Here is a 57,671-nt window from a genome sequence, read left to right on the forward strand (position 1 = left end):
TCACGGTCAATTCATGATAATTCGTGACTAAAACACCTCCAACATTCGTGGGATTCGTGAAATTCGTGGTGAAATAAACAACACGAATCGCACGAATCACACGAATTATCCCCACCTAAATTCACGGTCAATTCATGATAATTCGTGACTAAAACACCTCCAACATTCGTGGGATTCGTGAAATTCGTGGTGAAGCAAACACAACACTCATTAGTCTTTCTGTCTCCAGATGCCCATCACCTTGTTCCTGACGACAAGCACATTGGTGGCTGACACCACTACAAGCAAAGCCATGCCTACAGCCAGCGTGCCCCACATGGAGCCTTCGTCTACCTCCGGGAACAACGTCATCAGAACATCCATATAGTAGGAACGGGCAGCCACGAGCAGGGCGAAGGCTACAGCCAGGACTACGAAGTTGAGAACTATGGTGAGCACCTGGTAGGGCATTGCCACACGCTGCGGACTGTAGCCTATGAGCAGCAGGTTTTCGAGCTTGGTGGTGTTCTTCTGCACGAGCAGATAGATGCTGAGCATGAGGATATAGATGCTCAGGGCTGAAATGACAAGTCCTACAACCACTACTATGCTGACCAGAAGCTTCAGGAAGTAGACTATCTTCTCGGCATCCATATTGTTGTCAGCCATATCGTAGCCATGACTCTCCATAAACTCCGACACCCGGGTATCGGTAGGGTTGTCCACCTCCACAATGAGGCGCGTGGCGCTGTTGTCAGTATCGTTGGAGTATTCACGGTTGCTCCACTCCATGAAAGTCTGCGGCACCAGGATGGAGTTAAGTCTTGACGAGAATCCTATCACCCTGCCCTTGAAGCGTGCGTCCTTGCCGTTGCCGTGAACGAGGAGCGTGAACTCCACCATTCCGACGAGTCCTTCGCTTATCTTGGGCAACGAATGGCTCTGGGCAAAGCCGAAGTTGTACATCGTAATGTACGAACGGGGCAATATGATAGGCACGGTAGCATCGCCCGGGGTGTACTTCCACTTGCCGAGCGGAACGTCGACAAAACGATCGGGCACGCTCTCAAGAAAAAGTTCGGAATTGAGGATGTTCACGCCCTGCACGCCCATCGATGCCTCCACCTTATAGTTGGCAGACACAAACTGCCCCACCCCACTTACAAACTTCTGCGACTTGATTTCTGAGATGTCCGAATTGCTGAACGTATTGGTGCGTCCGGTCAACGTGCTCGCCGTTCCGATGTTCTTGTTGATGATGATATAGTTGTTCTTCATGAAGCTGTCGTCTCCCGTGAACACGGGCAACACATCATTATAGAACTGGAAGCCGAACAAGATGATGAGCGCTCCAAGCATATTGGCAAGCGAAAAACCTACAAACTGCCCTATGCTGATGTGCTGTCTGAGTAATTTCCAAACAAGATTCATAGCCTATATATTTTCTCGTAATCCAAATCTATGTGTTTTCCAATACTTGTCATCACGACTCCGGCTCCCTGCTTGCGGGCTTCCTCCATGACGATCTGTCCCATCACCCGGGCGTTGTCATCGTCAAGATGGCTTATGGGTTCGTCAAGAACAATGAAGTCGTAGGGCTGCACCAGGGCACGCATCAGAGCCACACGTTGCTGCTGACCGAACGACATCTCGCCTACAAGCGACTGCTTCTTGTCGGCTATGCCGAGGCGCTCAAACCATGCGTCGATGGTCGTGCTGTCGGCAAACGACGTGAGACGGTTCTTTATCTCCACATTCTCCCACGCCGTAAGCTCGGGAAAGAGGCGCAACTCCTGAAACAGCAGACTGACGTGACGCATGCGCACCCTCACCCAGTCGGCTGTCTTATATCCTCGCACATCGTCGTCGCCAAACATGATGCTGCCGGTATAGTCGTGACGATAACCCAGCAGATAGCTGCAGAACGTGCTCTTGCCCATACCGCTTGCAGCCTCAACAAGATACAGATGTCCCTTCTCAAAAACGGCATCGCTCTTCCAGATGTCTGAGTCCATATCGGCTCTGTCCGAGAAGACATGGGGCAGTACATCCTTGAATACAATTCTTTTCATCGACTATTTATTTTTTGAACTTCATTACACAAACAACGGCTTTCACATTATTTATTATTGGCTTCAGCATGCCAGACATACTGCCTGCCGCCATGCCGTTGCCTACGAGGGCCTTTACATTCAACACCATAGCCATACGCTCGCCTTGTATCATGCGGCTTACGTCGGCTGGTATAGGATTGGCAGGCTTCAGCAGATGCTGTACCTGAGCTGGCGACACGCCCGATGTGCCATAGAACACATCGCCCTGCAATCCGAACGAGAAACCCGTATCGCCACTCCTGTATGTCCAATGCCCGTCGGAGCCCGTGATGCTGCATCCCGGCTGGCACGACTGCTTCCAGTAGTCGACATCGGCTGTCCACACGGGATTGTCCACACGGGCAAGCATCGTCATACCGGGATTGTCGGGCGACATGCCCGAGAAGGCGAACGCTATGTCGCCGTCTACGCTACGCATGATATTGTCGAAGTCGACGGCTGTATTGAGTCCCATGAGTACAGCCTGCAGGGAGCGGTCGGACTGAAGGAGGGGCAAGAAATCCTTGCCATTGACATTGGCAAAGAGTGCAAAGAGCTGGCTCTGCGACATGCAATTCTTGAAATCGCCCTTGATAGGCCGCAAGACGCTATGCGACTTATGCAGTTCACGGTCGACCGACTTCTGGAACGAGAAGTTCTCACAGTCAATACGCATTATGCCATCCTTGACATCCACTCCTGCGGCTACCGCCACCTGCGAAGCGTCGGCTCCCTTTGGGGCACCCAGCATAAACGGAGCAGCCAGCTTCTCGGGCAGGGCTTGCACCTGTGCCACAAGCGCCACACGGCTGCCGATGCTGTCAAGTCTTGAATACATGGGACGGGCCAATATGCTCGCGTCCTCGTCCTGCTTGAGCATGCGCACAAGGCTGCGCTGGGCGTCGGGCAAGGCTGCGGCACTCACAGGACCGAGCACAAGCAACGCGTTGTCGTCGAATCCTACAGCCCACGAATTGTTTATGTCGGCAAGACGGTAGTCACCCTGCCTGCGCACTTCCGACGTTGCAGCCTTCTTCATAATCTCAAGCAGCCGGTCGGAATCCTTCACCTTGGCACACATGCCCAGGTTGCCGTCTATCGTCTCAAATGCATAAATGTCACGGCTCAAATCCAGCGCCTCGGCTGCTTTGTCGCCAAAGGGCAGCAAAGAGAGCACCTTGTCCGATTGGGCTACTACCGCCCCGTCAATCCTCATTACTGCCGTGGCAGACGCGGGTATAGAACGCACATAATCGTTGTTGCGACATGAAGCCAGGCAAAGGGCACATACCATAATAAGCCACACGGCTTTCAGGTCAATAAATCTTGTTTTCATAAGTATCGTTATTATAATCTCTACGTCAGCTGTCGTCCTCTACGCCAGCTGACGTCGTTTTTACAGCTTGCGTTTTGTGAGGTTTGCCATCATAACGGCACTCAGTCCGGCAGTCTCCGTACGCAGACGGCTCTTGCCGAGGCTTATAGGCTCATAGCCATGGGTCATGGCAAGTCGCACCTCGTCTATCGAGAAGTCGCCTTCAGGACCTACAAGCATCGTCACGGGTTCATCGGGATTGAGAGTCTGAAGGGTTGCAAACAGATCCTCGCGCTCTATCTCGGCATAGCAATGGGCTATGAACTTGCGTCCATCACGTGGACGTGCCACGAAATCGGCAAACGGATCCATCTCGCCCACCATCGGCTTGTGAGCCTTATGGCTTTGCTTCATTGCCGACACGACGATGCGCTCCACACGGTCGGTACGCAACGTCTTTCGCTCGGAGAACTTGCAGTCGAGAAAGTCAAGCTCGTCAAATCCTATTTCCGTAGCCTTTTCTGCCATCCACTCTATGCGGTCCATCATCTTGGTCGGGGCTACGGCAAGCGTGATGCGTCCGTTCCACTCGCGCTCGCATGGCAGTTGCTCAAGGATGTTGTACATACAATGCTTGCCCGATGCCATACTCACCTCGGCGTCAAAGAGTCCGCCCTCGCCGTCGGCAAGTATCATACGGTCGCCACTCTGCAGACGAAGCACACGCACGGCATGCTTGGCTTCCTCCTCGGGCAATTCGCCGGCATTAGCAGCATTGGGTACATAAAAATATCTTACTTCTTTCATAGTTTCATACTTTATTTTCATAGTTTTCATAATGGCCATGCCGTCAATCTGGCACAGCAAAACCGTGCAAAGTTACTATCTTTTTCATAAATACAATAATATTGAATAAAAAACTTGTTTAAGTCAGAAAAAAAGAGTACCTTTGCAAGGTTTTTGGGCACATTTGTCCAAAACGCGCAACTTTTATAAAAGCCGTAGAAAGTTTAAGGTATACAAGATGAGACAACTTAAGATTCAAAAAAGTATTACAAACCGTTCGAGTGAAGCACTTGATAAATACCTCGTTGAGATTGGACGCGCCCCTCTTATTTCCATCGATGAGGAAATTGAACTGGCACAGAAGATCAAGAAAGGTGGTGCGGAAGGTGAGCGTGCTAAAGACAAACTTGTCACAGCCAACTTGCGATTTGTAGTATCCGTAGCAAAACAGTACCAGCATCAGGGTTTGACATTGACCGACCTCATTGACGAAGGTAATATCGGCCTCATTAAAGCTGCACAGAAGTTTGATGAGACGCGCGGATTCAAATTCATCTCGTATGCTGTATGGTGGATTCGCCAGAGCATATTGCAGGCCATCGCAGAGCAGAGCCGTATCGTACGTCTGCCACTCAATCAGGTCGGTTCGCTCAACAAGATCAATCACGAGATAAACAAGTTTGAGCAGGAGAACCAGCGTCATCCTTCGGTTTCGGAGCTTTCGGACGCTACCAAGATTGACGAGGAGAAGATTGGCCAGAGCCTCATGGCAGACGGACACCACCTCAGTATCGACGCTCCTTTCCAGGATGGCGAGGACAACTGTATGCTCGACGTAATGCCAAGTGGCGACGACAGCCGTACCGACCGCCAGGTCGACCATGAGTCAATGGCTCTTGAGCTCAATTCTGTACTCAACAAGGTGCTCAAGGACCGCGAGATTACCATCATTCGCGAGTGCTTCGGCATAGGATGCCACGAGAAGGGTCTTGAAGAGATTGGCGACCAGCTCGGTCTCACACGCGAGCGTGTACGCCAGATACGCGAGAAGAGTATTGCCAAGCTGCGCGATAGCGGCAACGCAAAGATTCTCATGAAATATTTAGGCTAAATTTTAATTGTTCAAGTAAGCGGCGGACAGTTAGCTTCCGAACTGGCTGTCACTTACGATAAAAGCACCATTGGAAAAGAAAACCATGTTTTCAATTCCGATGGTGCTTGTTTTTTTATTCCTGCATTATCACTTTCTCGAAGTCGCCTACCCCATACTTGTCGAGCAGATTCTTGTCCTCGGCAAAGGCTGTGGCAAGACATTCGCCCTTATTGTCGGCTCCCATGGCTGAGGCGTATCGTCCGAACATCTGGCTGGCTTCGCCATTCTTATGGAGCAACCATTTGGCGTAGCCACAATTGAGCAGGTCGTCAGCCACGCCCGAACCGTCAGCCACAAGGACGTCGTAAATCCGCTCCGCCTCGTCGGGCTTATGGTTCATCAGGTGTCCCCATGCTATTGCACGCTTTACGTTGCGGTCGGAGTCGTTCTCGTAATCAAGCCGATACAGGCGGTTCATTCCCTCGCTTACTTTGCCACTATCAATCAACGCCAGACTCATATATATCGTCAACCGCTTGGAAATACATCCAACGGCTTCCAATCGGTTGCAGATGGCTGTCACGTCGTCGTATCTGCGCAACATGAATGCGGCTTCTGCCAATCCCGCCATAGCCTGCTCGCGCTTCTCGTTTTTTGCAACCACGCGCGAAAACAATTCATACGACGCATCATAGCAACCCGTCTTCAAGTAGGCATTACCAAGAAGCAGGGAAATATCGGCACTTTCGGCTCCCGACCTTACGACAGCCTCGGCAAGTACCTTTACCGCCTCATACTGACGCCATCTGAAGAGCAGACGCCCTATCTCAACAGCCTCGTGCGCCATACTTTTGGCAAGCGACGCATTCGCTATAAAAAGACAGTCGGCAACTCCATCCTTTGCCGTCTTACCGAACGGGTTGCGGAAATCATTATGATTGGGAAACAACTTGAAGAAGCGATACAAGTCCTGCAGATACATTCTACGCATATAGGCAGGCGAATCTGTTTCGGCAGTCATATTCTCGGGCAAAGAAGCGTTTCCTCCCTTCAGCATCTCCTGAGCGTCGGCAGGCAGACGGTCGAATATGGAAGCTATAGCAAACACAAACGAATACTTGTCGGAATCGCAAAACGGACCACGCCCCACCATTTGCTTTATAGCCGGAGCGTTTTCGCCCTTTAAGGCATTGGTCACGTCGGGATGATCGGCATAGAAAGGCGCAAACCAGTTGCTTATCTCGCTGAAAAAGGCAAAACGCTTCATGTGCGAGAAGCCCCCAAAATATATGTCGCTACCCTTACGTTGCATCTCCATCATCTTGCTCATCTTCTCTTCTATCTCAGCCATATTGCTGTCGGCATCGTCGTTGCCTAATATTTCGTCAATCGACGAGTCTTCACAACCGTCCGACTCCATACGCCAATTCTTCAATCGGCTGTTCTTGACAAATGTCGGGATAATGTCGGTCTGTATCTCGCGGCTGTCGGCCTCGGTACGCTCACAATACAACATCTGTATCTGAACCTCCATCAGTTCACGACGCACCTGGTCAGACGAACTCAGACGATGCAAAGCCTCTCCAACGTTGGGAAACAAGCAGACTACTCCTTCGTCGGGCATTGCAAGCACAATACCCACTATGGCACGCTGGCGCAACGCCACATCATCGCTTTGCTCATATACAGCAACAAGCGTCAGCCACTTGTTCACATCAAACACTACAAGCAAAGCCATGGTCAAGGCGCTCACTATAAGCTGGGCGTCCGTATGGTCGATTACGGGCGAAAGGAGCAAGGATTTGTAGGCTTCAGCCGACTCTTCTGTCCATTGTCCCATAACAAGCAGACTATTGAACAAGCCTTCCATATAGCGTTGATGATTGGCATAAAGCTTGGCAAGAGAGGTTTCGCGCGTCTCTCCACTCTGCAACGAACACATAGCCACATCCTGCACAAACGATTCCAACTCTCCGAGTACAGCCTCCTGCCGAATACGACGGCTGGTGGCTATGTTCTGGGCTTGCACCAAAGTACGACGCTTGCGCATCACCGAAGCAAGACGCACGGTATTGTACAGTCTATAAGTACGCTTCAGCATACGGTCGTAGATACGGGCAGCCTTAGGGTCGCACATGTCGCTCAAGAAGCAGTTGGCCATAAGACCATATTCCGACTCCAGGCGTTCGAGTTCTTCCTCGCCTTCGACAATAGCCAGTTCGTCCATACGCTGGCGCAGCATACGCAAGGCGCGAGGCACATTACGCTCTGCAAGAATCGTGTCGTTGATAGTTGAAGCCATAAAAAATCATCGTTTGTCGGTAGCCACAGCGTCTATGTCCTTCAGGCGTGGCTTGTTGATATGTTCAAATCGTGTCTTGGGCAAAGCCTTCACATAACGCTCGTCAAGCTTATAATACTTGTTCAGCAATTCGTAATAATGCGGAATTCCATATTTATTCAACGAATCGCAAGCAGCATTATACGCCTTCTTGAAGAGTTCGATTTGCGCCTTGCGACGCTTGTCCTTCATGGCATCATCGCGGAAAGCCATCACGCCCAGCTTCAAACCCTTCTTCTGGCTATCGTATATTGATGCGTGACCGTTCAGACGTGCCACAGTAGCCTGAGGCTCGGCAAGCCACATCGCATCCATCTCGTTGTTGAGCAACATAGCCTGACGCACAAACACGTCATTCACCTGAATTCGGAACACCACCGACGAGGTCTTCACGCCTTCGAGTGCAGCATCGGTAAGAAAGTCGGTAGCCGAATATCTTGTCATAGCCACCATCTTATCGCCAAGCTGGTCGAGCTTCTTTATTCTCGCCTTGCGATTGGTGAACAGATACCAATTTATATTGGTTGCCGAAACATACTGCAACGGAGTTCCTTCGCGCTTCAACCGTTCGGTACGCACAAGGTCGCTTACCATTCCCTCGACGCTACGCCCGGCAATAGCCGTATCACAATCCATTTGTGCCGTAAAATAGCGCAAGCGCAAGTCGAGCCTTGCCGTGTCGTACAGCACACGTTCCTTAGCCACATATATGGGTAAACAGTCGAGCGTTGGCACGACAGCAATTTTCAAAGCAAGCGAATCTTGTCTATGCAGCCGTGCACGTTCAGCACGCGACAAGCGTTTCTGCTCATCGTAAGATTTTCCACACGATATGGCCAATGCCGCAAATATAATGCAAATAAAAAAGCTTTTCATATTCATAAAGCAAAAGTAATAATAAATTTTTGTAACGACGAAAAATATTAGTACTTTTGTAGTATTGCGACAAAAAGTCAAAAAAAACAGACATCAGCACATGGCAAAAACAAAAACAGTATATGTCTGCAGCAACTGCGGACAGGAGTCGACAAAGTGGATAGGAAAATGTCCAAGTTGCGGTCAATGGAACACTTTCAAGGAGATGCACATCGGCACGTCATCGCAAGACAACACTTCGGGCAGCCTGTTCAGCCACAGCCATTCGGCTACTGGCAAAAGCCGACCTGTAAAATTAAGCGACATTCCCTCGCACGACGACCCACGCATCGACATGCACGACAACGAGCTGAACAGAGTTCTCGGAGGCGGACTTGTTGCCGGCAGCATAGTTCTGCTTGGAGGCGAGCCTGGCATAGGCAAGAGTACGCTCACATTGCAAACCGTACTCAATATTCCCGACAAGACAATATTATATGTCAGCGGCGAGGAGAGCGCCCATCAGCTCAAGATGCGAGCCGAACGACTCTTGGCTGGCAATACGTCTGTGTCGTCCGATGCCAACAACATCAATATTCTGTGTGAGACTTCGCTACAAAGAATATTCGAGTATGCCGAAGAAATCAAGCCGCAGATTGTAGTCATCGACTCTATTCAGACAATTGCTACTGAGGACGTTGACAGCAGTCCGGGCAGCATTACTCAGGTACGCGAGTGTGCTGCGTCGCTATTGCGCTTTGCCAAGACTACGGGCACTCCTGTTGTTCTGATTGGCCATATCAATAAGGAAGGCACGCTCGCCGGACCGAAGATTCTGGAGCATATTGTCGATACGGTAATACAGTTTGAAGGCGACCAGCATTATATGTACCGCATTCTGCGCTCTATAAAGAACCGATTTGGCAGCACATCCGAACTTGGCATATACGAGATGCGACAGAGTGGATTGCGCCAGGTGAGCAATCCTTCCGAACTGCTACTATCACAAGACCATGAAGGTCTGTCGGGCGTAGCCATCAGTTCAACCATTGAGGGCGTGCGTCCTTTCCTCGTAGAGACCCAGGCTCTCGTATCGTCGGCTGCATACGGCACTCCGCAACGCTCGGCAACAGGATTTGACGCTCGCCGACTCAATATGCTTCTCGCCGTTCTTGAGAAACGTGTCGGATTCAAGCTCACCCAGAAAGACGTATTCGTAAACATAGCCGGAGGTCTGCGCGTAACCGACCTTGCTATGGACTTAAGCGTAATAGCCGCCGTATTGTCGAGCAATGTTGATACTGCTATCGAACCCGGCTGGTGTATGGCAGGCGAAGTGGGTCTAAGTGGTGAGGTTCGCCCCATCAACCGCATCGAACAACGCATTAGCGAGGCAGAAAAGCTTGGATTTACCGACATCATACTACCCAAGCACAACATTTCGGGACTCGACACAAGCAAATATCACATCAAGATACATGCAGTACGCAAGGTGGAGGAAGCCCTGCGCGAACTGTTCGGATAAACATGACATATTACAAACGATAAAATAACAATTAAAAAAATGAAAAACTCAGTAATAATAGTAAGCGGAGGTATGGACAGCATCACCCTGCTCTACGACCACAAAGACGAAATAGCACTCGGAATATCGTTCGACTACGGCAGCAATCATAATGCACGCGAAATACCTTACGCAAAGATGCATTGCGAACGACTCGGAATCAAGCACATAACTATCAACCTCGACTTTATGCACCAGTATTTCAAGTCGAGTCTGCTTGACGGAGCCGATGCCATACCCGAAGGACACTATGCCGACGACAACATGAAGTCGACTGTCGTACCCTTCCGCAATGGTATAATGCTTTCTATAGCCATAGGCATAGCCGAGAGCAATGGTCTAGACCAGGTGTTCATAGCCAATCACGGAGGCGACCATACCATCTACCCCGACTGCCGTCCGGAGTTCATCAACGCCATCGACTCTGCAGCCAATGCCGGCACATTCAATAATGTGCGCGTAGTGGCTCCTTACACCAAAATCACCAAAAGCGACATAGCCAGACGTGGCAAGGAATTGGGGTTGGACTATACCGAAACATGGAGCTGCTACAAAGGTGGCGAGAAGCATTGTGGCAAGTGCGGCACATGTGTTGAACGCAAGGAAGCCCTAAGAGATGCCGGCATAGACGACAATACCGAATACGAAGAATAAGCCACATACAAAATTGTCGCCTTTTTCTTCGCTTTATATTCAAAAATTTAGTAAATTTGCGCTCAAGTATTGCGCATTATACAAATATGAAGCAATAAGAAGGACAGATTATTTCTAACTTTTAAATAAACACATAACAGAAATGAAAATCGAAGATTTCAACTTTGCCGGTAAAAAGGCAATCGTACGCGTTGACTTCAACGTACCATTGGACGAGAACGGAAATGTAACTGACGATACCCGTATCCGCGGTGCCCTTCCTACATTGAAGAAGGTACTTGCTGACGGCGGTGCCCTCATCATGATGAGCCATATGGGCAAGCCGAAGGGCAAGGTAAACATGAAGCTCTCTTTGAGCCAGATTGTTCCTAACGTTTCTGCTGCTCTTGGTGTCGAGGTTAAGTTCGCTAAGGACTGTGGCAACGCTTCTGAGGAGGCTGCTGCCTTGAAGCCGGGTGAGGCTCTGCTTCTTGAGAACCTCCGCTTCTATCCTGAGGAGGAAGGCAAGCCTGTAGGCGTAGAGAAGGGTACTCCTGAGTTCGATGCTGCCAAGAAAGAGATGAAGGGTCGTCAGCAGGAGTTCGCTAAGAAGCTTGCTTCTTACGCTGACTGCTACGTAATGGACGCCTTCGGTACAGCTCACCGCAAGCACGCTTCTACAGCTGTTATCGACGAATACTTCGACAAGGATCACAAGATGCTCGGCTACCTCATGGAGAAAGAGGTTAATGCTGTTGACGCAGTTCTCGGCAACATCAAGCGTCCGTTCACAGCCATCATGGGTGGTTCTAAGGTATCTACAAAGATCGGTATCATCGAGAACCTCCTCACAAAGGTTGACAACCTCATCCTCTGCGGTGGTATGACTTACACATTCTCTAAGGCTCTCGGCGGACAGATTGGTATGTCTATCTGCGAGGACGACAAGCTCGACGTAGCTCTCGACGTAATCAAGAAGGCTAAGGAGAACGGCGTAAACCTCGTACTCGGTACAGACTCTATCTGTGGCGACGACTTCAAGAACGACTGCAATACACAGGTTTGCCCGTCAAACGCTATTCCTGAGGGTTGGGAAGGCATGGACGCAGGTCCTGAGACACGCAAGGCTTTTGCTGCAGCTATCAAGGGCGCTAAGACTATCCTCTGGAACGGTCCTGCTGGCGTATTCGAGTTCGACAACTTCGCCGGTGGTTCTAAGGCTATTGCCGACGCTATTGCTGAAGCAACCAAGGAGGGCGCATTCTCACTTATCGGTGGTGGCGACTCTGTAGCTTGCATCAACAAGTTCGGTTTGGCTGACCAGGTTTCTTACATCTCTACTGGTGGTGGTGCTCTGCTCGAGGCTATCGAGGGCAAGGTACTTCCGGGTGTAGCAGCTATCGAGGCTTAATATATATAAGGTGTGCCAGCGTTGGCACACCTTAATAAAAAATTAAGGGCACAGCAGGATTTTTCCTACTGTGCCCTTTTTATTTGCAGTTGATTCTTATACGATTACATACCCTGGTTGATTGTGCGCGAAAGCACATCAAGCTGCTGCTCACGTGTAAGCTTAACGAAGTTTACAGCATATCCGCTGACACGGATTGTAAGCTGCGGATACTTCTCAGGATGATCCATTGCGTCGAGCAGGAGATTGCGGTCGAACACGTTCACATTAATGTGCTGTCCACCAGTCGGAGTAAAGTATCCGTCGAGCAACGAAACGAGGTTCTGAGCGCGCATATCCTCAGTCTTGCCCAATGCCGAAGGAGCAATAGCAAATGTGTATGAGATACCGTCGCGTGAATGCTGGAACGGAAGCTTAGCTACCGAAGCCAAAGCAGCCACAGCACCCTTAACGTCACGAGCGTTCATCGGGTTGGCACCCGGAGCGAATGGTACGCCCTTCTCACGACCGTCAGGTGTAGCACCTGTGTTACGGCCATAAACAACGTTCGATGTAATGGTGAGCAAGCTCTGTGTCGGCACAGCATCACGATAAGTACGATGCTGACGCAGATACTCCATAAACTTCTCTGTCAATGAGACAGCAATATTGTCGGTCTCTTCGAAGTTGTTACCGAACGGAACATACTCGCCCTCCTCTATCTTATAGTCAACAGCCAGACCAGTCTCGTCGCGAACGATGCGGATGCGGCAGTTCTTCATAGCAGCAATTGAGTCGGCTACAATCGACAATCCGGCAATACCAGTAGCACGTGTGCGCTCTACGTCACCATCGTGCAAAGCCATCTCGAATGCCTCATAGTCATACTTGTCGTGCATGTAGTGGATAATCTTCAGCGCATTGACATAAGTCTTGGCAAGCCATCTCATCATCTGCTCAAACTTAGGCATGAACTCCTCATAAGTCAGATAGTCGCCTGTGATAGGAGCAAAGCGAGGAGCAATCTGCTCGCCCGACATCTCGTCACGTCCACCATTGATAGCATAGAGCATACACTTGGCAAGGTTGGCACGAGCGCCAAAGAACTGCATCTGCTTACCTATCTTCATAGGTGACACACAGCAAGCAATACCGTAGTCATCGCCAAGGTCGGCACGCATCAGGTCGTCGTTTTCATACTGAATGGCGCTTGTATCGATGCTCACCTTAGCACAATACTTCTTCCATGACTCAGGCAGACGCTCGCTCCAGAGTACAGTAAGGTTTGGCTCGGGCGACGGTCCCATATTATATAAGGTGTGGAGGAAACGATAGTCTGTCTTTGTCACCATCGAACGTCCGTCAATACCCATACCACCAATAGAAGCAGTAGCCCAAATCGGGTCGCCTGAGAAGAGGTCGTTGTATTCAGGAGTACGGAGGAAACGAACGATACGAAGCTTCATAATCATCTGGTCGATAAGCTCCTGTGCCTCTTCCTCTGTGATAACGCCATTCTTCAAGTCGCGCTGGATATAGATGTCGAGGAAAGCGCAAACACGTCCCAAAGACATGGCAGCACCGTCCTGGTCCTTTACAGCACCAAGATAACCGAAGTAAGTCCACTGAACAGCCTCACGTGCGTTCTGAGCCGGACGAGTCACGTCAAATCCGTAAGCAGCACACATACGCTCAAACTGCTTGAGAGCCTGGATCTGCTCCGAAACCTCCTCGCGATGACGTACTATCTCCTCGGTAAACTCCTGAATGTCGATACGCTTGAAGTAACGCTTCTTCTCCTCAATAAGATTAGCAGTACCGTAGAGAGCTATACGACGATAGTCGCCGATGATACGTCCACGACCGTAAGCGTCAGGCAGACCTGTAATGATGTGAGCATGACGTGCAGCCTTGATATCATCGTTGTATGCAGAGAATACGCCTTCGTTGTGAGTCTTGCGATATTTTGTGAAGATAGTCTTTGTAGCAGGGTCAAGATCATAGCCATACGACTTAAGAGCCTTCTCTACCATACGGATACCGCCCTTAGGGAAGATACCGCGCTTCAATGGCACATCAGTCTGCAAACCTACAACAACCTCACTCTCACGGTCGATGTAACCGGCACCGTAAGTATCAATGCTCTGCGGAAGAGTGGTCTCGGCATCATAAACGCCCTTCTCACGCTCTACCTCAAACATCTTTGACAAGACGTCCCACAGATGAGTGGTACGCTCAGTCGGACCAGCGAGGAAAGACTCGTCACCGTCATATGCCTCATAATTAGATTGAATAAAGTCACGTACATCAATTTCGCGCTTCCAATTGGAACCTTTGAAATTGTTTTGCAAATTTTGAAAAATCATAATTTGTAGTTTAAATTGTGTAATGAATAATATCCACTTGCAAAATTAAGATTTTTTCCTTATACCCACAAGAATCAAACCTAATAAGGTGACAAAATCATAATTTATTAGTACTAAATCAGAGCCATTTAGCCACAACCACAAAATTATACGCCAAATTTACCCCATTTTCAAAACTTTTTGTAACTTTGCCGTCCAATAGAATAGAAACTCCGAAATATAGAACAAATGGAATATATGTCACAAGAGTGCTACGACAAACTCGTAGCCGAACTTCGCCATATGGAACAGGTAGAACTGCCACAAGTGCGCGATGCCATAGCCGAGGCCCGCGACAAGGGCGACTTGAGCGAGAACTTCGAATATCATGCAGCCAAGCGTGAGCAAAGCCGTCTGCTGGGACGCATCAGCTACAAGCAGAAAGTACTTGAGAATGCTCGCGTCATCGACAAGACACGCCTTAATGCCGACGTAGTAGGTATATTAAGTAAGGTAAAGATAACCAACCTCAACAACAACCGCAGCATGTCGTATACCATCGTGAGCGCATCAGAGGCCAACTTGTCAGAAGGCAAGATTTCCATAAAATCACCTATCGCCCAGGCATTGCTCAACAAAAAACCTGAAGATATAGTAGAGGTACGCGTACCGGCAGGCATATTACGACTGAGAATTGACAGTATTGAGCTGTAAATACACATAAAAGATGTTAAACATTTCTCAAACCCACAGGCAATGTTTGTCATCTAACTAAAAATCAGTACCTTTGCACCCGCAATTTTGCAAATAGTAATTATATTTTAATTTTTAACAACAATGAATCGATACGAAACCGTTTTCATTTTGACTCCCGTTTTGTCTGATGAACAGATGAAGGAAGCGGTCGCAAAGTTCAAGAAGCTCCTCACCGACAACGGTGCAGAGATTGTGAACGAGGAGACCTGGGGACTCAAGAAGATGGCTTATGCTATTCAGAAGAAGTCAACAGGATTCTATTGCCTGCTCGAGTTCAAGGCTGAGCCTACAATCGTTAAAACTCTCGAAACTGGCTATCGCCGCGACGAGAAAGTTATTCGTCACATGACAGTTAAGCTCGACAAGTATGCTGCACAGTATGCTGAGAAGAGACGTAACAAATTCGCAAACAAGGAGGCTTAAATTATGACAGCAGTAGAATCAGAAATTCGCTATTTGACTCCACCTTCAGTGGACACACGCAAGAAGAAGTATTGCCGTTTCAAGAAGAGCGGTATCAAGTACATCGACTATAAGGATCCTGAGTTCCTCAAGAAGTTCTTGAACGAGCAGGGCAAGATTCTTCCCCGTCGTATCACAGGTACATCTTTGAAGTATCAGCGTCGCGTAGCACAGGCTGTTAAGCGTGCTCGCCAGATTGCTTTGCTTCCTTACGTAACCGATTTGATGAAATAATTATTAAGGAGGACAAGCAATGGAAATCATACTTAAAGAAGATATTATCGGACTGGGTTACAAGAACGACATCGTTAATGTAAAGAGTGGTTACGGTCGTAACTACCTCATCCCCCAGGGCAAGGGTGTAATCGCATCTGAATCAGCAAAGAAGGTTCTCGCCGAGAACTTGAAGCAGCAGGCTCACAAGCTCGCAGCTATCAAGGCTGAGGCTGAGAAGAAGGCTGAGCAGCTCAATGGCGTAGAGCTCGTTATCGCCGCTAAGGTAAGTGCTACAGGTGCTACTTACGGTTCAGTTAACGCTGCTATCGTTGCTGAGGAGCTGAAGAACAAGGGCATCGAGGTTGATCGCAAGATCATCACAATGCGCGACATCAAGCACGTTGGCGACTTCGAGGCTACAATCCACTTCCACAAGGAGGTTGAGGTTAAGATTCCCGTTAAGGTTGTAGCAGAGAACGCTGCTGTAGAGGCTCCCGCTGAGGAGGCTCCTAAGGCAGAGGCTGCACAGACAGAGGAGACAGCTGAGTAATATTTCACAGCAAACCCAATAATTGCATAGGAGATAAACGCTTATCATAAGTGTTTATCTCCTATTTTCGTAATATACCTTATATGCTCATGCCGAGCATACCAAAAAAGAAGGAGGAAAGCAGCAATGCTCTCCTCCTTCTTTATGTATTATTATTTCTTGATTATTTCTCGAAATAACGCTTGTACAATCCCATGAAGCCAGCGCAATGACGAGCCTCGTCCTTTGCCATCTCATGAACTGTGTCGTGTGTAGCATCCATACCAGCAGCCTTAGCATTCTTGGCAATACGGAACTTATCCTCGCATGCGCCACGCTCAGCAGCAATACGAGCCTCAAGATTGCTCTTTGTATCCTTCAATACATCGCCCAGCAGTTCAGCAAACTTGCTTGCGTGCTCAGCCTCCTCAAAAGCGTAACGCTTGAAAGCCTCAGCAATTTCTGGATAACCCTCACGGTCAGCCTGACGGCTCATAGCCAGATACATACCAACCTCACCACACTCACCATTGAAGTGAGTCTCAAGGTCCTTAATCATCTCAGCAGTTGCATCCTCCATACGTGCAGCACCGAGAGTGTGAACAGTAGCAAAAGCCGGACCGTCCATTGGGTCTTCCATTTCCTTGAACTTGCTAGCCGGAGCCTTGCAAACCGGGCACTTCTCAGGAGCCTCTGTACCTTCATGAATATAACCACATACTGTGCAAATAAATTTCTTTTTCATAATATTATTGTTTAAAAGTTTATAAATCAGTTCTCTTTCTTTTCCTTCATACATTCGCAACAAATACCCTTGTAATACAGCTGCACGTCATCAACCGAATGTATCCCCACCGTCTTGCACGACAACAATGGCGAAACCTCATCAAAGATATCGTACACCTTTCTACATTGCTTACAGTAGAAGTGAGCGTGTGCATTGACATTACCGTCATAGCACACTCTATGCTCATCTATTGTAATCATCTGAGCCGCATTATGCTCCGACAGCAGTCTGAGCGTGTTATATACTGTAGTGCGACTAAGAGTAGGCATCTTGCCACACAAGCCACGATAGACATCGTCAACCGTAGGATGAGTATAGTGCGTTAGCAAATAATGCATTATCGCTATACGCTGTACAGAGGGCTTGACGCCACACTCTGACAAACGGGCTATTGCTTCTTTTGAATTCATATTATTATTATCTTCACTTGCAAAGATACAACAATATCTTAAACAAACAAAGAAAATTTGTAATTTTTACAAGTTTTAGTTAGTTATAGACTAACATTAACCTTTATACGCACCATCTTTCGCCTCAAATATCACACTTGGCTCTATTACCTCTATCGTGTGCCATGCTCCTTTCGGTATTTGGCATCCATAAATACCCTGAGTCGGGCAGATATGAATACGTTTCTTCTCCCGATACTCTACCTTGCGTACTATGTCCTGAGCATCCATACCACGCTCTACCCCATCCGACGAAGCCTTACCATATGTCACAACCTCCTCATATATCACTTCGTCCTATTTTCCACACAAGCAGACAACAGTCTCTGTCGTGTCTTCATGACGATGGATAGGCACAACAGTTCCAGGCAACATAGCAATCAACATACGCTGACTATTATCAGCTGAAGACGTGCGCAAATCGAAACTTTGACGCAATCTTGGATTCATTGTGGCTTGCTCAAAGAACTTACCTAACAATTCTTTATTTATTTCCATCATTAGTGTCCCGTTAAAATCGGGACCAGTTAAATATTAATCAAATAACCCCAGAAAGAGGGGACAACCGAATTCTTTGACATTATTGAAATCAGACCTTTCGAAGAGATCAACGGGTGGTGTCTTATCCATAAGAGAAATGCTTAGAATCTGAAGAACCTCATAAGTTGATCGCTTAAGTTGCAAATCATGTTGCACGATAGCAACAAGGCAACAGGCTATGATTGCCGATGAGATTTGGATTCTCACAGCATTCTCTGTAGTACCCCAAAACTTCTTGATCTTGAGGTGCTGCTTTAGCCATTTGAAGAACTTATGAGAAGTATACCGTTATGAGAAGTCAATATATTTTCGAAGACATAAATCTGCTGATTTCTTGAAAAATACATTCTCAACTTGTCATAATTACTTCTCATAATATTATATTATAGGTGAAAGGCATATGCCCTAACTTAATATAATCATTATGCAAGAAGTAAATATTCAAGACCTCATCAATCGATGTGTCAAGTACTTCCAGAAAAACTGTTACACAAGGAACAGAATCTACAAGTACAAGAGTCTATGGCGTACTGGTATCATCCGTTACATGTCGGAGCTTAACATCGAGTCCTACTCTCCCGATGTCGGAGCTGATTTTATCTCCACCTGTCATTTCAATGGCACCATACGTCCTCAGGAGCGCGAGAAAATACGCAGCGTGCAAGTGTTGGACGATATGCTATTGCTCGGACGCATCCGCAAACGTTGCCTTGCTCCTGTTTATCATGTTTTGGATGGTGCTGTTGGGCAAGAGATGGAAAAACTCATCACCCATCTTGCAAATCTCCGCAGGAGTGAGACTACCATCAAGGGCTACCGACTTTATCTCAGTGAGTTTCTTACCCACCTGAATGCCTCTGGGGTTAAGTCTGTGCGTGAGATTGCAGACAAGCATATCCTTACTTTCGTATCCTCCCACCCGACCAACAAGGTAAGTGTCGTGTCTGCATTACGTGTTCTGTTTCACTTCTGGAAAGAGGGCTTGATACCGTGAAAAAATGAATACGTATGCGTTGACCGATGATAACGTTATCGTTGGCGGATGATAACGTTATCGTTGGCGGATGAATACGTTATCATTTTTAAGTAACTTGAATTTTACTTTATTTTCCATTTGCTACTGATTTTTTGTTCAGCAGCAAAGTTAATATCTACTTCTTAGTGAACAATATGGAGAAATAGACGGTTACTCCTAAAAAATCAAGACAATGAAAAGAAATCGTAATCCAACAAACAAGTCTGTAATGAAGCGTTATGCTACGCTTGATTCTTCGATCGGTTCTCGATCGGTTCTCGATTGCTTCTCGATAGCTCTTCGTTCGGTTCTCGTTCGTTCTTCGATCGATTCTCGTTCATCCTTCGTTCATCCTTCGTTCATCCTCCGTTCATCCTCCGTTCGGGCTTCGTTCGGGAATCGTTCGGGAATCGTTCGGGAATCGAAGAACAATCGAAGATGTATCGAAGGTATATCGGAGGTATATCGGAGGCAAAACGGAGGACAGACGAAGATGCATCGAATGACTAAAGGGAAACCAACAGTATGGCAACCTGTACTTTTGCTTGCTCAGGCTATGGCGAGGACGCCATAGTCTCCTATGGTTTGCGTTAGAGGCAATTTGGAATTTTGAGTTTTGAATTTTGAGTTGTTCGCTGCTTTGCATGCGATTTTGAATTATTCAATTTTGAATTTAACACTTAACATTAACCAAAGTAATTCGTGGATAATTCTTGGTAATTCGTGACTCAAGCATCTTTACTCATTGCTTACTATGTCGAGCAGTTCGCGGTCTATTTCTACTGTTGCTCCGGAGATGTATCTGATTTCGCAGCCTATGACTGCCGTCGTCCCCTGTAGTAGTGGACGTAACTTTTTGACCAGTTTTGTTGTTCTGCATCGTATGAAACACGTTCGTTTTCGATGTTGAAATCAGTATCTATTGGCGGGAAATGCCTATAGAATGAGCAAAGTTACTAATTTTTAATTAATATATAGTGTTTTATTGCAATTGATTTGCGCTTATAGGGCGAAGTTGTGCTTCGACTTGGCAAAAATCACCATTTACCAACTTTTTGTTGTAACTTTGCATTATAAGAAATTATAAGAACTATGGCAAAGATAAAAATCGAAACACAGAAGGGCGACATCGTTGTGCGCCTTTATGACGAGACTCCAAAACATCGTGACAATATGCTTAAGCTGATTGGCGAGGGCTACTATGACGGCACTTTGTTTCATCGTGTGATTAAGGACTTCATGATTCAGGGTGGCGACCCTGAATCGAAAGGTGCGCCTGCCGGCAAGCATCTCGGTGCTGGCGGTCCTGACTATACTATTGAGGCTGAAATAAAGCCAGACCTATTCCACAAGCGCGGCGCTTTGTGTGCTGCACGTCTTGGCGACGAGGTGAATCCGAACAAGGAATCGAGCGGCAGCCAGTTTTACATTGTATGGGGAGATGTTTACAAGACTGCCCAACTGAAACAGATGGAGAAGCAGATGAAGCAGAACCAGGAGATCACCACATTCAACGACCTCGTGACTTATCACAAGGACAAGATTATGGAAATGAGACGCTATCGCGACCGTGCGGGTCTGCAAGAACTGCAGGACAGTCTGCAGAAGGAGGCTAAGGAAATCTGCAAACAGCAGCCTGTAGGATTCACGGAGGAGCAGATGAATGCCTACACTACGGTAGGTGGCACTCCTTTCCTCGACAGAGAGTATACTGTGTTTGGCGAGGTGGAAAGCGGTATGGACATCGTTGAGCAAATAATAAACGTGGATACCGACCCTGCCGACCGTCCCAAAGAAGACATCGTAATAAATAAGGTTACTGTAGTAGAATAAAGCGCGATAATTGTCACGAATTATCATGAACTGACCACGAATTATGGAAAGAAGTACTTATGAAACAATTCAAGGATAATTCGTGATGATTCGTGACAAAAAAATTATTGACTACAAAACAAAGAGAAATGATTTCAAAAGACTGCATAGAATCGGCTTTTTGCTTCTTTCATCAGAAGTGGCGCGTGTATATGTACAGCAACGACATGCGGCAGAAGGACGACATAGAATACTCCATAGCTTCGTATGTGGAGTCGATGAACCGTCAGCTGTACGAAAAGATAGCAGACGGAAAGAACGACTTCCTGACCGACCATACATCTTTTGCTACAGACATGCAGGCAGCCATAAGCCGACTTGACGCAATGGCTGCCGAAGCAGAATAACCATAACGGCTAAAAACAACTTACAGCTTATGAATACCGCACATAAAGCACTCACAGTATACAAAGCCAGCGCTGGTAGTGGCAAAACATTTACACTATCAGTAGAGTACATCAAACTGCTTATCAACGACCCTACAAGTTTCAGGTCTACGCTTGCCGTGACATTCACCAACAAGGCTACGGAGGAGATGAAAACACGTATACTGAGTCAGTTGTATGGCATATGGAAACGACTGCCTGACTCGAAAAGCTATATTGAGAAGATAAAGACTGACATGGACGTCACGGAGGAGTTCATGGCTGAACGTGCGGGTATGGCCCTACACAATATAGTGAACAACTACAGCTACTTCCTTATCGAGACTATCGACTCGTTCTTTCAGAGTGTATTGCGCAACCTGGCTCGCGAACTGGACCTTACTGCCAACCTGCGCGTGGAACTGAACGACTACCAGATTGAACGTAATGCCGTTGACAATCTGATAGACAATCTTTCGGAGGACGACCAGCTCCTGGCATGGATTATGGACTATATACACGAGAATATGCAGGACGACAAGAACTGGAACGTGATAGGACAGATAAAGAAGTTCGGCGAGAACATATTCCGTGAATTCTATAAGACCAACAGCAAACTGCTTAACGAGAAATTGCTTGAGGAGGGATTCTTCAAGCAATACACTTCGAAATTGCGCAAACTGCGCAATGAGGCTGAGGCGGAGATTGTGAACGAGGCTGAACTGTTCTTCGACATTCTGAACAACAACGGCATTGACATTCAAGACCTTAGCTACGGCAAAAGCGGACCTGCAGGATATTTCGTCAAGATACAATCGGGTGTGTACGACGAGAGTCTGATAACCAGTAGGGTGAAGACTGCCATAGACAATGGCAATGGCGACGGATGGGTGAAGAAGACTGCCGATGCTGAACTGAAAGCCATTGCTTCGTCCAAGCTGGCGCCTGCCCTGATAAACGCCGAAAACACAAGAAGCCGCAACTGGCCTATATACCAATCGGCTGTGCTCACATTGCGCCACCTTAACCAGTTGCGACTGCTCAACAGCATAGAAAACAAGGTGAGAGACATGAACCAGGAAGCCAACCGGTTTCTGCTGAGCGACACACATACCCTACTCCACTCACTTATAAAAGACAGCGACTCGCCATTCATATTCGAGAAGATAGGTACACGACTCAACAACATCATGATTGACGAATTCCAGGACACGAGTACCGTACAATGGCAAAACTTCAAGGTGCTGCTTGAGGAGTGCATGAGCCACAGTAGCGAACAAGGCAATCTCATTGTGGGCGACGTGAAGCAGAGCATATACAGGTGGCGGTCGGGCGACTGGCGCATGCTTAACAATATTGAGCAGGAGTTTCACACAATGAGAAACATGCTGAACGTGAAGAGCCTTGACACCAACTACCGCTCGTCGAGACGTGTCATAAACTTCAACAACGCTTTCTTCACACAGGCTGCCGAAATAGAATACAAAGACCTTACGGCTGACTATGACAACCAGGAAGAGAAAACGGACAACGCTGCCGGACAACTGAAGAAGGCATACTCGGACGTGGAGCAGAACGTGCCGGAATTCAGAAAGCAGACGGGATATGTGAGTATTGAGATGCTGCCACAGGAGGACTATCTCGAACAGACACTACAGAAGACCGCCGATGCTGTAAAGCAACTGCTGGAAGCCGGAGCTGAGTGTTCGGACATAGCAATAATAGTACGTTCGAACGGCACCATACAGCAGCTGGCTGAATACTTTGCCGAGGTGATGCCAGAGGTGAGGATTGTGTCGGACGAGGCTTTCAGACTGGATAGTGCCGACTCGGTGAACATTATAGTCAATGCCATGCATTGCCTCACACACAACAACGACAAGATTGCAAAGACATACATAGCCAAGGCATACCAGACAAGGGTGTTGGGCAAGGACAACGAACTGGTGGACAGACTGCTGGCTACCGATGAAGGCGTGAACGAAGCTTTGCCGAAAGAGTTTGCCGACAACGCCCCCGACCTGCTGGCTATGCCTCTATACGAACTGGCTGAGAAGCTGTATGACATGTTCAGCCTGAAGAAGATAGAGGGAGAAGACGCATATATGTATGCCTTCTACGACTGCCTCACCGACTATCTGAAGAACAATACTGCCGACATAGACAAGTTTGTGGAGGAATGGGACGACAGCATCTGCTCGAAGACCATTCAGGTGAATGCCACACATGGCATCAGACTCATAACAATACACAAGAGCAAGGGTCTGGAATTTGAAAACGTGATAATACCATTCTGCGACTGGAGCATAGAGAAGACCAACACTATATGGTGCTCGCCTAAGGTGGCACCTTTCAACGAACTGCCACTCGTACCTGTTGACTTTAACGCCAAACAGATGAAGGGCACAATATTCGAGGACGACTACAACGACGAGCATCTGCAAAACTGTGTAGACAACCTCAACTTGCTGTATGTGGCTTTCACGCGAGCCTCACAAAGCCTGTATGTGATAGCACGCAGGGGCAATGCCAACCAAAGGTCGTACACCATAGAAGAAGCTATAGTGAATATGAATCTGGAAGGAGGCGAACTTGAAGGCGACCCGAGCGACAAGAAGAGCAATATAAGATATACTTACGGCATGCTGGAGACTGCCGACAAGAAGACAAAGGCACTCTCGGACAACATATTCATGCCACAGGTGAGCAACAAGAACGTGAGAATGGAGACGTACGAGAACCATACCGACTTCAGACAAAGCAACAAGAGCCGGGAGTTTGTGTGCGACGAGGACGACAGCAACAGCGAGGAGAAGCAAAGACTGGCGTATATAAAGACAGGACGAGTGTTGCACCACCTGTTTGCCACTATAAACACGGCTGACGACATAGAACCGAGTCTGCAGAAGCTGGAGATTGAGGGACTGATAGAAGACAGCAACACCACCTGCGACAGCTTGCGCAAGATGCTACACAAGCGTCTGGAGAACAAGCAGGTAGCCGACTGGTTCTCGGGACGCTGGGAACTGTTTAACGAATGTACCATTCTCGACTACGATGAAGCTACGGATACGGTAAGGGAGCACAGACCCGACCGTGTGATGAAGGATGGCGACAAGGTAGTGATAGTAGACTTCAAATTCGGTGCCTACCGTCCGGAATATACCGACCAGGTGAGACGCTACATAGCACTAACCAAGGGTATGGGATATAAGGACGTAAGAGGATATCTGTGGTTTGTATATACTAACAACATTGAAGAGGTGAAAGAATAAGCATCATGAATACGACAAGAACTTTTTTGGAATATGTGGCTGAGGACATGTTAGCGAAATGGGGTACTGACATGTCACGCATTGTGGTGGTGTTTCCTAACAAGCGTGCCGCATTGTTCATGAACGAATATATGGCACGTATGGCTGGCAAGCCTATGTGGAGTCCGGCATATACTACCATCAGCGAACTCTTCGGCAAGCACTCGGAGTATGTAGTGGGCGACTCCATAAAGCTGGTGTGCGACCTGCATAAGTCGTTTGTAAAGTGTACGGGCATTGACGAGACGCTCGACCACTTCTATGGTTGGGGACAGCTGCTGCTGACCGACTTTGACGACATAGACAAGAATATGGCTGATGCCGACAAGATATTCTGCAACCTTAAGGACATACACGAGCTTGACGACCTGTCGTATCTTACTGACGAGCAACGCGAACTGCTGAAACGATTCTTTGCCAACTTCAGTCATGACCAGGAGACTGAGCTGAAGAAACGATTTCTGAGTCTGTGGAGTCACTTCGGCGACATATATCACGACTATAACCAACGACTGAGAAACCAGGGCATAGGATATGAAGGTGCCATATACAGAGAGGTTGCCACAAGAAAAGACATAGAATTCGAGTATGACACATACATATTCGTAGGTTTCAACCTGCTTCAGAAGGTGGAGCAAGAACTGTTTGCCAATCTGAAGAAGGCTGGCAAAGCCCACTTCTACTGGGACTTCGACACCTACTATATGCCTCGCAACAATAGTGCATATACCAATGCGGCTGGCAAGTATATAGCCATGTATCTTGAGGATTTTCCCAACGAACTTGACGTCTGCTCGGCAGACATCTATCAGAATATGCGACGCCCTAAGGACGTGTCGTTCGTGATGGCATCGACCGAGAACATACAGGCAAGATATGCCTCGCAATGGTTGCGCGAGGAAGGCAGATGCCTGGCTGGCAGGAAGACTGCCGTCGTGATGTGCGACGAAGCCATACTGGCGCCTATTATACAAAGTCTGCCACCCGAGGCGGACAAGGTGAACATAACAAGTGGTTTCCCGTTGGGCATGACCCCAATAGCCTCGTTTGTGTCGCTACTGTTAGACACTTACACTTCGGGCATTGCGGGCAAGGGGACGTGCTATCGTGCGCAATATGCAAGCAAGCTTCTGAGGCATGCCTACACGCGCTATATTTCAGACAAGGCGAACGACGTGTACGCCACAATAAAAGAGCAGCATCTGGTATATCCCGACCAGGCGACTCTTACAATGAACGGCGAAGACCAGGGATTGGCTTTGCTGTTCAAAACCATAAATATCGGCAACGTGCATTTGCTACATCACGTAGAAACAATTATCAAGCTGATTGGTGTGAACGCCAAGGACACAGAAGACGCATTCCTGCAGGAGTCGGTGTTCAGAATGTACACCATCATAAATCGACTGGAACAGCTGGCTGCCAACGGCGACATGGATGTAGACATTAATACATTGCGCAGACTGATAAAGCAACTGATAGCGGCTGCCACAATACCTTTTCACGGCGAGCCTGTAGTGGGAATACAGATTATGGGTGTGCTCGAGACGCGTAATCTCGACTTCAAGCACCTGCTGCTGCTATCGTGCAACGAGGGCAACATGCCTAAGGGCGTGAACGATTCGTCGTTCATACCTTATGCCATACGCAAGGCTCACGGACTGACTACCATAGACAATAAGGTGGCTATATACTCTTACTACTTTCATCGGCTGCTGCAACGTGCCGAGGACATTACCATCGTGTACAACAACACTACCGACAACGGGCATACGGGCGAGATGAGCCGCTTCATGCTACAGATGATGGTGGACGGACAGAAAAAGATAAAGCATTACAATCTGCTTGCCGACAACTCGCCTATCGCACACAAGCCTAAGAGCATCAGCAAGACAGGAAGCATCAAGGAGAAGCTCGACGGCATGAAGAGTCTTTCGCCATCGGCTATCAACAGATACATAAAATGTCCGCTTATGTTCTTCTATCAGTATGTGGCAAGCATCAAAGAACCTGATTGTGAGGACGACGTGGTGGACAACCGTATGTTTGGCAATATATTCCATAAGTCGGCGCAACTGATATACGACGACATCATGAGTCACAACAATGGCAGGATTGAGAAAGCCTCAATACAGAAATATCTGAACACCAAGGGTCTGCTGGAGAGCATTGTGGACAGGGCTTTCAACGAGGAACTGTTTAAGGTGAAGAACTCTATGCGTAGTCCCTACTACAACGGTCTGCATCTGATAAACCGCAAGGTGCTGATAGAATATCTCAGGCAGTTGCTGCATAGCGACCAAAGGACAGCTCCCTTCGAGATGCTGGCCCTGGAGGATGCCGTATACACTCAGATAGCATTCGAGACGGAAGACAATAATGTGCGCAAGATACGTATAGGCGGCATTATAGACCGACTGGACAGGGTGACAGACGCAAGGACCGGTGTGTCGACGATACGCGTGGTGGACTATAAGACGGGAATTCAAGCCACAAGAAAGATTAAGGAGATTGAGGAGATATTCTCGGATATGAATATCAGCCAAAAACATTCCGACTATTATCTGCAGGCTATACTCTACTCGCTCATCGTTGACAATTCAACCAAATACAACAAACAGAAGGATTGCGTCAGTCCGGCATTGCTCTTTGTCAAGCAGGCTTCGAAGGAGAACTACGACCCTGTGCTTGAGATTGACTCGCAAAAGATTGCAAACGTTAGAGAATATAAGGTGGAGTTTGAGCAGCATCTGAAGGAAGTGCTGCACGACATCTTCAACACGAACTTACCATTCACGCCGACAACGGACAATACACGCTGTGACAAGTGCGCTTATAGAAGAATATGTAAGGTTTGATTCAGTTGAAAGTTGAGGGTTGAAAGTAATCATAACTCTCAACCCTCAACTCTCAATTAATCACTAAAATGGAGCTGGCGAAGAAGGTTCACCAAATGGGGCGTCATCGGGCATTCCTTCCAAATCGGGTGGCAACGGCATGCCTGATCCACCATTCATCTTGCTGCCTATAATCTCCGAACCGAAAGGAGCATCGCCTATAGGAGCCGACTGCTTCTCAGGGTCTTGGAAGCGGGTGAACTCTCCACGGAAGGTTAACAACACATCGCCCGTAGCACCCTTACGGTGCTTGGCTATGATAATCTGTGCCATGCCACGAAGGTCGTTGCCCTTCTCGTCATGAAGAATGTGATAATACTCGGGACGATGCACAAACAGTACCATATCGGCATCCTGCTCGATGGCTCCCGACTCACGAAGGTCGCTCAGCTGCGGACGCTTGCCCTCAAGACCTTCACGATTCTCAACAGTACGGTTCAACTGCGACAATGCAAGAATTGGAATATCAAGCTCCTTGGCAAGTCCCTTGAGCGACTGCGAAATCTTTGATACCTCCTCCTGACGGCTACCGAAACGCATACCATTGGCATTCATAAGCTGAAGGTAGTCAATCATGATAATCTTGACACCCTTCTCGCGTACCAGACGACGAGCCTTTGTACGCAACTCGAAGATGGACAGACCAGGAGTGTCGTCAATATACAAGGGCGAACCCTGCAGCAGACGGATGTTCTTGTCCAATCGTTCCCACTCATCAGGAGCCAACTGACCATTGAGCATCTTGTTGCCAGGAATCTCACATACATTGGAAATAAGACGGTTGACAAGCTGCACATTGTTCATCTCAAGCGAGAAGAACGCAATGGGGGTGTTGTAGTCAACCGCAATGTTCTTGGCAAGCGAGAGTGCAAACGAAGTCTTACCCATCGCCGGACGTCCGGCAATGATGACAAGGTCAGAACTCTGCCATCCACTCGTCTTCTTGTCCAATTCCTCATATCCCGTAGGCACACCTGTAAGACCACCGGCATTGGCTTGCGCCTTCTGCAGAATGTCAATGGCCTTGGTGATGACAGGGTCTACCTGGGTGTAGTCCTTCTTCATGTTGCGCTGCGACAACTCGAAGAGCGAACCTTCAGCCTCCTGCATCAGTTCGTCTACATCCTGGGTCTCGTCGAAAGCCTTTGTCTCCACAACGCTGGCATAAGATATGAGCTGACGTGCCAAATATTTCTGAGCAAGAATCTTGGCATGATACTCTATATGTGCCGACGATGCCACATGCGAACTAAGCTCTACTATGTATGGCGCACCGCCCACATCCTCTATAGTACCCTCACGCTTAAGCTCGTCGACAACGGTCATGATGTCGACAGGATTCTCGTTCATAGACAATGTCTGTATGGCATTGTATATCTTCTGATGACGTGGTTCGTAGAATGTCTCAGGGCGCAAAGTCTCGGACACCATAGAGAAGGCATCCTTGTCAATCATAAGCGCTCCCAGCACCACCTTCTCTATATCAACAGCCTGTGGCTGCAGATGGCCGTAGTTCTTGTCGAACGCCTTGCCCTGCGACTGCTTGCCCGACTTTCTTTCTGTACTTGTATTTGGCATAAAAGAATCTAACGACTGCGTTTCTACTTGACAACCTTGTTGTTTTCGGGGAACACCACCGTAGGACGGAACTTCTTGGCTTCCTCGAAATCCATCAAAGCATAAGAAATGATTATAACGGTGTCGCCAATGGCCACCTTGCGTGCCGCAGCACCATTGAGGCAGATACATCCGCTGCCACGCTCACCCTTTATAATATATGTCTCGAAACGCTCGCCATTGTTGTTGTTGACAATCTGCACCTTCTCGCCCTCAATCATATTGGCAGCATCCATAAGGTCCTGATCGATTGTGATGCTGCCCATATAGTTGAGATTGGCCTGTGTCACCTGTACACAATGCAGCTTGGATTTCAATACTTCTATCATCATAACGGTAAAAATACTTTCTAAATGTTTGTTGCTGACTATTCCTTAAATGTAATATGGTCGATAAGACGTATAGGGGTCTTGCCACAATATACGGTTATGCAACCGGCAATATACTGGCTGTCGTCCCACGACTGCACTTCCTGCAATGTGTTGCCATCGACGATTGAGAAATACTCCACCTCAAGTCCGTCAACGGCATTGATGTCGGCTACCACCTTGTCGTGAGTCTCCTTAAGCGTATGGGTGGCACCATATTCCTTGCCCGCCTTAAGTGCGCTGTAAATCTTGGGAGCAATGGCACGCTCGTCGGCAGAGAGAAGAGTGTTGCGCGAACTCTTTGCCAATCCATCGGCCTCGCGTATGGTGTCGCACTCTACTATCTGCAGCTTCAGACCGAGATAGCGCACCAAAGCCTTGACAACAGCTATCTGCTGCCAATCCTTTTCGCCAAAATAAGCTCTGTCGGGACGCACAATATAGAAAAGACGTGACACTACCTGGCAAACGCCATTGAAGTGACCGGGACGATGGGCTCCTTCCATAACCGTCGTAACGGGAGGAAACTCAAAATGCCTGTTGTCCTTTGTGGGATACATCTCTTCTACAGAGGGTGCAAAAACATAATCGGCACCACATTGTTCCAACAAAGCGCAATCGGCATCGAGCGTACGCGGATAACGATCCAAATCACCTTGGTCGTTGAACTGAGTCGGATTGAGGAATACTGATACAACCGTAACATCATTCTCTGACACGCTACGATTGACAAGCGATGCATGACCCTCATGAAGAGCGCCCATAGTTGGGACTAATCCTACTGACTTACCTTCTTTCCGAACTTCGAACAACTCATTCTGAAGTTCAACAATACTTCTGAACAGTTTCATCATTTTTTAATTTTAACGCCATAAGCCATTCACCATTTTTATAACACTAAACAATACGGGTAACGGCTTAAAGCTTGTATCCTTTTGAATTTTCGATGCAAAATAACAACTTTTTTCTTAAACGGGAAAGAATAAATCTAAAAATATGACAAATACTGACCTCAAATAACGTTATTAACAAAAAACGACGATTTTCCGAACTTTTTTTTATACCTTTGCACCTGTTTTACGCGCACACAAACAAATCATAGTAATATGGCGCGACAATAAAAAAGAATCAAGCATGGCAAAGAAAATCTTATTCATCAATCAGGAGATATCCCCGTACGTTCCAGAAACTACACTTTCTGTAATGGGTAGAGACCTTCCAAGCAAAATGCAAGAAGAAGGTTTTGAAATACGTACATTCATGCCGAAGTGGGGCAATATCAACGAGCGTAGAGGACAACTGCATGAGGTAATACGTCTGTCGGGCATGAACCTCGTTATAGACGACACCGACCACCCGCTCATCATCAAGGTTGCCTCTATTCCGCAGACACGCCTTCAGGTGTACTTCATCGACAACGACGACTACTTCATGAAGCGCAAGATGGCTACCGACGAGAACGGCGAGGAATACGAAGACAATGGCGAGCGTGCCATATTCTTTGCAAGAGGCGTTCTTGAGACTGTAAAGAAACTGCGTTGGTCGCCCGAGGTAATCCACTGCCAGGGATGGATGGGATATATCGTTCCGCTATTCATCAAGACTGCATACAAGGACGAGCCTACATTTGCAGGCACTAAGATCGTTACATCCATATTCAGCCAGGGACTCACCAAGAAGATTGGCGACAACTTCAAGCGCTGCCTTGAATTCAAGGACATCACCGAGGAAAGCCTGTCGGACTATAAGGACGACTTCGACTTCATCGAAATGTGCAAGCTCGCCATCGACCATAGCGACGCCGTGGTGGAAGCCGAGGCTGATACCTACCCCGAACTTATAGAGTATGCCAAAAGCAAGGGCATAGAGGTTCTCCCCTACTCTGGCGAGGGAGCCAACGATGCCTATAAAGCGTTCTATGAGAGCCTCTAAATAAAAAGGGGAACTTTATCTAACATTATATTTTTGTAAGATGAAAATAAAACTACTGGCAGGTATCGCACTTGCCTCTATAGCTTTGGCATCGTGCGACGACAATACAAGCGAGCTTGGATCGTCGCTCATCGGCAATGCCGACAAGCTGGAAATCACTACCGACACTTTCGGGATAATCTCTAATTCGGCTGAAATGGGTGCCGTATTGTCAAACAGCTCTACAGGATGTCTCGGCAAGGTGCGCGACCCTGAGACGGGAGCCTACCTCACAAGCAGCTTTATGACCCAGTTCTACACTCCCGAGGACTTCACTTTCCCCGTGAAGGACAGCATAAAGAGTCTGGACAGCAACAAGCGTATCATAGCCGACTCGTGCGACATTCGTCTGTACTACACCAACTTCTTTGGCGACTCATTAGCCACAATGAAGATGTCGGCTTACGAACTGACCAAGCCTGTACCCGAAACCGGCAAGTACTACTCCGATTTCAATCCTGAGGGCGAATATGTCACACCACAGTCGATGAAGGTCAGCAAGATGTACACTCTCACCGACCTCAATGTCGACGAGAGCACACGCAACAACAGCGACTATATGCCGGGCATACGCATTCCGCTGAGCAGAGAATACGGCACAAAGATTATGAACGCATACTATGAGCATCCTGAATACTTCAAGAACGCTTATGCCTTCATACACAATCTGGTTCCGGGATTCTACTTCAAGACTACAAGCGGCATAGGCTCAATGGCATACATCCGTCTGAGCCAGCTCAACGTCTACTTCCGCCACAAGACCACTTACACTATGACTGACGGAACCAAGAAGGACACCATATATGCTGCTATGGCTTCGTTCCCAGGAACCGAGGAGGTGCTGCAGACTACAAGAATCCAGAACGACCAGAACGTTATCAGCCAGCTCGTAGCCGACAACTCTTGCACTTACATCAAGTCACCCGCAGGCATCTATACAGAACTCACCCTGCCTGTGACACAGATTGTAGAGAAGGAATATACCGTTGGCGGAAAGGTGTACAGCCACAAGAACGACACTATCAACTCGGCTAAGGTTGTGCTGCATCGTATCAATAACATTCAGGACAGCAAGTATACGCTGGACGCACCAAAGACTCTGCTCATGCTGCCCAAAAGCGATGTGAAGGCATTCTTCGAGAACAACCGCACAGCCGACTACAAGACATCGTACCTTGCAACGTTCAACAGCTCTACCAATACATACACCTTCAACAATATCGGAAGTCTGATAAAGAACCTCTACGACAAGGCAGACCGCACAGACACCGATTGGAACAAGGTGGTACTGATACCCGTCAGCGTTAGCTACGACACCTCGAGCGGTGCAACGGAACTGATAAGCGTAAACAACGACATGTCGATGACAAGCACTCGTCTGGTACGTGGAAATAACGACACCAAGGACAGCAAGATAACCATAAGCGTCATCTACAGCAAGTTCAAGTAAATAGCTATGGCTGACAACTTTTTAGAACGCCAGCGACGCGACTATGAGGAGCGTAAGCAGCAATGGCAGAAAAGCACTACAAAGAAAACCGTAAGCGTGGCGGAAATACTAAGAAAGTCACGCCAACGGTTCAACAATGACTGAACCACAATGGACAATTACGATTAAAACAAAAAATCGTGATTGTCCATTGTTGTTTTATATTTTTGACATACCATCACCGTTTATCATGGCTCACATTCAGCTCACCATGTGTTGGCAACAACAACTCATACTTGTCTTTATAGTAAAGGGCCTGTAAAGACAACGAACCTGCCACGCATATAGTGAATATATATTGTTTATTGGATTTAGTTATATAAGCTTCTATGGGCTTTTTATGGATTTTCGGTTCAGTCGTCCTTGAACGACAGTTTCTCTAATTTCTCTTTCAATACCGGAGCCTCCGACGCCCTTATTGACAATCGTATCTCACAGGTGTTGTCGTAAGTCTGACCTACAATGCGAGGCGACATCTCCTTGATTATCTTCATCACATCGTTCATCATTATATAAGGAAAGTCGTAGACTACCTCCTCTTCCTTGTAGAGCTTCACGATCTCGGCTGCGGCTATAGCTTCAGCAGCTGCTGTGCGATAGGCTACTATGAGTCCACTAGTGCCAAGATTCACTCCTCCATAATATCTCACAACGATGATGAGGATATCTGTAAGGTCGTTTTTGGTAATCTGTCCGAGTATCGGTTTGCCGGCAGTGCTACTCGGTTCGCCATCGTCATTGGCACGAAATTGCGAATGGTCGGCTCCGAGAGTATATGCCCAACAAACATGGCGGGCATCGTAATACTTCTTGCGATGTTCGGCAACAATATTTTTCACTTCCTCTTCTGTGGTGACATGAAAGGCAAAAGCGAGAAACTTGCTTCGTTTCTCACTGTAAAAGCCCTCTGCAGGGCTGTCTGTTATTGTCAAATATTCGTCTATCAGCTCCATTTGCTTGTGTTCGTTCAGTAAATAATATGCAAAGATAGTGCAAATAAATTATAAATTATTAATTATCAGTTATTAATTAATAATCTCGCAACAAATGAAAGCCAATAAATAACAAAAATAGGAGGCTAAGGCGTGGACACCATAACCTCCTACTGTAAGGTATTAATTAAAAACTAATAACTAATAACTTAACCAAGTTTGTGGATAACAAGACCTGAGCGAAGTTTCGGCTCAAACCATGTAGCCTTAGGAGGCATAATCTTGCCACTGTCGGCTATGTCCATAATCTGCTGCATTGTGACGGGATAGAGAGCCAAAGCCACACGCATTTCGCCACTATCCACACGACGCTTCAATTCGCCGAGTCCGCGAAGACCACCGACAAAATCGATGCGTTTGTCAGAACGCAAATCGGTTATAGCAAGCAACTTGTCGAGAATCAGTCGGCTTGAGATGTCAACATCGAGCACTCCGATTGGGTCGGTACCGTCGTATGTTCCCTCCTTGGCCTCAAGACTGTACCACTTGCCATCAAGATAGAGCGAGAACTCGTGCAGATGCTGTGGCTTGTATTCGTCAGCACCTTCACACTTAACGATGAAGTCAGCCTCCAATGCCTTCAAGAACTCCTCCGACGACATTCCGTTCAAATCCTTTACTACACGGTTGTAGTCGAGGATTGTAAGCTGCGAAGCCTGGAAGCATACTGCCATGAAGTAGTTGTACTCTTCATTGCCAACGTGCTGCGGATTCTGCTTAGCCTTCTCGGCTCCTACAAGGGCTGCCGCTGCACTACGATGATGGCCGTCGGCTATATAGAGGGCGGGCATCTTACGGAATTCCTCTGTAATGGTGGCAATGTCCTTATCGTCGGAAATTGTCCAAAACTGATGGCGGAAGCCGTCAATAGGTGCTATGAAATCATAAACAGGTGCTGTAGCGGCATAGCGGTTGATGAGTTCGTCGAGCACGCTGTTATCGGGATAAGCAAAGAATACCGGCTCGATATTGGCATCGCATACGCGCACATGCTTCATGCGGTCTTCCTCTTTGTCGCGACGAGTAAGCTCGTGCTTCTTGATTACACCATTCATATAGTCATTGACGAAGGCTCCTACAACGAGGCCGTACTGTGTCTTGCCATTCATTGTCTGGGCGTAGATGTAATACTGCTCCTTGTCGTCCTGTACAAGCCAACCTTTCTCCTGGAATTTACGGAAGTTGTCGGCAGCCTGCTTGTAGACACGAGGGTCGTACTCGCTTGCACCTGGCTCGAAGTCAATTTCAGGCTTGATGATATGATAAAGACTCATCTCGTTGTCGCCTGCTTCGGCACGGGCTTCTTCCGAGTTGAGGACATCGTAGGGGCGTGATTCTACACGCTCCACCAAATCGTGTGGGGGGCGCAGTCCTTTAAAGGGTTTTATTGTAGCCATAATTTTTTAATCGTTTTAGATTTTAAGGAATCGGTTAAAAAGAATTTATTAAAAAAAGGAATCAGTAAAAACCCACCCCCAGAGAACAATCATGATTTCATAAATATTCTACTCTCTCCCTAAATAGGGAGGGGCTAGGGGCTGGGCTTTTGTCTTTTTTATTTACTTGTTTACTTGATACTTAGTGCATCCCTCGTTGAAGAAAGCATTAATCTGCTTGGCTGCAGCAATACCTGCATTGATGTTGGCCTCAGCTGTCTGTGCACCCATCTTCTTAGGTGTAGAGAAGTAGCGACCTTCAAATTTGCGGAATTCAGAATCTGCATCAGGCATAATATCGGTAACGTACTTGATATCGGTGCGCTCTTCCATAAGTTTGAGCAGCTCAGGCTCATTGATTACTTCCTTGCGTGCTGTGTTAACGAGGATAGCATTCTTTTTCATCTTACCGACAAGAGCGGCATTGATGCTCTGCTTGGTCTGAGGAGTAGCGGGAATATGGAGCGAAACCACATCACAATTCTCGAAGAGAGCGTCCTGCGAATCAACTGCAGTAACACCAGCAGCCTCAATAGCTTCCTTCGGACAGAAAGCGTCGTAAGCAGAAACTTCCATACCGAAGCCCTTTGCGATGCGAGCCACATTGCGACCTACATTGCCGAATGCGAGGATACCAAGCTTCTTGCCCAGAAGTTCATAGCCAGACTTGCCATTATAGAAATTACGAACTGCATAAACCAGCAAACCGAATACAAGTTCGGCAACAGCATTCGAGTTCTGTCCAGGTGTATTCTCAACGACTACTCCCTTCTCCTTGGCATAAGCACAGTCTACATTGTCGTAGCCAGCACCTGCACGAACTACAATCTTGAGCTGCTTAGCAGCGTCGAGCACCTCGGGAGTAACCTTGTCCGAACGGATAATCATTGCGTCGGCATCGGCTACAGCGTCGAGAAGCTGCTGCTTGTCGGTATATTTCTCAAGAAGAACAAGCTCGTTGCCAGCTCCTTCAATTTCTGCCTTTATACCATTCACGGCTGCAGCTGCAAACGGCTTTTCGGTTGCTACCAATATTTTCATAGTAAACGATTTTTAATAATTATACGATAAGAAAAACACTATAATTAGTGCTCTGTCTCAAAATCCTGCATGCACTTAACAAGAGCCTCTACACACTCAAGCGGAAGGGCATTGTAGCAGCTTGCGCGGAATCCGCCTACTGAGCGGTGACCCTTGATGCCCACCATACCACGAGCTACCGCATAGTCGAGGAACGGCTTCTCAAGATCCTTATACTCATCGTTCATAACGAAGCAGATGTTCATGAGTGAGCGAGACTCTGGCTCTACTGTACCACGGAACAACTTGTTGCGGTCGATTTCAGCATACAGCATCTCTGCACGCTCCTTAGCGCGACGGTCCATCTCCTCTACTCCACCGTTCTTCTTAATCCAACGCAATGTCTCAAGAGCGCAATAGATAGGTACTACTGGAGGTGTATTGAACATAGAGCCTTTCTCTACGTGTGTGCGGTAGTCGAGCATTGTAGGAATCTGACGAGGAGCCTTGCCCAGCACTTCGTCCTTCACGATAACAAGTGTAACACCTGCCATAGCGAGGTTCTTCTGAGCACCGGCATAGATACAGTCGTACTTAGCCACGTCAATTGGGCGGCTAAAAATATCAGACGACATATCACCAATGAGTCTTACTGGGACATCGGGATCCTTACGGATTTCTGTACCGTAAATTGTGTTGTTAGTAGTGATGTGCAAATAATCCAAATCAGCAGGGCATTCGTAGTCCTTCGGATAGTATGTGTAGCCGGCTTCGGCTGATGAAGCTACTTCAACAACATCTCCGAACAATTTTGCTTCCTTCATAGCTTTCTTTGCCCAAGTACCGGTGTTCACATAACCAGCCTTCTTGATAAGGAAGTTGAAAGGAACCATACAGAATTCAAGCGAGGCACCTCCACCAAGAAACAATACTGAATATCCCTCGGGAACTCCTAAAAGCTCCTTGATAAGGGCTACAGCTTCGTCTACTACGGGCTGGAAGTCCTTGGCTCTATGGCTGATCTCTGCCAAAGAGAGTCCTGAGCCGTTAAAATCTAAAATCTGCTTTGCTGTATTCTCAATCACTTCACGCGGGAGTATTGAAGGACCAGCATTAAAGTTGTACTTCTTCATGTGCTGTTTGTTATTAAGTTAATATTTAAATGTTCTTTCGATAGCGAAGTTACAATTTATTTTCGAGAAGAACAAATAAAACCAACTTATTTATTTCGGTAGGGCAAAAACAGCATGTCCGTACCATCTTTTGTTGACAAAAAGCAACATGGCAACAATCTACACCTTATTAATAATATAAGGAAAGTGAATTATTGCATACAATCAGTTATTTTTTCCGATTCTTTTCTTAAGTTTAAGCTTAGGGATTTTCAATTTTTCACCAGGTTTCACCTCTGTACATTTGTTCAGTACTTCGACATAGCACTCCATGCCGTCGCCCAAGAAAGCCTTACTGATAGACGCAAGGGTCTGTCCTTTTTGGACAGTCACCACTTGGTCTATACCGACTATAACATAAGCACCGGTTCTCACACGTGCGTCATAGTTATAATCTGTTATACTGGTCTGCACCTGTGGCTTTGACTCTACGACTGACTTAACCTCAGCAACAGGCTTTGCTTCAGCCACAAAATCTTTACTGACTATCGATTCCCTATTTCCAACCTTTTCAACAGGTTGAACTCTATTCTTAGCAACTACTTGCTTTGACAATGCCTGTTTTCTTTCTTCTATTTGCTTCTCAAGTTTTTCTATGGCTTGATTTCTCGCCTCTATCCTTACATAAAGCGCATACAACCCTGCTCCTATACAAAGCAATAGCAAAAACGACAAGGCAGAGAGCCAATACGTCAGTTTGGGATTCTTTTGCCTGCAAACCACCTTTGGCTCTTCTTCCTTATGTATGTCATTCTTCGCCATCAGCAGTTCTGCCATCTTACGGCATCGTTCACGTTCAGACTGTTCTTCTGACGTTTGAACACAAGTTTGAGCCTCTGCCTTATCACAACCGCAATGTATATCAGCAGTCGTCTGACCGCCAGCAGGCTGTTCTTCTATATTTTCATTGTCAACCAATACAGCAGCTGGCTCTTCCTTTATATCTACTGACTCTTTTTCTGTATTTACTGAGGTTTCTTCTGTATTTATAGGCGATTCTTCCTCTGCCGTTTCGCGCACTTCAGTTTCCGGCACTTCTATTTCTGTTTCAGTTTCAGCTAATGGAACCTCCTCTTCATTGTCTTCTGAATTCACAAAGTTATCTTCATCCATCTCTGAGAAGTCCACCCCATCATTCAGCACAACCGTCTCAAACTGTAGGAAAGGGCGGTTGATACGGTCGCGCAGCATCACCTCTGGCGAGAAGACATACTTGCCCCTACCCGCCTTGAACGATCCAAGTCCCTTTATCTTAACCGTGGCATCGGGATGTACCAGAAGCTCTTCGCTAACAGTTGCAAACATAAAATGCACAAAACTGAAAGCATCGTTATCGTTCAAGCCGTAACGTTCGGCCAGAACCTTTCCAAAGTCGCTAATATCTACAGAGCCTTTAGGCACATTGACTGATTTTCTAACCGAAGTCTCAGCCTTGAAAGCCACAACAATCTTTGGCGGCACAAGCATACGCTGCCCATTTGACGGATTGACAACGATACGCTCCATACGCTTCTTGATCTCGAAAATTCCAAAATTGGCTATCGAGATTCCTACGCCTTCATCAAACTTCTGCGACATACATTCCACCACACAACGCCCCATACGCTGTGTGTCATCTTGCGAGAATCCCGTATGTCGGGACAGTTCGGCTATATATTCCTTGTTGTTCATATAGACATTCGGTTAGCTTAACGTCAGTCAGTCGACCACTTCACCATACAGGTCGAAGTCGTCACTATCAGTAATATGTACATTATAGAAGCTTCCCACACGCAGACGGTGGTCAGCCTTTATCAATACCTCAGGGTCAACTTCAGGCGAGCAGAACTCAGTACGTCCGATATAATAGTCACCTTCCTTGCGGTCGACAATAGTCTTCAGCACAGTGCCCACCTTAAGCGCCTCCACCTCAGCACTAATCCGTTGCTGCACAGCCATAAGCTTATCGAGTCGGCGTTGCTTTTCCTCCTGAGGCACGTCGTCCTCATAATGCTCTGCACTATACGTACCGTCCTCAGCCGAATAGGCGAAAGCTCCCATACGTTCAAAACGTGCCCACTTGACAAAGTCGACAAGTTCGCGGAAGTCTTCCTCGGTCTCGCCTGGGAAACCTACCATAAGTGTAGTACGCAGATGGATGCCTGGCACACCTTCACGAATCTTCTCAATCAGCTCCATTGTCTCCTTTTTGGAAACGTTGCGGTGCATGCGTGTCAATACATTATCCGAAATATGCTGTAAGGCGATGTCGAGATACTTGCAGACATTCGGCTTCTCGCGTATAACGTCGAGCAATTCGAGCGGGAACTGGTTGGGATAGGCGTAATGCAGGCGTACCCACTTCACACCCTTTATATCGGCAATATCGGCTATCAAATCAGCAATATGGCGCTTGCCATCAATGTCGACACCATAATATGTCAGTTCCTGTGCGATAATCTGAAATTCCTTAACACCTCGCTCTACAAGTTCGCGCACTTCCGCAAGGATTTCTTCCTTTGGACGGCTGACGTGTCTGCCTGTTATGATAGGTATGGCACAATAAGCACAATGTCGGTCGCAACCCTCGCTTATCTTGATGTAGGCATAATGACGAGGTGTTGTAATATGACGTTCGGCTGACTCAGTAACTGGCGTTTCCGGTTCGCCCAAATCCACGAGCAACTGCTTGTAATTGAACTTGCCGTAATACTTGTCTACCTCAGGAATTTCCTTCTCAAGGTCTTCCTTGTATCGTTGCGAAAGACAACCCATGACAAACAACTTGCCTATGCGCCCCTCTTCCTTGGCCTGTACAAGTTCGAGAATAGTGTCAATACTCTCCTGCTTTGCATCTTCAATAAATCCGCAGGTATTGACAACCACTATCTCTCCCTCTATACGTTTTGCATCATGCGTACACTTATAGCCAGCCTTTTCAAACTTAGCCATAAGCGTCTCGCTGTCGACGAGATTCTTGGAGCATCCCATCGTTATGATATCTATCTGTCCTTTCTTCATCTAATTCTTTTATCTTAATCCTGTTTGAACAACGAGTCGACAAACTGGCGCTTATTGAACAACTGCAACGCCTCCATCGATTCGCCAAGTCCGATATACTTTACAGGCACCTTCAACTGATCGCTGATGCCTATCACTACTCCACCCTTAGCTGTACCATCGAGTTTAGTAATTGCGAGCGAAGTAATCTGTGTCACCTGCGAGAACTGCCTGGCCTGTTCGAAAGCATTCTGTCCTGTACTGCCATCAAGCACCAAGAGCACTTCATCAGGAGCCTGGGGCAACACCTTCTTCATCACATCCTTTATCTTCTTCAGCTCATTCATCAGTCCCACCTTGTTGTGCAGACGTCCAGCTGTGTCGATAATTACGACATCGGCACCATTAGCCTTAGCCGAAGACAAAGTATCGAAAGCCACCGAAGCCGGGTCAGAGCCCATCTGCTGCTTTACTACCGGCACACCAACACGCTCACCCCAGATACAAATCTGCTCGACAGCGGCAGCTCTGAAAGTATCAGCAGCACCGAGATAAACCTTCTTACCTGCCTTCTTGAACTGATAGGCAAGCTTGCCAATAGTCGTAGTCTTGCCAACGCCATTCACTCCAACAACCAAAATCACGTATGGCTTGTGCTCGGTAGGCAAATCCCAATCGTCATTGTCGCCAGTATGATTCTCTGTCAATAGCGAAGCAATCTCGTCGCGCATAATTCGGTTAAGCTCTGATGTCGACACATACTTGTCACGAGCCACACGTTCCTCAATACGCTTGATTATCTTCAGAGTAGTCTCCACACCAATATCTGATGTAATCAAAGCCTCCTCAAGATTGTCGAGCACCTCGTCGTCAACCGTCGACTTACCCATCACAGCACGTTGTATCTTGTCAAAAACGCTGTGCTTTGTCTTTTCGAGTCCGTTGTCGAGGACTTCCTTTCTGTTCTTATTAAAAAATCCAAAAATTCCCATATAACGTTATATTTTCTGCAAAGTTAGTTTAAAATAAGCAGAAAACAAAGCATTTCGATTACTAATTAAGGTACTATACACTACAACACCCAAAACAGAAGCCATTTTCTAAGGTCAAAAACGTTAATTATTATTAACCATACATCAAAATCACTCACAAGCATCTGTATTTTAAGAAAATATGTCTAACTTTGCACCCTGATTTTTAATTCACATAAAGTCTAACTTTATTAATTACATTTTTAACATTTAATTTTTTATGTCAGATTTAAAGAACGTACAGCCGTTGGCAGACTTCAACTGGGACGAGTTTGAGAACGGTGGCAGCTCAGAGGTAAGCAAGCAGGATCTTGAGAAGGCTTACGACGAAACCCTCAACAAGGTGTCAGAACATCAGGTAGTTGAAGGCGAAGTAATCTCTGTAGACAAGAAAGAGGTTATCGTAAACATCGGCTACAAGAGCGATGGTATCATCCCTGCATCTGAGTTCCGTTACAACCCAGACCTCAAGGTAGGCGACAAGGTTGAGGTTTACGTAGAGAACCAGGAGGACCGCAAGGGTCAGCTCGTTCTCTCACACAAGAAGGCTCGCCTGAGCAAGAGCTGGGAGCTTGTTAACGCAGCTCTTGAGAACGAGGAAGTTATCCAGGGCTACATCAAGTGCCGCACTAAGGGTGGTATGATCGTTGACGTATTCGGCATCGAGGCATTCCTTCCGGGCAGCCAGATCGACGTTCACCCAATACGCGACTACGACGTATTCGTAGGCAAGACAATGGAGTTCAAGGTTGTTAAGATCAACCAGGAGTTCCGCAACGTAGTTGTTTCTCACAAGGCCCTCATCGAGGCTGAGTTGGAAGCACAGAAGAAGGAGATCATCAGTAAGCTCGAGAAGGGTCAGATTCTCGAAGGTACTGTTAAGAACATCACTTCTTACGGTGTATTCGTTGACCTCGGCGGTGTTGACGGACTCATCCACATCACAGACCTCTCTTGGGGCCGCGTAAGCGATCCTCACGAGGTTGTTGCTCTCGACCAGAAGATCAACGTTGTTATCCTCGACTTCGATGACGAGAAGAAGCGTATCGCCCTCGGTCTGAAGCAGCTCACTCCGCACCCATGGGATGCTCTCGACGAGAACCTCAAGGTAGGCGACCACGTTAAGGGTAAGGTAGTTGTTATCGCTGACTACGGCGCATTCGTAGAGATTGCTCCTGGCGTTGAGGGTCTTATCCACGTATCAGAGATGAGCTGGAGCCAACACCTCCGTTCAGCTCAGGAGTTCCTCCACGTAGGCGACGAGGTAGAGGCAGTTATCCTCACACTCGACCGTGCAGAGCGCAAGATGTCTCTCGGCATCAAGCAGCTTAAGGAAGATCCATGGGAGGCTATCGAGGTTAAGTATCCTGTAGGCAGCAAGCACACAGCTAAGGTTCGCAACTTCACTAACTTCGGTATCTTCGTAGAGCTCGAAGAGGGTGTTGACGGACTCATCCACATCTCTGACCTCTCTTGGACAAAGAAGGTAAAGCATCCTTCAGAGTTCACACAGGTAGGCACAAGCATCGACGTTGTTGTTCTCGAAATCGACAAGGAGAACCGTCGTCTCAGCCTCGGCCACAAGCAGCTTGAGGAGAATCCTTGGGACACATACGAGTCTCTATACACTCCGGGTTCAGTACACACTGGCAAGATTACTGAGATGATGGACAAGGGCGCTGTTATCACTCTCAACGAGGGTGGTGAAGGCTTCGCTACTCCTAAGCACCTCGTTAAGGAGGATGGCACACAGGCACAGCTTGGTGAGGAGCTCGAGTTCAAGGTAATCGAGTTCGTTAAGGAGACAAAGCGCATTATCCTCTCACACAGCCGCACATTCGAGGCAGGCAAGGAAGAGGCAAAGCCGGTTCGCAAGCACACCGCTAAGAAGGAGGTTGCTCCTGCTATCAACAACGTAGCTGCTTCTACAACTCTCGGCGACCTCGACGCTCTCGCAGCATTGAAGGCCAAGATGGAGAAGGGCGAGTAATCATAGCAGAGAACTTGCATCTGAAGATTTGACTATTCAAATCTATCAATAAATAATAAGGTCGCAAATAAGTAGGTACAAGCCCGCTTGTTTGCGACCTTTTTTCGTATACCATATATTTGCATCCATTATTTTATACTCTACACACTGCAAATTTCAATTCCGTTACATTTTGTCATTCATAAAATTGCCTGTTTAAAGAAAATTGCCTACATTTGCATTTAAATTAAGAAATACGGACTATGAAGTTAGCAATAATGACTCAATCCACATTCTTTGTGGAAGAAGACAAAATTCTTGCGGCCCTGTTCGAAGCCGGGTTGGATAATTTGCATCTTTATAAGCCAGGCTCGTCGCCAATCTATTCAGAACGTCTACTATCGTTGCTTCCGAGCACAACATACAACAAGATTACCGTTCATGAGCACTTCTATCTGAAAGACGAATACAACCTTGCAGGCATTCACCTTGACGATGCTTCCATTCAGGAGCCAATAGGATACAAGGGACGAATAAGCCGCACATGCAAGCGAATTGAAGACCTCAAAGAGACAAAGAAAAGCTCGTCGTATGTTTTTCTTGGCAACATACTCAACAGCCAGTCGAATAAATCGGTACTCTCCGACCTCGATATGAACAGTCTGACAAAGGCTGCCGACTGCGGACTGATAGACAAGAAAGTTTACGCATTAGGCGGAATGAACATCGACAACATTCAATTTGCGCGCGACCTGGGATTTGGTGGAATAGTAATATGTGGCGACTTGTGGAACAGGTTCAACATACATCACCAAAGAGATTACAAGGAGCTGATAGCGCACTTTGAGAAACTCAGAAAGCTTGTAGGCTAAAAAGAAACGTCAGTAGAAATTAGCCAAAAAGACAGCAAAATAGAGATTACAGAAAACTATAATATAACATAAAACAAATTAGGAAATGAGTGAGCAAAACTCTTTTTTGGTATTCTCTGGTACTAACACGAGATACCTTGCAGAGAAAATCTGTCAAAGTTTGGGGTGTCCGTTAGGAAACTTGGTTGTAACAAAGTTCTCTGACGGCGAGTTTGCCGTATCATACGAAGAGTCTATACGTGGACGTGACGTGTTCCTCGTACAGAGCACATTCCCCAATTCAGACAATCTGATGGAGCTTCTTCTTATGATCGACGCAGCCAAACGTGCATCAGCACGCAACATCATCGCCGTAATTCCTTACTTCGGATGGGCACGTCAGGACCGCAAGGACAAGCCACGTGTAAGCATTGGCGCCAAGCTCGTTGCCGACCTGCTTTCAGCTGCCGGCATCGACCGCCTTATCACTATGGACCTCCACGCCGACCAGATTCAGGGATTCTTCGATGTTCCTGTTGACCACCTGTATGCTTCTGGCGTTATCCTGCCCTACCTGCAGAGCCTCAACATCAGCACAGAGGATCTGGTTATCGCTTCGCCTGACGTAGGCGGTTCAAAGCGTGCCAGCACATACGCCAAGTATCTCGGCTGTCCGCTCGTACTCTGCAACAAGACACGTGCACGTGCCAATGTAGTTGAGAGCATCCAGATTATCGGCGACGTTAAGGGCAAGCACGTTGTTATCGTTGACGACATGGTTGACACAGCTGGTACTATCACCAAGGCTGCCGACGTCATGAAGGCTGCCGGAGCACTGAGCGTTCGTGCATGCGCATCTCACTGCGTAATGTCAGGTCCTGCTTCTGAGCGTGTACAGAACTCAGCTCTTGAGGAAATTGTCTTCACAGACTCTATCCCCTACTCTAACCGTTGCGCAAAGGTTAAGCAGCTATCAGTAGCTGACATGTTCGCTGAGACAATCCGCCGTGTCATCAGCAACGAAAGCATCAGCTCACAGTATCTCGTATAATTTGCATAAGTTTTATTGCAATAACATACTCACCACAAAAAAGGGAAGGCTTCACAGCTTTCCCTTTTTGTGGTTCTTCCGTTAAACCCAAATCGGTCATTAGAAAATTTCGCTTTCATTTTGTCTTGGAATAGGACGGGAAAAGTCTATTGTGTTAGCATACAGATGCTATTGCAATGATACGTTCTACTATAATCTGACCTTTTGTACGAAAAAAATCTCTAATGACCGATTTGGATTAAATGCGTAGACGCTTGTCGTGTAGAGCGTATAGCTTTAACGTGAAGAACTCATCATTTCTGAATCCATACATTTGTCTTTTCAGCACTTTAATCTTGTTGTTTATACCTTCAGTAGGGCCATGATATCAGGTAGTCATACCATGCAAGTATATATGGCTTGTAGGCGTGCAAGGTAGAAGCCATTTTGACCAATGGCTGTATTTTTGAATCAATGGCATGCAGTACCAATTCGTTAAGCACCAATTCTGCATCAGCCTTGTTGATTTGGTTGCATATTTCCCTCAAGTCTTCTTTCAGGTAATATGCAATTATCAACGGTTCATTCAAGTTCAGCACATTGTAAAGTCTTGTCTTGTATTTGGCATCAAAGATGTCGTTGCCGTTTCTCAGCAATATCCAGCACGTGCCCTTGATTATCTTATGCTTGTTCACGTCTTTCTCTGCATGTCACAACTGGCGGCGCAACTGGTCTATGGATATGTATCTGAGTTTAGAAAGGTCCGGGCTGCCATACTCCTTTTGCAGGAACTCCGTATGTCTGCGCTTCCCTTTTGCGAGATCTACATCCTCGTTCTTTATGCAGCCACAATCAGAACATTTGACACATTAAATCTTCATCTCGACAAAAGTCTTTGAACAACCTAACGGTACGCTCATAAAGCGTCTGACCGTTAAACCATCACGGACTACATTATGGCTTCCACACTCCGGACAGCAAAGTTTGTCTGATGGAGTTTGGACATTCAAAACTATTTTATTACTTTCGCAACGCATATCCAAACATTCTTGCAAGGATATGTCAAAAGCTTTATTTTTCATAATAGAAATATTTTTTCTATCTATGCATTTAACGGAAGAACCACAAAATGTTATTGCGTAAATTCAAAAGTATCATTGCGTAAAAGGAGGTATCATTGCGTAAAAATATGACGATTTTTATAAGAATCTGATAGTACATAAGTCTTTTTCTTGTTTTTTTTGTTATATATTTGCGATATGTAATGTTTTTTTTACGCCTAATGAACACTTAAAACTTAATGATATGAAAAATTTCAAACATTTTTTACTATTGGGCTTACTGTTATTGCCTGCAATACCGTTAAGCGCATAAACATTCGAGGAGGTATTTAAGAAGGGAGGGCAGAGGGTGCCTGCTTTCTATGATGACGTGAACAATGACGGCAAGTTGGAATACTTTTGGAATTATAATAAAGATAAGATGCAATGGCTTTCTATTGATGGCAGCCTTATATTGGATTTGAATGCCATTAAAGATAATGGTATTTGTGCCGATAATATCAGGAATAATAGATATTTGAAGTTGCAGAAGCTGAATGGTGAGCCTTATTCTGGTTTTGCCTATTATGGAGTAGATTATTCATCAATAAAGTGAATGGTACTCATTCCTCGAAAAGGTAGTTATGTCTACCATGAGTTTGGTATGAAGAATACCACAGGTGCAACATGGGCAGATGTGAATCTTGACGGATTGGAGGACTTGCTGTATTGGGATAATAGTGACGGTACGTATCGGCCTTACTTCAAAATCCAGAAAAGAGACGGTACGTTCACTACTCAGCCTATGCCCGTTGTTACTGATCCGGAGGAGCTGAAATCGGCACAGTATGCTATGGCTGGCAACGGAGCTTTTACTATACGAACCAATGGAATGACTGCCTTTGCAAGCCCTAATAGCGGCTATTACAGCAAAGACCCGATGACAGTTGTCGACCTGAATCTTGACGGATATCCCGATTTTATTGACGAAAACGGCAACTCGCTCATTTCTTTAGGTAATGGGAAATATTATTCTGCCGCTTTCTCTTGAAGGGTGAAAGTGGCTGATGTCAATGGCGACGGACTGTCCGACTTGATAGTATACAGCAATGGAGAACTGAAGCTTAAATTGAATACGGGTACAGACTTTCAGGAGAAATCATTGTTGAGCAATCATGCCGTTGACGGTATCCATGTGTTGGATTGCAATGGTGATGGTTTGCTTGACATTCTGGTTACGATACCTGGCAAAGAGAATAGCTTTATCGCATTCTTCAAGAATCATGGCAATGGTACGTTCAAGCGTAACGTCAAGTCGTTTACAGGAGAATATGAATGGAGTGCTCCTTACTTCATCAATAATAATGGTTTGCCAAGTTTATTTACTGTTGGCGATTTCATTTATAATAAGGAGAATCCAAGTTATGGCACATTAATAGGGGGACTTGTCACGATATGGAACTGGGATTCTGGCTTTAAGGTGACTCCATACTCTGTAAATCAAGACACACCTTATGCATTGGATTTGCCACCACGCGATATAGACGGCGATGGTAAGATGGAATTCCCGGCATTTATACCTAGGAGTGATGGAGGAGCAGAAAAGAGTGGTATTTTCCGCTTTGCCGTTGATAAGGTAAATACTGCTCCTAAGAAGATGAAAGTGCCAGGCTTGGTGTTGGACAAATCTATAGGTATGTTGCGAGCAGAATGGGAGGCTGGTAGTGATGCCGAAAATGCAACGGGCGACTTGAGCTATGAATTTGAAATATCTTCGGATGGCGAGTACCTGTATCGTACTGACACCAAGAGTTTGTTTGGACTTGCCGCTGCTGGTGTTTGGGGTAAGAATAGTGTGTCTGCCCGTGTTCGTGCCATAGACGCATGTGGCATGAAGGGAGAATGGAGCGATTATGCACAGCTGAACGATATTTCTCAGTTGGCAACATTCGTTATCGACAAGAAGACTGTCAGCACATGTGATACTGTGTTTATGTCAAGTCTTAATGGGCAGAATTTTACTCTGAGAGGAAAACCTGATGGTACAATCGTCACTTCTGATGACGGCAGACAGGGCATAATGTTTGATACATTCGGCAGGAAGCAGATTGAAGGCCTATGTTCCGACGGATTGACATATGCCTTAGATGTCGAAGTTTTGCCTATAAGAATAGAGAATGTAGCCCCGTCTTTCATGTGTGGTGCTTTCTTTGACTATTTCCAAGAGGGGAGATTGCTTGATATGACTTATAAAGGTCTGTATGTTTATAATAAAGAGGCTAAATATGGCTATAATGATGGTAAGTTTGAGAAGCTGCCTGTCTTCAGACTTTCAGATGGAGTAAGCAATGACGTATTAGCAGCTTTTGATGCAAATATGGACGGCTTGCCTGATGTCTTGTGTTCACCTTTTAATACGTATAAAACACAGACTGTAATAAATCTAGGTGATGGCGACTTCGAGATGTCTACGGATGCTTATACCTATGACGGTAAAGAATATTACGTGCGCTATCCTTATTATTATGTTGACCTGAACAATGACGGCCTGCTGGATTATTATTCGTATGATTCAGATGCGTCCAAATATAAAGTTTATTATAATAATGGTGACGGCACATTTACTTCCAAACCATTGGATTTTGGCGACTACACTTTGGGTGGATTTATTTCCGGGTCTTTTGCCGATTATGACAGAGATGTACGTATAGACGCATTGGCAAGTCTGACCAATAAAAAGAATAACAAGAATTGCTATGCTGTGGCTTTCAACAAAGACAATGGCAAATTCGATATTGTAGAGCTGGCTACAAGTATAAGCGATTGGAACGCTAATATATATGACGTAGACGGAGATGGTTATATGGATTATGTTATGTCTGATAAGATTCTCAAAAACATGGGTAATCGTACTTTCGAAGAGCAAGCTTTAGGTCAGTTGCGTCCCGTCTACATCGACTTTGACTTGGATGGCAAACATGATTATCAGAGCAGTAACAGGATGGAGTTCACGATAAGTAATAATGGCAGTCCTGTGACTTTCGAGAATTTACAACCCCAAAAATATATTTCGGGGAAAAGTGATTTTGTAGATTTTGTAGATGTAGACAATGACGGTGTGCCAGATCGTGTATATGGAGAAATAAATTTAATTAAACAAAAGTGTATCAACACTCCGCCTACTGCCCCAACTACCGTATATGCCAATCAGAAGAACGGCGAGTTTGTCATCTCATGGAGTGGCGCAACAGACAAGGAGAGCACGAATGCTCAGCTGCTGTACAATATAAGTATCAGGAAAAAGGGAGAGACTGGCGACGGCAGCTACATTTGGTCGCCGCTGAATGCTAACGATGACAATGCCAAGATGGCAAGAACTGGAATCAGGACATATTATCGTCAGGCAACAACCTTGCCTGTGCCAATCAGCAGATTCGAGGCTGGCAAGACAACAGATGATGGTGAGGTGAGAAATGATGGTACTATTGTTTGGAACACACCGGGTCTGAAGACCGTTCAGGCTGTGAGTGCAGCTAGTTCACAGGTACAGAGCACAGTTTATATCATGATTTATGAGCAGCCGTCGTTGGAGGTGAATGTGCCTGGCAAGGTGCTGGCTGGACAGACTATTGTGGTAGATATGCCAAAATGTTTCGGTAATGAAGACGCCAAGGTATCGGTGTCTGCAGATAATGCAGAGGTGTCATATGATGCGAACAACAACCAAGCCATTGTTTCAATACACGAAGATGTAGCTTATTGCTCATTGAAACTCAGTTATAGTGATGAAGTGTGGAGTTCTGCTGTTAAGAAGAATTATGATGTAGAGGTCGTAGGCGCTGGTTGGCAACCCCAGTTGGCTCAGGTGGTAGTGGCTAATGGACATAATGTATTGGAATGGAATGCAGGCCAGACATTGCCTGACGCCAGTATCTTCACCGGTAAGGTCAATATATACCGTGAGACCAACGTTGCCGATAGCTACGAACTCATAGGAGAAGTAGAACTGGGAGCTGGCAAATATGTGGATAGCGATAGCCGTGCCGAAGTGAAGAGCTATCATTATATGATAACATTACCAACTGTCTATGGAGTGGAAAGTGCTCCAAGTCGTGTGCACTCTTCTGTTCATCTGATGGTGGATAAGGGTATGGGCAATGATATCAACCTACATTGGACTCCCTATGAGGGAGCTGACATAGCACAGTATGTGATATTCGCAGGTGCTACCCCTGAAAACATGCAAGTTGTAGAGATATTGTCAGGTTATTCTCGTAGCTTTGTATATCGTCGTACGTCAGATGATGCCACTTACTATGCTATCGGAATGAAGCTGAAGAGTGAAGTCATGAACAGCAGAGCAAAGCGCGCTGTGGCTAAGCAAGAAAATATCATGTCAAATGTGATATGCAGTAAGGAAGCTTATGCTGTCAAACTAGTTACGAATATTGAAATTCAGACAGAGGAAACCGATGCAACTATTTCGGAGACTCAGACTACTATACATCTGAAGGCATGGGTAACTCCTGTATTGGCTACTATTGCTAATGTGGAATGGAGTGTTGTGGAAGGGACTGAATTTGCAACCATCGACAAGAATGGAGTCTTTACAGCCAAGATGGGCAACAAGGCTGGTTCTGTAGTTGTCCAGGCCAAGGCTATAGACGGCTCTGAGGTGGTGGCTAAGCGTACCTTTACCGTGCCTAAGGCAACGGAAGTTTCAACAGTAACGGATGATGTGTCTGCAGCAAGAATAATTTCGGGGTATGGCAATATCTTTGTAAAGAATGCTACCGGATTGATTATGACAACAACTGCTAATGGCGCCGTAGTTCATAGATCTGTAGTAGATGGCGAACGCAAGGTTTATTTACCTGCGGGTATTTATATCGTCAAGATAGACAGTTTGGTGAAGAAAGTTGTTGTAAGATAGATTGTGTAACATGTCACGCATCCTTATTCCATTTGGCATAAGGGCGCGTGACATTTATAGAATTGACAAATATTACCTCGTTAAAATATTCTAATAAAGAGTATGCTTCCTTTTGTTTCTGCATGAAAATCTGTAACTTTGCAGCATATTACATATATTATCTACATATATAAAGGCTGAAAAGCGTGAAAATAAAGGAAGTAACCAAGGCCCTTGAACGTTTCGCGCCTCTGCCCTTGCAGGAAAGCTGGGATAATGCTGGCCTGCAAGTTGGACTGACAGAGGCGGAAGTATCAGGGGCATTATTGTGTCTGGACGTTACGTGCCAGATTGTGGACGAGGCCATACAGAAGGGCTGCACCCTCATTGTGTCGCACCATCCGCTGATATTCCGTAAACTTGCCAGACTGACTGGCGAGGACTATGTGCAGCAGGCCGTGATAAAGGCGCTTGCCAACAGCATCGTGATAATGTCGATGCACACGAATATGGACAATGCACGGGGCGGCGTTAACTTCAAGATTGCCGAGAAGATGGGGCTGCACAATGTGCACTTCATGTCGACAAAGATGGTAGACGGATTGGAGTGTGGTTCGGGAGTGATAGGAGAGTTTGAGGAACCTATGGCTGCCGACGACTTCATCATCCTGCTCAAGAAGGCATTCTGCGTGGAGTGTGTCGAAGCCAACCAACTACTGCGCCGACCCATAAAGACGGTGGCTATGTGTGGCGGCTCTGGCTCATTCCTGTTGGACGAGGCTGTGGAGGCTGGTGCCGATGCTTTCCTTACTGGCGAGATGCACTATCATGAGTACTTCGGACGCGAACAGCAGATACAGATAGCCGTGATAGGCCACTATCAGAGCGAACAGTATACGAGCGAGATTTTCCGCGACATCATTGAGCGTGAGTGTCAGGGCGTGAAGTGCTTCATAGCCGAGACGTGTACCAATCCGATAATGTATTTTTAACTTGTCACATAACATATATATATAAACTATGGCAAAAAAGGAATCAGAAATTTCAGTAGAGAGCAAACTGCAGACTCTCTATCAGCTTCAGGCTACTCTCTCGGCTATCGACGAGAAACGTGCGTTGCGTGGCGAACTTCCTCTTGAGGTGCAGGACCTTGAGGACGAGATTGCTGGACTCAAGACTCGTATTGAGCATATTGAGGGCGACATCAACGATTTTCAGCAGGCTGTAGCCCAGAAGCAGGGCGAGATTAAGGAGGCTGAGGAGAGTGTGGAGCGATATAAGAAGCAACTCGACGAGGTGCGCAACAACCGCGAGTATGACACTCTGACCAAGGAGATTGAGTTCCAGAGCCTCGAAATCGAGCTTTGCAACAAGAAGATCAAGGAGGCAAACGCTAAGGTTGAAGACAAGAAGCGCGAGCTGGTTCGCACCAACGACCTCATCAACGACCGTCAGCAGGCGCTTGAGGAGAAGAAGAGCGAACTCGACGAAATCATGCAGGAGACTCGCGAGGAGGAGCAAGTGCTCAAGGCTAAGGCCGAGGAACTGGAGACTAAGATTGAGCCGCGTCTGCTCTCAAGCTTCAAGCGCATCCGTAAGAATGCCCGCAACGGTCTGGGTATTGTCTATGTACAGCGTGACGCTTGCGGTGGCTGCTTCAACAAGATTCCGCCACAGCGACAGCTCGACATCAAGATGCACAAGAAGGTTATCGTTTGCGAGTACTGCGGACGTATCATGATCGACCCTGAGTTGGCTGGCGTTAAGACTGTAGAGACTGAGGTTGTCGACGATAAGCCAAAGCGCAAGCGTGCCACAACACGCAAGACTGCTTCGAAGAAGTCGGAGGAGTCGGAGACAAAGCTCAGCTAAATTAATTGAGAGTTCGTTCAAGTTGAGAGTTGAGAATGGAGAGTTGAGAGTTATGATATGCTTTGATATTAAGTGTTTAGCTTGGTAATCATAACTCTCAATTCTCAACTTTCAATTCTCAACTTTCAATTCTCAACTCTCAACTTTCAACTCTCAATTGTTTTAATTCCTAACTCCTAATTCCTATTCCTAACTCCTATCTACTATGCCTAATACCACTCAATCTGTAACATGGGATGAACTTCTTGATAGCATCGCCACCGGTGCTGCCCATCCCGACGATACCAACTGGAAAATCTACCGTTATCTTCAGAATAATTACAAGACAATTGGCTCTGTGACGGCTCGCACTCTGCTTGCCGCCTATATGAAACTGCACGTTAAGCGTATGTCGCTCGTCGACTCATGCATGCTTGGTATGGCGGTGAAGATAAGCGAGACCTACGGCGACTTCAAATTGTCCAAGTTTCTTGAGGCTTGGGGTTACGACAGTTGTCTGCGTGCGCAGGACTTGCAGCGGCAGACAGGTAAGGATGGCAGGCAATATCTGTCGCTCAAAGAACGCGTGGAGCGTGCCCTTCAATCGTACAGGCTTCATCATCCAGAAGAATGCAATGGCGAGTGTGAGGGTATTGTCAGCATGTATGCCGCCAAGGTGTTTGAGAAGGAGATTAATGGAAGGAAGCTTCGATATGTGAAGCTTGTGGCAACGAATGGCTCGGAACTAATTGCTGATAGCCATCAGTTTCCGTGTCGTCCGTGGGAGATAAGCGGGCGCATATTTAATGTGCTGACGAGGGTGTCTAAGCAAGGCTATGAACGTGTTTCGGAAATAGTGGCTTCAGCGAAACGTGTGGATGAGGCGTTTTCAGCGGAAGTGGGTTTTGTAGAGTTTATTGACGAGAGCCACGGCCACATACATGTCTACGACTCGCAGTCGCGGCATTTTGTAGCGGATAAGTCGGCACATACAGCATTAAAAATATCAGTTGGCAATTATGTGCGCTTTTGTCCCATAATAGCGAATGGCGACCATTTCAAGTCGGCTGCTATAGTGAGCGTTATGGATAAGTATGAAGGCCGCAAGGCTTTCGGTATTTATGAGGCGAAAGTGGAGTATGCCAACGTTAAGGACAGATACATACGCTACTCGTTAGAGTCGGCAATAAGATACACGCCCGAAGGAAATATCATAAAGGCAGGTTTCGCTTCAACGGCAAATCTTCCGGAAGATGTTAGGAATGGAATGGTTCAGGGCAGCCACGTGCGCCTCATCCTCTTCCTGAAAAGAGGAAAAGACGGGATGAAGCACAACTATGTGGCTGATATTTTCTAAAGTGTAATAAGATTTTTAAGTGTAAATCAGATAGTTGCATTCAACAGGTTTTTCAGCTCTTCGAAGTCGTTGGCCACTTCAATCATATTGTGCCAGTCGCCACGTATCATTCCCTTTTGGTTGAGGTCGTCCATAAGAGCTACGAGCGAGTTCCAGAATCCCTTCATGTTGTAGAGAATCACCTTCTTGGAGTGGTAGCCGATGCACTTCGAGGCTGCCACGCAGAATATCTCGTCGAGCGAACCTATGCCGCCAGGCAGAGCCACAACTACGTCGCATCGGTCAATCATCAGGTTCTTGCGGTCGGCGAGATTGTCTGTGGGGATATGCACGTCAAGATATTCCGACATGCGTCCGCCTTTCTCTACAAGCGACGGCACAACGCCGATGACGCGTCCGCCTCCGTCGTGCACAGCCTTGGCTATACAGTTCATGAGTCCTTGGCTGGTTCCTCCGAAAATAAGGTCGTGATGGTTCTCTGCCATCCATCGGCCTAATTCTTCTGTCATACGGAAATAGTCGGGGTCGATATGCTCGTTGGCTGAGCAGAATACTGTAATTTTCATAGTTGGTTGTTTGTTGTGTAACTTAGCGTATTTTTGATTATGACGCTAAGTTACAAACAAAATCCCGTATAGCAAAGCTTTTTAAAGAATCTTTAGCCCCCACACTTCCTGTGTGATTTCTCTTACAAGGTCGAGTTTCGCCCATTGTTCTTCTATTATTGCTCTTTGCTCACCTCCTCAATCTGCTTTATTATTTCGTCATTGGTCTTCTGCATCTTGCAGTAAATCCACCAGGAAACTGCTATTCCTATTACACCGCCCACGACACTGCCGTAGAATACACCCCACATACCTGTGTCGGCATTTATCGACATGAGGTGCAAGCCTATTTCTATTGAGAACCATACGATTAAGCCTATTAAGGCTATTATCATTATGGCGGTTTGCTTAGTGCGACGTTGTTTCATTTTTAGCAATTTCTCCATAGTGTTGACAAGATTGTCGCGGCTGTAGTCGCTGTTTTTAATAGCTCGCATATTGATGTCGTAGTCGCACCAAACATCACATAGGAGCAATATGATGAATGTGCCTAAACTCCACCAAGACATGTTGAAGTTGTACTTAACGGCAAAGGCTAAATACAGAAATATAGGGATGAGGGTAATTTCGCCTATGACAATCTTTTTTATCCATGAGAATTGCTTCTTCATCGACTCAGCCACAATACGGTCGTTGATAATCTCTTATTGCTCAAGTTGTTTCTTGAACGATGCCATCTGCGAACGCATATTTTCGAGTTCGTTATTATTGTTGCTCTTTTCCATATGAAATGATTTTGTAGGTTGAATAATCATTAAACACTTAATATTAAACACTTAACATTTAACATTTAATTATAGCTCCTTCATCCGTTTCAGTTGTTCACGGATGCGCACCAGTCTCACCGATACGTTTTTGGCTGTAATGCCAATGATAGCTGCTATTTCGTCGTAGCTGATGTCCTCGAGCCATAGCAGCACGATAGCACGGTCGAGAGGTTGCAAGCGGATTATGCGTTGATGCAGAAACTGTGCCTGTTCTGATTTTACTTCACGACTGTTGAAGTAGTCTATGTCCATAGACAGCTGTGTCTTATGGTTGCGCTTCTTGCGTTTGTCGATGGTGATGCAGGTGTTTAGGGCCACACGGTAAATCCATGTTTTGATGTTGCTGCGTCCGTCAAACGATTCCATTCCGTTCCATAGTCTTATGAGCACCTCCTGAAACATGTCGGCAACCTCGTCATTGTCCTTTGAGAACATATAGCACACGGTGTATATAGTGCTACGGTTGCAACGGACAATGTCGGTGACATTGTTGTTCGTTTTCTTTCATAATTGATGTTTTATGTTTGGTATTTTTTATTCTTTAGACTAATGGTGGGTAAGGTTTGCTACGTGGAAAAAGATAAAAAAGTTTTTCTGGTGTGTATTTTTTTATGTGGTCGAGCGAAGGTAACTCGACCACATAAGGTTAACGCCTTCTATTGTTGTATTATTCTTTCATCGAGAGCGATATGCGCTGGCGCTTACGGTCTACTTCAGTTACTCGCACTACAACGTGCTGGTGAAGTTTCACCACTTCGTTAGGGTCTTTCACGTAGCGGTCGGCAAGTTGTGATATGTGCACCAGTCCGTCGTGATGGACGCCAACGTCAACGAAGGCACCGAAGTTGGTGATGTTGGTCACGATGCCTGGAAGGAGCATTCCCACTTGAAGGTCGTCAATCTCGTGAACACGTGGGTCGAATTCGAAAACCTCTACTGCTGCACGCGGATCGCGTCCGGGGCGTTGAAGCTCAGCCATAATATCGGTGAGGGTTGGCATTCCAACAATATCGGTAACATAGTCCTTCAGACGTATTGACTTCTGAAGCTCCTTGTTGTCGATAAGTTCTGCCACGGTACAACCCTTGTCCTTTGCCATTGTCTTCACGATGTCGTAGCTCTCGGGGTGGACTGCACTATTGTCGAGCGGGTTCTTGGCTCCTGGTATGCGTAGGAAGCCGGCACATTGCACGAAGGCTACAGGACCGAGGCGCGGCACCTTCTTAAGTTCGGCACGCGACTTGAACGCTCCGTTCTTCTCGCGATATTCGACGATGTTCTTGGCTGTAGTAGCGTTGAGTCCGCTGACGTACATCAACAGGTGGCGGCTTGCGGTATTGAGGTTAACGCCTACGGTGTTCACGCAAGATTCTACAACCATGTCCAAGCTCTTCTTCAGTTCGTTCTGGTCGACATCGTGCTGATACTGACCTACACCAATGCTCTTGGGGTCTATCTTTACAAGTTCGGCAAGCGGGTCCATGAGTCGGCGACCGATTGATACGGCTCCACGTACAGTCACGTCCTCGTTGGGGAATTCCTCACGTGCAGCCTCTGATGCAGAATAAACCGAGGCTCCGTCCTCGCTTACTACAAAGACATTGATGTTAGAGTCGAG

47 protein-coding genes and 3 pseudogenes (1 of these 50 running past the window's edge) are annotated in these 57,671 nt (G+C 46.7%); 24 read left to right on the forward strand and 26 right to left on the reverse strand.

Going from position 1 to position 57,671, the window contains the following annotated elements; translation table 11 throughout:
• Window positions 1–210: 210 nt before the first annotated feature.
• Genes I6E49_RS00865 through I6E49_RS00880 form a run of 4 tightly spaced genes read right to left on the reverse strand, consistent with a single transcriptional unit; the run spans window position 211 to window position 4,194 of the window.
• Window positions 211–1,410, reverse strand: coding sequence for an ABC transporter permease (locus I6E49_RS00865; RefSeq protein WP_235399960.1), 1,200 nt, complete (start codon window positions 1,408–1,410; stop codon window positions 211–213).
• A complete protein-coding gene (locus tag I6E49_RS00870; RefSeq protein WP_235399961.1) occupies window positions 1,407–2,051 on the reverse strand; it encodes an ATP-binding cassette domain-containing protein in 645 nt (214 codons plus the stop codon). The genes I6E49_RS00865 and I6E49_RS00870 overlap by 4 nt, the downstream gene beginning before the upstream one ends.
• Before the next feature lie 7 nt (window positions 2,052–2,058).
• The gene (locus I6E49_RS00875) at window positions 2,059–3,408 is read right to left on the reverse strand and encodes a DUF4836 family protein (RefSeq protein WP_235399962.1); all 1,350 of its coding nucleotides are present in this window, start codon (window positions 3,406–3,408) and stop codon (window positions 2,059–2,061) included.
• Between the two features lie 60 nt (window positions 3,409–3,468).
• Window positions 3,469–4,194 (reverse strand): 16S rRNA (uracil(1498)-N(3))-methyltransferase, encoded by a 726-nt coding sequence (locus I6E49_RS00880; RefSeq protein ID WP_235399963.1) that lies wholly within the window; start codon window positions 4,192–4,194, stop codon window positions 3,469–3,471.
• A gap of 217 nt (window positions 4,195–4,411) precedes the next feature.
• On the opposite strand from I6E49_RS00880, the gene I6E49_RS00885 reads away from it, so the two are divergent.
• Entirely contained in the window at window positions 4,412–5,284 is an 873-nt protein-coding gene (locus I6E49_RS00885; protein WP_235393934.1) for a sigma-70 family RNA polymerase sigma factor, read from the forward strand.
• Window positions 5,285–5,399: 115 nt separating this feature from the next.
• On the opposite strand, the gene I6E49_RS00890 is transcribed toward I6E49_RS00885, so the two are convergent.
• A complete protein-coding gene (locus I6E49_RS00890) occupies window positions 5,400–7,568 on the reverse strand; it encodes a tetratricopeptide repeat protein (RefSeq protein WP_235399964.1) in 2,169 nt (722 codons plus the stop codon).
• 6 nt (window positions 7,569–7,574) lie between these two features.
• Entirely contained in the window at window positions 7,575–8,483 is a 909-nt protein-coding gene (locus I6E49_RS00895) for an ABC transporter substrate-binding protein (RefSeq protein ID WP_235399965.1), read from the reverse strand.
• 100 nt (window positions 8,484–8,583) lie between these two features.
• On the opposite strand from I6E49_RS00895, the gene radA reads away from it, so the two are divergent.
• From radA to I6E49_RS00910, 3 genes are all read left to right on the forward strand, one after another.
• Entirely contained in the window at window positions 8,584–9,987 is a 1,404-nt protein-coding gene (gene radA, locus I6E49_RS00900) for a DNA repair protein RadA (RefSeq protein ID WP_235399966.1), read from the forward strand.
• 39 nt (window positions 9,988–10,026) lie between these two features.
• Window positions 10,027–10,680: a 7-cyano-7-deazaguanine synthase QueC gene (queC, locus tag I6E49_RS00905; protein WP_235399967.1), complete on the forward strand. Its 654-nt coding sequence runs from the start codon at window positions 10,027–10,029 to the stop codon at window positions 10,678–10,680.
• Between the two features lie 142 nt (window positions 10,681–10,822).
• A complete protein-coding gene (locus tag I6E49_RS00910) occupies window positions 10,823–12,070 on the forward strand; it encodes a phosphoglycerate kinase (RefSeq protein WP_235399968.1) in 1,248 nt (415 codons plus the stop codon).
• A 104-nt stretch (window positions 12,071–12,174) separates the two neighbouring features.
• On the opposite strand, the gene pflB is transcribed toward I6E49_RS00910, so the two are convergent.
• Window positions 12,175–14,415, reverse strand: coding sequence for a formate C-acetyltransferase (gene pflB / locus I6E49_RS00915; RefSeq protein WP_235399969.1), 2,241 nt, complete (start codon window positions 14,413–14,415; stop codon window positions 12,175–12,177).
• A 228-nt stretch (window positions 14,416–14,643) separates the two neighbouring features.
• Here pflB and greA point away from each other — a divergent pair, with 228 nt between their 5' ends.
• The 4 genes from greA to rplI all read left to right on the forward strand — a co-directional run bounded on the left by greA (window position 14,644) and on the right by rplI (window position 16,378).
• Window positions 14,644–15,108 carry a transcription elongation factor GreA gene (gene greA / locus I6E49_RS00920; protein ID WP_235399970.1) on the forward strand — a complete coding sequence of 155 codons (465 nt, stop codon included), beginning with the start codon at window positions 14,644–14,646 and terminating at the stop codon, window positions 15,106–15,108.
• Between the two features lie 123 nt (window positions 15,109–15,231).
• The gene (gene rpsF / locus I6E49_RS00925) at window positions 15,232–15,573 is read left to right on the forward strand and encodes a 30S ribosomal protein S6 (protein WP_106812245.1); all 342 of its coding nucleotides are present in this window, start codon (window positions 15,232–15,234) and stop codon (window positions 15,571–15,573) included.
• 3 nt (window positions 15,574–15,576) lie between these two features.
• Window positions 15,577–15,846, forward strand: coding sequence for a 30S ribosomal protein S18 (gene rpsR / locus I6E49_RS00930; protein WP_235399971.1), 270 nt, complete (start codon window positions 15,577–15,579; stop codon window positions 15,844–15,846).
• Window positions 15,847–15,865: 19 nt separating this feature from the next.
• Complete coding sequence (gene rplI, locus I6E49_RS00935) at window positions 15,866–16,378, forward strand: 50S ribosomal protein L9 (protein ID WP_235399972.1); 513 nt, start codon at window positions 15,866–15,868, stop codon at window positions 16,376–16,378.
• A gap of 163 nt (window positions 16,379–16,541) precedes the next feature.
• Here the strand turns inward: rplI and I6E49_RS00940 are convergent, their stop codons facing one another.
• From I6E49_RS00940 to I6E49_RS00955, 4 genes and pseudogenes are all read right to left on the reverse strand, one after another.
• Window positions 16,542–17,102: an NADH peroxidase gene (locus tag I6E49_RS00940; RefSeq protein ID WP_235399973.1), complete on the reverse strand. Its 561-nt coding sequence runs from the start codon at window positions 17,100–17,102 to the stop codon at window positions 16,542–16,544.
• Window positions 17,103–17,128: 26 nt separating this feature from the next.
• Window positions 17,129–17,554 (reverse strand): Fur family transcriptional regulator, encoded by a 426-nt coding sequence (locus tag I6E49_RS00945; RefSeq protein WP_235399974.1) that lies wholly within the window; start codon window positions 17,552–17,554, stop codon window positions 17,129–17,131.
• 96 nt (window positions 17,555–17,650) lie between these two features.
• Window positions 17,651–18,091 (reverse strand): annotated as a pseudogene (locus I6E49_RS00950) (WbuC family cupin fold metalloprotein).
• 36 nt (window positions 18,092–18,127) lie between these two features.
• A pseudogene (locus tag I6E49_RS00955) lies at window positions 18,128–18,421 on the reverse strand (IS4 family transposase); the annotation flags it as partial.
• A 136-nt stretch (window positions 18,422–18,557) separates the two neighbouring features.
• Here I6E49_RS00955 and I6E49_RS00960 point away from each other — a divergent pair.
• The 5 genes from I6E49_RS00960 (at window position 18,558) to I6E49_RS00980 (ending at window position 27,557) form a co-directional block, all read left to right on the forward strand.
• Window positions 18,558–19,127, forward strand: a complete 570-nt coding sequence (locus tag I6E49_RS00960; RefSeq protein ID WP_235399975.1) for a hypothetical protein — start codon at window positions 18,558–18,560, stop codon at window positions 19,125–19,127.
• 1,113 nt (window positions 19,128–20,240) lie between these two features.
• A complete protein-coding gene (locus tag I6E49_RS00965; protein WP_235399976.1) occupies window positions 20,241–20,981 on the forward strand; it encodes a peptidylprolyl isomerase in 741 nt (246 codons plus the stop codon).
• 128 nt (window positions 20,982–21,109) lie between these two features.
• The gene (locus I6E49_RS00970; protein ID WP_235399977.1) at window positions 21,110–21,367 is read left to right on the forward strand and encodes a hypothetical protein; all 258 of its coding nucleotides are present in this window, start codon (window positions 21,110–21,112) and stop codon (window positions 21,365–21,367) included.
• 29 nt (window positions 21,368–21,396) lie between these two features.
• Complete coding sequence (locus I6E49_RS00975; RefSeq protein WP_235399978.1) at window positions 21,397–24,660, forward strand: UvrD-helicase domain-containing protein; 3,264 nt, start codon at window positions 21,397–21,399, stop codon at window positions 24,658–24,660.
• A gap of 5 nt (window positions 24,661–24,665) precedes the next feature.
• Entirely contained in the window at window positions 24,666–27,557 is a 2,892-nt protein-coding gene (locus tag I6E49_RS00980; protein WP_235399979.1) for a PD-(D/E)XK nuclease family protein, read from the forward strand.
• 63 nt (window positions 27,558–27,620) lie between these two features.
• Here I6E49_RS00980 and dnaB read toward each other — a convergent pair whose 3' ends face one another.
• The 3 genes from dnaB to panC are packed head-to-tail and all read right to left on the reverse strand — an operon-like array spanning window position 27,621 to window position 30,432.
• Window positions 27,621–29,174: a replicative DNA helicase gene (gene dnaB / locus I6E49_RS00985; protein ID WP_235399980.1), complete on the reverse strand. Its 1,554-nt coding sequence runs from the start codon at window positions 29,172–29,174 to the stop codon at window positions 27,621–27,623.
• 23 nt (window positions 29,175–29,197) lie between these two features.
• On the reverse strand, window positions 29,198–29,545 hold the full coding sequence (panD, locus tag I6E49_RS00990) for an aspartate 1-decarboxylase (RefSeq protein ID WP_235399981.1): 348 nt from the start codon (window positions 29,543–29,545) through the stop codon (window positions 29,198–29,200).
• Window positions 29,546–29,580: 35 nt separating this feature from the next.
• Complete coding sequence (gene panC, locus I6E49_RS00995) at window positions 29,581–30,432, reverse strand: pantoate--beta-alanine ligase (protein WP_235400044.1); 852 nt, start codon at window positions 30,430–30,432, stop codon at window positions 29,581–29,583.
• Window positions 30,433–30,715: 283 nt separating this feature from the next.
• On the opposite strand from panC, the gene I6E49_RS01000 reads away from it, so the two are divergent.
• The 3 genes from I6E49_RS01000 to I6E49_RS01010 are packed head-to-tail and all read left to right on the forward strand — an operon-like array spanning window position 30,716 to window position 33,146.
• The gene (locus tag I6E49_RS01000; protein ID WP_235399982.1) at window positions 30,716–31,513 is read left to right on the forward strand and encodes a glycogen/starch synthase; all 798 of its coding nucleotides are present in this window, start codon (window positions 30,716–30,718) and stop codon (window positions 31,511–31,513) included.
• A 40-nt stretch (window positions 31,514–31,553) separates the two neighbouring features.
• Window positions 31,554–33,002, forward strand: coding sequence for a DUF4270 domain-containing protein (locus I6E49_RS01005; protein WP_235399983.1), 1,449 nt, complete (start codon window positions 31,554–31,556; stop codon window positions 33,000–33,002).
• 6 nt (window positions 33,003–33,008) lie between these two features.
• Window positions 33,009–33,146, forward strand: a complete 138-nt coding sequence (locus tag I6E49_RS01010; protein WP_235399984.1) for an ABC transporter permease — start codon at window positions 33,009–33,011, stop codon at window positions 33,144–33,146.
• Window positions 33,147–33,394: 248 nt separating this feature from the next.
• On the opposite strand, the gene I6E49_RS01015 is transcribed toward I6E49_RS01010, so the two are convergent.
• From I6E49_RS01015 to ftsY, 7 genes are all read right to left on the reverse strand, one after another.
• Complete coding sequence (locus I6E49_RS01015) at window positions 33,395–33,994, reverse strand: IMPACT family protein (RefSeq protein ID WP_235399985.1); 600 nt, start codon at window positions 33,992–33,994, stop codon at window positions 33,395–33,397.
• A 188-nt stretch (window positions 33,995–34,182) separates the two neighbouring features.
• Window positions 34,183–35,430 carry a DUF1015 domain-containing protein gene (locus I6E49_RS01020; protein ID WP_235399986.1) on the reverse strand — a complete coding sequence of 416 codons (1,248 nt, stop codon included), beginning with the start codon at window positions 35,428–35,430 and terminating at the stop codon, window positions 34,183–34,185.
• Between the two features lie 162 nt (window positions 35,431–35,592).
• A complete protein-coding gene (locus I6E49_RS01025; RefSeq protein ID WP_235399987.1) occupies window positions 35,593–36,510 on the reverse strand; it encodes an NAD(P)-dependent oxidoreductase in 918 nt (305 codons plus the stop codon).
• A 44-nt stretch (window positions 36,511–36,554) separates the two neighbouring features.
• Entirely contained in the window at window positions 36,555–37,622 is a 1,068-nt protein-coding gene (gene serC / locus I6E49_RS01030) for a 3-phosphoserine/phosphohydroxythreonine transaminase (protein ID WP_235399988.1), read from the reverse strand.
• Between the two features lie 204 nt (window positions 37,623–37,826).
• On the reverse strand, window positions 37,827–39,332 hold the full coding sequence (locus tag I6E49_RS14530) for an HU family DNA-binding protein (protein WP_369681597.1): 1,506 nt from the start codon (window positions 39,330–39,332) through the stop codon (window positions 37,827–37,829).
• Window positions 39,333–39,359: 27 nt separating this feature from the next.
• Window positions 39,360–40,661: a 30S ribosomal protein S12 methylthiotransferase RimO gene (rimO, locus tag I6E49_RS01040; RefSeq protein WP_235399989.1), complete on the reverse strand. Its 1,302-nt coding sequence runs from the start codon at window positions 40,659–40,661 to the stop codon at window positions 39,360–39,362.
• Between the two features lie 14 nt (window positions 40,662–40,675).
• Window positions 40,676–41,632 carry a signal recognition particle-docking protein FtsY gene (gene ftsY, locus I6E49_RS01045; protein ID WP_235399990.1) on the reverse strand — a complete coding sequence of 319 codons (957 nt, stop codon included), beginning with the start codon at window positions 41,630–41,632 and terminating at the stop codon, window positions 40,676–40,678.
• 259 nt (window positions 41,633–41,891) lie between these two features.
• Here ftsY and rpsA point away from each other — a divergent pair, with 259 nt between their 5' ends.
• The 3 genes from rpsA to I6E49_RS01060 all read left to right on the forward strand — a co-directional run bounded on the left by rpsA (window position 41,892) and on the right by I6E49_RS01060 (window position 45,542).
• Window positions 41,892–43,661, forward strand: coding sequence for a 30S ribosomal protein S1 (gene rpsA / locus I6E49_RS01050; RefSeq protein ID WP_235399991.1), 1,770 nt, complete (start codon window positions 41,892–41,894; stop codon window positions 43,659–43,661).
• Between the two features lie 242 nt (window positions 43,662–43,903).
• Window positions 43,904–44,512 (forward strand): thiamine phosphate synthase, encoded by a 609-nt coding sequence (locus I6E49_RS01055; RefSeq protein WP_235399992.1) that lies wholly within the window; start codon window positions 43,904–43,906, stop codon window positions 44,510–44,512.
• An 85-nt stretch (window positions 44,513–44,597) separates the two neighbouring features.
• A complete protein-coding gene (locus tag I6E49_RS01060) occupies window positions 44,598–45,542 on the forward strand; it encodes a ribose-phosphate pyrophosphokinase (RefSeq protein WP_235394674.1) in 945 nt (314 codons plus the stop codon).
• A gap of 238 nt (window positions 45,543–45,780) precedes the next feature.
• Here the strand turns inward: I6E49_RS01060 and I6E49_RS14720 are convergent.
• Window positions 45,781–46,603: pseudogene (locus I6E49_RS14720) on the reverse strand (ISL3 family transposase).
• 622 nt (window positions 46,604–47,225) lie between these two features.
• Here I6E49_RS14720 and I6E49_RS01070 point away from each other — a divergent pair.
• The 5 genes from I6E49_RS01070 to I6E49_RS01090 all read left to right on the forward strand — a co-directional run bounded on the left by I6E49_RS01070 (window position 47,226) and on the right by I6E49_RS01090 (window position 54,681).
• Complete coding sequence (locus tag I6E49_RS01070) at window positions 47,226–47,612, forward strand: hypothetical protein (RefSeq protein ID WP_235399993.1); 387 nt, start codon at window positions 47,226–47,228, stop codon at window positions 47,610–47,612.
• Between the two features lie 9 nt (window positions 47,613–47,621).
• Window positions 47,622–51,494 (forward strand): FG-GAP repeat domain-containing protein, encoded by a 3,873-nt coding sequence (locus I6E49_RS14540; protein WP_235399994.1) that lies wholly within the window; start codon window positions 47,622–47,624, stop codon window positions 51,492–51,494.
• Between the two features lie 185 nt (window positions 51,495–51,679).
• Entirely contained in the window at window positions 51,680–52,465 is a 786-nt protein-coding gene (locus I6E49_RS01080) for a Nif3-like dinuclear metal center hexameric protein (RefSeq protein ID WP_235399995.1), read from the forward strand.
• Window positions 52,466–52,493: 28 nt separating this feature from the next.
• Complete coding sequence (locus tag I6E49_RS01085; protein WP_235399996.1) at window positions 52,494–53,345, forward strand: zinc ribbon domain-containing protein; 852 nt, start codon at window positions 52,494–52,496, stop codon at window positions 53,343–53,345.
• Window positions 53,346–53,550: 205 nt separating this feature from the next.
• Window positions 53,551–54,681, forward strand: a complete 1,131-nt coding sequence (locus I6E49_RS01090) for a hypothetical protein (RefSeq protein WP_235399997.1) — start codon at window positions 53,551–53,553, stop codon at window positions 54,679–54,681.
• Between the two features lie 26 nt (window positions 54,682–54,707).
• Here I6E49_RS01090 and I6E49_RS01095 read toward each other — a convergent pair whose 3' ends face one another.
• The 4 genes from I6E49_RS01095 to I6E49_RS01110 all read right to left on the reverse strand — a co-directional run.
• Window positions 54,708–55,247, reverse strand: a complete 540-nt coding sequence (locus I6E49_RS01095) for a TIGR00730 family Rossman fold protein (RefSeq protein ID WP_235399998.1) — start codon at window positions 55,245–55,247, stop codon at window positions 54,708–54,710.
• Window positions 55,248–55,402: 155 nt separating this feature from the next.
• Window positions 55,403–55,897, reverse strand: coding sequence for a hypothetical protein (locus tag I6E49_RS01100; protein WP_235399999.1), 495 nt, complete (start codon window positions 55,895–55,897; stop codon window positions 55,403–55,405).
• A gap of 183 nt (window positions 55,898–56,080) precedes the next feature.
• Window positions 56,081–56,488, reverse strand: a complete 408-nt coding sequence (locus I6E49_RS01105) for an RNA polymerase sigma factor (protein ID WP_235400000.1) — start codon at window positions 56,486–56,488, stop codon at window positions 56,081–56,083.
• Between the two features lie 232 nt (window positions 56,489–56,720).
• On the reverse strand, window positions 56,721–57,671 hold the end of the coding sequence (locus tag I6E49_RS01110; protein WP_235400001.1) for a Tex family protein. Its footprint extends 1,176 nt past the window's final position; only the last 951 of its 2,127 coding nucleotides appear in the window; its start codon lies beyond the right edge, outside the window; the stop codon is at window positions 56,721–56,723.

It is taken from the genome of Leyella stercorea (assembly GCF_021531655.1).

Coding starts and splice junctions, on each gene's coding strand:
- I6E49_RS00865 (WP_235399960.1), bottom strand. CDS start 1,410: ATGAATCTTGTTTGGAAATTACTCAGACAGCACATCAGCATAGGGCAG.
- I6E49_RS00870 (WP_235399961.1), bottom strand. CDS start 2,051: ATGAAAAGAATTGTATTCAAGGATGTACTGCCCCATGTCTTCTCGGAC.
- I6E49_RS00875 (WP_235399962.1), bottom strand. CDS start 3,408: ATGAAAACAAGATTTATTGACCTGAAAGCCGTGTGGCTTATTATGGTA.
- I6E49_RS00880 (WP_235399963.1), bottom strand. CDS start 4,194: ATGAAAGAAGTAAGATATTTTTATGTACCCAATGCTGCTAATGCCGGC.
- I6E49_RS00885 (WP_235393934.1), top strand. CDS start 4,412: ATGAGACAACTTAAGATTCAAAAAAGTATTACAAACCGTTCGAGTGAA.
- I6E49_RS00890 (WP_235399964.1), bottom strand. CDS start 7,568: ATGGCTTCAACTATCAACGACACGATTCTTGCAGAGCGTAATGTGCCT.
- I6E49_RS00895 (WP_235399965.1), bottom strand. CDS start 8,483: ATGAAAAGCTTTTTTATTTGCATTATATTTGCGGCATTGGCCATATCG.
- radA (WP_235399966.1), top strand. CDS start 8,584: ATGGCAAAAACAAAAACAGTATATGTCTGCAGCAACTGCGGACAGGAG.
- queC (WP_235399967.1), top strand. CDS start 10,027: ATGAAAAACTCAGTAATAATAGTAAGCGGAGGTATGGACAGCATCACC.
- I6E49_RS00910 (WP_235399968.1), top strand. CDS start 10,823: ATGAAAATCGAAGATTTCAACTTTGCCGGTAAAAAGGCAATCGTACGC.
- pflB (WP_235399969.1), bottom strand. CDS start 14,415: ATGATTTTTCAAAATTTGCAAAACAATTTCAAAGGTTCCAATTGGAAG.
- greA (WP_235399970.1), top strand. CDS start 14,644: ATGGAATATATGTCACAAGAGTGCTACGACAAACTCGTAGCCGAACTT.
- rpsF (WP_106812245.1), top strand. CDS start 15,232: ATGAATCGATACGAAACCGTTTTCATTTTGACTCCCGTTTTGTCTGAT.
- rpsR (WP_235399971.1), top strand. CDS start 15,577: ATGACAGCAGTAGAATCAGAAATTCGCTATTTGACTCCACCTTCAGTG.
- rplI (WP_235399972.1), top strand. CDS start 15,866: ATGGAAATCATACTTAAAGAAGATATTATCGGACTGGGTTACAAGAAC.
- I6E49_RS00940 (WP_235399973.1), bottom strand. CDS start 17,102: ATGAAAAAGAAATTTATTTGCACAGTATGTGGTTATATTCATGAAGGT.
- I6E49_RS00945 (WP_235399974.1), bottom strand. CDS start 17,554: ATGAATTCAAAAGAAGCAATAGCCCGTTTGTCAGAGTGTGGCGTCAAG.
- I6E49_RS00960 (WP_235399975.1), top strand. CDS start 18,558: ATGCAAGAAGTAAATATTCAAGACCTCATCAATCGATGTGTCAAGTAC.
- I6E49_RS00965 (WP_235399976.1), top strand. CDS start 20,241: ATGGCAAAGATAAAAATCGAAACACAGAAGGGCGACATCGTTGTGCGC.
- I6E49_RS00970 (WP_235399977.1), top strand. CDS start 21,110: ATGATTTCAAAAGACTGCATAGAATCGGCTTTTTGCTTCTTTCATCAG.
- I6E49_RS00975 (WP_235399978.1), top strand. CDS start 21,397: ATGAATACCGCACATAAAGCACTCACAGTATACAAAGCCAGCGCTGGT.
- I6E49_RS00980 (WP_235399979.1), top strand. CDS start 24,666: ATGAATACGACAAGAACTTTTTTGGAATATGTGGCTGAGGACATGTTA.
- dnaB (WP_235399980.1), bottom strand. CDS start 29,174: ATGCCAAATACAAGTACAGAAAGAAAGTCGGGCAAGCAGTCGCAGGGC.
- panD (WP_235399981.1), bottom strand. CDS start 29,545: ATGATGATAGAAGTATTGAAATCCAAGCTGCATTGTGTACAGGTGACA.
- panC (WP_235400044.1), bottom strand. CDS start 30,432: ATGAAACTGTTCAGAAGTATTGTTGAACTTCAGAATGAGTTGTTCGAA.
- I6E49_RS01000 (WP_235399982.1), top strand. CDS start 30,716: ATGGCAAAGAAAATCTTATTCATCAATCAGGAGATATCCCCGTACGTT.
- I6E49_RS01005 (WP_235399983.1), top strand. CDS start 31,554: ATGAAAATAAAACTACTGGCAGGTATCGCACTTGCCTCTATAGCTTTG.
- I6E49_RS01010 (WP_235399984.1), top strand. CDS start 33,009: ATGGCTGACAACTTTTTAGAACGCCAGCGACGCGACTATGAGGAGCGT.
- I6E49_RS01015 (WP_235399985.1), bottom strand. CDS start 33,994: ATGGAGCTGATAGACGAATATTTGACAATAACAGACAGCCCTGCAGAG.
- I6E49_RS01020 (WP_235399986.1), bottom strand. CDS start 35,430: ATGGCTACAATAAAACCCTTTAAAGGACTGCGCCCCCCACACGATTTG.
- I6E49_RS01025 (WP_235399987.1), bottom strand. CDS start 36,510: ATGAAAATATTGGTAGCAACCGAAAAGCCGTTTGCAGCTGCAGCCGTG.
- serC (WP_235399988.1), bottom strand. CDS start 37,622: ATGAAGAAGTACAACTTTAATGCTGGTCCTTCAATACTCCCGCGTGAA.
- I6E49_RS14530 (WP_369681597.1), bottom strand. CDS start 39,332: ATGAACAACAAGGAATATATAGCCGAACTGTCCCGACATACGGGATTC.
- rimO (WP_235399989.1), bottom strand. CDS start 40,661: ATGAAGAAAGGACAGATAGATATCATAACGATGGGATGCTCCAAGAAT.
- ftsY (WP_235399990.1), bottom strand. CDS start 41,632: ATGGGAATTTTTGGATTTTTTAATAAGAACAGAAAGGAAGTCCTCGAC.
- rpsA (WP_235399991.1), top strand. CDS start 41,892: ATGTCAGATTTAAAGAACGTACAGCCGTTGGCAGACTTCAACTGGGAC.
- I6E49_RS01055 (WP_235399992.1), top strand. CDS start 43,904: ATGAAGTTAGCAATAATGACTCAATCCACATTCTTTGTGGAAGAAGAC.
- I6E49_RS01060 (WP_235394674.1), top strand. CDS start 44,598: ATGAGTGAGCAAAACTCTTTTTTGGTATTCTCTGGTACTAACACGAGA.
- I6E49_RS01070 (WP_235399993.1), top strand. CDS start 47,226: ATGAAGAATACCACAGGTGCAACATGGGCAGATGTGAATCTTGACGGA.
- I6E49_RS01085 (WP_235399996.1), top strand. CDS start 52,494: ATGGCAAAAAAGGAATCAGAAATTTCAGTAGAGAGCAAACTGCAGACT.
- I6E49_RS01090 (WP_235399997.1), top strand. CDS start 53,551: ATGCCTAATACCACTCAATCTGTAACATGGGATGAACTTCTTGATAGC.
- I6E49_RS01095 (WP_235399998.1), bottom strand. CDS start 55,247: ATGAAAATTACAGTATTCTGCTCAGCCAACGAGCATATCGACCCCGAC.
- I6E49_RS01100 (WP_235399999.1), bottom strand. CDS start 55,897: ATGAAGAAGCAATTCTCATGGATAAAAAAGATTGTCATAGGCGAAATT.
- I6E49_RS01105 (WP_235400000.1), bottom strand. CDS start 56,488: ATGTTCTCAAAGGACAATGACGAGGTTGCCGACATGTTTCAGGAGGTG.